General features: G+C 55.7%; 61 protein-coding genes (2 of these 61 cut by a window edge). 44 read left to right on the plus strand and 17 right to left on the minus strand.

Features of this window, described 5'->3' with window-relative positions; all coding sequences use genetic code 11:
* Both QWI16_RS00930 and QWI16_RS00935 read right to left on the minus strand, forming a co-directional pair.
* A protein-coding gene (locus QWI16_RS00930; protein ID WP_302710837.1) for a glycoside hydrolase family 28 protein crosses the window boundary here: on the minus strand, positions 1–245 show its 5' end (the start). Its footprint begins 1,168 nt before the window's first position; only the first 245 of its 1,413 coding nucleotides appear in the window; its start codon is at positions 243–245; its stop codon lies off the left edge, out of view.
* Between the two features lie 122 nt (positions 246–367).
* Positions 368–1,135, minus strand: a complete 768-nt coding sequence (locus QWI16_RS00935) for a FadR/GntR family transcriptional regulator (RefSeq protein WP_302710838.1) — start codon at positions 1,133–1,135, stop codon at positions 368–370.
* Between the two features lie 207 nt (positions 1,136–1,342).
* Between QWI16_RS00935 and QWI16_RS00940 the strand changes: the two genes are divergently transcribed.
* The 32 genes from QWI16_RS00940 to rplQ all read left to right on the plus strand — a co-directional run bounded on the left by QWI16_RS00940 (position 1,343) and on the right by rplQ (position 20,088).
* Positions 1,343–2,869, plus strand: coding sequence for a UxaA family hydrolase (locus tag QWI16_RS00940; protein WP_302710839.1), 1,527 nt, complete (start codon positions 1,343–1,345; stop codon positions 2,867–2,869).
* A 90-nt stretch (positions 2,870–2,959) separates the two neighbouring features.
* Positions 2,960–4,117 carry a Re/Si-specific NAD(P)(+) transhydrogenase subunit alpha gene (locus tag QWI16_RS00945; RefSeq protein WP_302710840.1) on the plus strand — a complete coding sequence of 386 codons (1,158 nt, stop codon included), beginning with the start codon at positions 2,960–2,962 and terminating at the stop codon, positions 4,115–4,117.
* A gap of 9 nt (positions 4,118–4,126) precedes the next feature.
* Positions 4,127–4,411 (plus strand): NAD(P) transhydrogenase subunit alpha part 2, encoded by a 285-nt coding sequence (locus tag QWI16_RS00950; RefSeq protein WP_302710842.1) that lies wholly within the window; start codon positions 4,127–4,129, stop codon positions 4,409–4,411.
* 12 nt (positions 4,412–4,423) lie between these two features.
* Complete coding sequence (locus QWI16_RS00955; RefSeq protein WP_302710843.1) at positions 4,424–5,827, plus strand: NAD(P)(+) transhydrogenase (Re/Si-specific) subunit beta; 1,404 nt, start codon at positions 4,424–4,426, stop codon at positions 5,825–5,827.
* A 374-nt stretch (positions 5,828–6,201) separates the two neighbouring features.
* Positions 6,202–6,513 carry a 30S ribosomal protein S10 gene (gene rpsJ, locus QWI16_RS00960; RefSeq protein WP_020210111.1) on the plus strand — a complete coding sequence of 104 codons (312 nt, stop codon included), beginning with the start codon at positions 6,202–6,204 and terminating at the stop codon, positions 6,511–6,513.
* Positions 6,514–6,620: 107 nt separating this feature from the next.
* Positions 6,621–7,265 (plus strand): 50S ribosomal protein L3, encoded by a 645-nt coding sequence (rplC, locus tag QWI16_RS00965; RefSeq protein ID WP_302710844.1) that lies wholly within the window; start codon positions 6,621–6,623, stop codon positions 7,263–7,265.
* A 20-nt stretch (positions 7,266–7,285) separates the two neighbouring features.
* A complete protein-coding gene (rplD, locus tag QWI16_RS00970) occupies positions 7,286–7,900 on the plus strand; it encodes a 50S ribosomal protein L4 (RefSeq protein ID WP_302710845.1) in 615 nt (204 codons plus the stop codon).
* Complete coding sequence (gene rplW, locus QWI16_RS00975) at positions 7,897–8,193, plus strand: 50S ribosomal protein L23 (RefSeq protein ID WP_302710846.1); 297 nt, start codon at positions 7,897–7,899, stop codon at positions 8,191–8,193. The genes rplD and rplW overlap by 4 nt, the downstream gene beginning before the upstream one ends.
* Positions 8,194–8,206: 13 nt before the next feature.
* Positions 8,207–9,034 carry a 50S ribosomal protein L2 gene (rplB, locus tag QWI16_RS00980; protein WP_302710847.1) on the plus strand — a complete coding sequence of 276 codons (828 nt, stop codon included), beginning with the start codon at positions 8,207–8,209 and terminating at the stop codon, positions 9,032–9,034.
* A 33-nt stretch (positions 9,035–9,067) separates the two neighbouring features.
* Positions 9,068–9,346 (plus strand): 30S ribosomal protein S19, encoded by a 279-nt coding sequence (gene rpsS, locus QWI16_RS00985; RefSeq protein ID WP_302710848.1) that lies wholly within the window; start codon positions 9,068–9,070, stop codon positions 9,344–9,346.
* Positions 9,347–9,371: 25 nt separating this feature from the next.
* Complete coding sequence (gene rplV, locus QWI16_RS00990) at positions 9,372–9,704, plus strand: 50S ribosomal protein L22 (RefSeq protein ID WP_302710849.1); 333 nt, start codon at positions 9,372–9,374, stop codon at positions 9,702–9,704.
* Positions 9,705–9,717: 13 nt separating this feature from the next.
* Positions 9,718–10,398, plus strand: a complete 681-nt coding sequence (rpsC, locus tag QWI16_RS00995; protein WP_302710850.1) for a 30S ribosomal protein S3 — start codon at positions 9,718–9,720, stop codon at positions 10,396–10,398.
* 12 nt (positions 10,399–10,410) lie between these two features.
* Positions 10,411–10,824 carry a 50S ribosomal protein L16 gene (rplP, locus tag QWI16_RS01000; RefSeq protein WP_020210103.1) on the plus strand — a complete coding sequence of 138 codons (414 nt, stop codon included), beginning with the start codon at positions 10,411–10,413 and terminating at the stop codon, positions 10,822–10,824.
* Positions 10,824–11,015 carry a 50S ribosomal protein L29 gene (gene rpmC / locus QWI16_RS01005; protein WP_302710851.1) on the plus strand — a complete coding sequence of 64 codons (192 nt, stop codon included), beginning with the start codon at positions 10,824–10,826 and terminating at the stop codon, positions 11,013–11,015. Before rplP ends, rpmC begins: the two co-directional genes overlap by 1 nt.
* Positions 11,016–11,017: 2 nt before the next feature.
* Positions 11,018–11,284 carry a 30S ribosomal protein S17 gene (rpsQ, locus tag QWI16_RS01010; RefSeq protein WP_253969125.1) on the plus strand — a complete coding sequence of 89 codons (267 nt, stop codon included), beginning with the start codon at positions 11,018–11,020 and terminating at the stop codon, positions 11,282–11,284.
* A gap of 38 nt (positions 11,285–11,322) precedes the next feature.
* Complete coding sequence (gene rplN, locus QWI16_RS01015) at positions 11,323–11,691, plus strand: 50S ribosomal protein L14 (protein WP_020210100.1); 369 nt, start codon at positions 11,323–11,325, stop codon at positions 11,689–11,691.
* A gap of 36 nt (positions 11,692–11,727) precedes the next feature.
* Positions 11,728–12,042: a 50S ribosomal protein L24 gene (gene rplX / locus QWI16_RS01020; protein ID WP_302710853.1), complete on the plus strand. Its 315-nt coding sequence runs from the start codon at positions 11,728–11,730 to the stop codon at positions 12,040–12,042.
* Between the two features lie 5 nt (positions 12,043–12,047).
* Entirely contained in the window at positions 12,048–12,587 is a 540-nt protein-coding gene (gene rplE, locus QWI16_RS01025) for a 50S ribosomal protein L5 (RefSeq protein ID WP_302710854.1), read from the plus strand.
* 10 nt (positions 12,588–12,597) lie between these two features.
* Positions 12,598–12,903, plus strand: coding sequence for a 30S ribosomal protein S14 (gene rpsN, locus QWI16_RS01030; protein ID WP_302710855.1), 306 nt, complete (start codon positions 12,598–12,600; stop codon positions 12,901–12,903).
* Positions 12,904–12,933: 30 nt separating this feature from the next.
* On the plus strand, positions 12,934–13,326 hold the full coding sequence (rpsH, locus tag QWI16_RS01035; protein ID WP_302710856.1) for a 30S ribosomal protein S8: 393 nt from the start codon (positions 12,934–12,936) through the stop codon (positions 13,324–13,326).
* Between the two features lie 11 nt (positions 13,327–13,337).
* Positions 13,338–13,877, plus strand: coding sequence for a 50S ribosomal protein L6 (gene rplF / locus QWI16_RS01040; RefSeq protein ID WP_302710857.1), 540 nt, complete (start codon positions 13,338–13,340; stop codon positions 13,875–13,877).
* Between the two features lie 13 nt (positions 13,878–13,890).
* On the plus strand, positions 13,891–14,241 hold the full coding sequence (rplR, locus tag QWI16_RS01045) for a 50S ribosomal protein L18 (protein WP_302710858.1): 351 nt from the start codon (positions 13,891–13,893) through the stop codon (positions 14,239–14,241).
* Between the two features lie 10 nt (positions 14,242–14,251).
* Complete coding sequence (gene rpsE / locus QWI16_RS01050) at positions 14,252–14,761, plus strand: 30S ribosomal protein S5 (protein WP_302710859.1); 510 nt, start codon at positions 14,252–14,254, stop codon at positions 14,759–14,761.
* Positions 14,762–14,798: 37 nt separating this feature from the next.
* Positions 14,799–14,984 (plus strand): 50S ribosomal protein L30, encoded by a 186-nt coding sequence (gene rpmD, locus QWI16_RS01055; RefSeq protein WP_302710860.1) that lies wholly within the window; start codon positions 14,799–14,801, stop codon positions 14,982–14,984.
* Between the two features lies 1 nt (position 14,985).
* Positions 14,986–15,420: a 50S ribosomal protein L15 gene (gene rplO, locus QWI16_RS01060; protein ID WP_302710861.1), complete on the plus strand. Its 435-nt coding sequence runs from the start codon at positions 14,986–14,988 to the stop codon at positions 15,418–15,420.
* Positions 15,421–15,429: 9 nt separating this feature from the next.
* Positions 15,430–16,767: a preprotein translocase subunit SecY gene (secY, locus tag QWI16_RS01065; protein ID WP_302710862.1), complete on the plus strand. Its 1,338-nt coding sequence runs from the start codon at positions 15,430–15,432 to the stop codon at positions 16,765–16,767.
* Between the two features lie 22 nt (positions 16,768–16,789).
* A complete protein-coding gene (gene rpmJ / locus QWI16_RS01070) occupies positions 16,790–16,906 on the plus strand; it encodes a 50S ribosomal protein L36 (protein WP_020210089.1) in 117 nt (38 codons plus the stop codon).
* 259 nt (positions 16,907–17,165) lie between these two features.
* Entirely contained in the window at positions 17,166–17,522 is a 357-nt protein-coding gene (gene rpsM, locus QWI16_RS01075) for a 30S ribosomal protein S13 (RefSeq protein ID WP_302710863.1), read from the plus strand.
* A 55-nt stretch (positions 17,523–17,577) separates the two neighbouring features.
* A complete protein-coding gene (rpsK, locus tag QWI16_RS01080; protein ID WP_041522392.1) occupies positions 17,578–17,973 on the plus strand; it encodes a 30S ribosomal protein S11 in 396 nt (131 codons plus the stop codon).
* Between the two features lie 12 nt (positions 17,974–17,985).
* Entirely contained in the window at positions 17,986–18,606 is a 621-nt protein-coding gene (gene rpsD / locus QWI16_RS01085) for a 30S ribosomal protein S4 (protein ID WP_302710864.1), read from the plus strand.
* A gap of 26 nt (positions 18,607–18,632) precedes the next feature.
* Positions 18,633–19,622 (plus strand): DNA-directed RNA polymerase subunit alpha, encoded by a 990-nt coding sequence (locus QWI16_RS01090; protein WP_302710865.1) that lies wholly within the window; start codon positions 18,633–18,635, stop codon positions 19,620–19,622.
* Positions 19,623–19,695: 73 nt separating this feature from the next.
* A complete protein-coding gene (gene rplQ / locus QWI16_RS01095; RefSeq protein WP_302710866.1) occupies positions 19,696–20,088 on the plus strand; it encodes a 50S ribosomal protein L17 in 393 nt (130 codons plus the stop codon).
* 66 nt (positions 20,089–20,154) lie between these two features.
* Here rplQ and QWI16_RS01100 read toward each other — a convergent pair whose 3' ends face one another.
* The 3 genes from QWI16_RS01100 to uvrA all read right to left on the minus strand — a co-directional run bounded on the left by QWI16_RS01100 (position 20,155) and on the right by uvrA (position 26,670).
* Entirely contained in the window at positions 20,155–21,126 is a 972-nt protein-coding gene (locus QWI16_RS01100; RefSeq protein WP_302710867.1) for a glutathione S-transferase family protein, read from the minus strand.
* Positions 21,127–21,300: 174 nt separating this feature from the next.
* Entirely contained in the window at positions 21,301–23,529 is a 2,229-nt protein-coding gene (locus tag QWI16_RS01105; protein WP_302710868.1) for an NADP-dependent isocitrate dehydrogenase, read from the minus strand.
* A gap of 318 nt (positions 23,530–23,847) precedes the next feature.
* The gene (gene uvrA, locus QWI16_RS01110; protein WP_302710869.1) at positions 23,848–26,670 is read right to left on the minus strand and encodes an excinuclease ABC subunit UvrA; all 2,823 of its coding nucleotides are present in this window, start codon (positions 26,668–26,670) and stop codon (positions 23,848–23,850) included.
* 122 nt (positions 26,671–26,792) lie between these two features.
* On the opposite strand from uvrA, the gene QWI16_RS01115 reads away from it, so the two are divergent.
* The 5 genes from QWI16_RS01115 (at position 26,793) to QWI16_RS01135 (ending at position 35,507) form a co-directional block, all read left to right on the plus strand.
* A complete protein-coding gene (locus QWI16_RS01115) occupies positions 26,793–28,151 on the plus strand; it encodes an MFS transporter (RefSeq protein ID WP_302710870.1) in 1,359 nt (452 codons plus the stop codon).
* A 65-nt stretch (positions 28,152–28,216) separates the two neighbouring features.
* A complete protein-coding gene (gene ssb, locus QWI16_RS01120) occupies positions 28,217–28,774 on the plus strand; it encodes a single-stranded DNA-binding protein (protein WP_302710871.1) in 558 nt (185 codons plus the stop codon).
* Positions 28,775–29,828: 1,054 nt separating this feature from the next.
* Positions 29,829–33,734, plus strand: coding sequence for an RHS repeat-associated core domain-containing protein (locus tag QWI16_RS01125; RefSeq protein WP_302710872.1), 3,906 nt, complete (start codon positions 29,829–29,831; stop codon positions 33,732–33,734).
* A gap of 388 nt (positions 33,735–34,122) precedes the next feature.
* On the plus strand, positions 34,123–34,536 hold the full coding sequence (locus tag QWI16_RS01130) for a transposase (RefSeq protein WP_302710873.1): 414 nt from the start codon (positions 34,123–34,125) through the stop codon (positions 34,534–34,536).
* Positions 34,537–34,769: 233 nt separating this feature from the next.
* Positions 34,770–35,507 (plus strand): S1 family serine peptidase, encoded by a 738-nt coding sequence (locus QWI16_RS01135; protein WP_302710874.1) that lies wholly within the window; start codon positions 34,770–34,772, stop codon positions 35,505–35,507.
* Positions 35,508–36,044: 537 nt separating this feature from the next.
* Here the strand turns inward: QWI16_RS01135 and QWI16_RS01140 are convergent.
* The 3 genes from QWI16_RS01140 to QWI16_RS01150 all read right to left on the minus strand — a co-directional run bounded on the left by QWI16_RS01140 (position 36,045) and on the right by QWI16_RS01150 (position 38,869).
* Positions 36,045–36,905 carry an SDR family oxidoreductase gene (locus tag QWI16_RS01140; RefSeq protein ID WP_302710875.1) on the minus strand — a complete coding sequence of 287 codons (861 nt, stop codon included), beginning with the start codon at positions 36,903–36,905 and terminating at the stop codon, positions 36,045–36,047.
* A gap of 12 nt (positions 36,906–36,917) precedes the next feature.
* Positions 36,918–37,388, minus strand: coding sequence for a hemerythrin domain-containing protein (locus tag QWI16_RS01145; protein WP_302710876.1), 471 nt, complete (start codon positions 37,386–37,388; stop codon positions 36,918–36,920).
* A gap of 1,031 nt (positions 37,389–38,419) precedes the next feature.
* Positions 38,420–38,869 carry a hypothetical protein gene (locus QWI16_RS01150; RefSeq protein WP_302710877.1) on the minus strand — a complete coding sequence of 150 codons (450 nt, stop codon included), beginning with the start codon at positions 38,867–38,869 and terminating at the stop codon, positions 38,420–38,422.
* Between the two features lie 21 nt (positions 38,870–38,890).
* Between QWI16_RS01150 and QWI16_RS01155 the strand changes: the two genes are divergently transcribed.
* Genes QWI16_RS01155 through QWI16_RS01165 form a run of 3 tightly spaced genes read left to right on the plus strand, consistent with a single transcriptional unit; the run spans position 38,891 to position 39,897 of the window.
* On the plus strand, positions 38,891–39,217 hold the full coding sequence (locus tag QWI16_RS01155) for a hypothetical protein (protein ID WP_302710878.1): 327 nt from the start codon (positions 38,891–38,893) through the stop codon (positions 39,215–39,217).
* Between the two features lie 13 nt (positions 39,218–39,230).
* Positions 39,231–39,602 (plus strand): RebB family R body protein, encoded by a 372-nt coding sequence (locus QWI16_RS01160; protein WP_302710879.1) that lies wholly within the window; start codon positions 39,231–39,233, stop codon positions 39,600–39,602.
* A gap of 1 nt (position 39,603) precedes the next feature.
* Positions 39,604–39,897: a hypothetical protein gene (locus QWI16_RS01165; RefSeq protein WP_302710880.1), complete on the plus strand. Its 294-nt coding sequence runs from the start codon at positions 39,604–39,606 to the stop codon at positions 39,895–39,897.
* A 16-nt stretch (positions 39,898–39,913) separates the two neighbouring features.
* On the opposite strand, the gene QWI16_RS01170 is transcribed toward QWI16_RS01165, so the two are convergent.
* Complete coding sequence (locus QWI16_RS01170) at positions 39,914–41,299, minus strand: alpha/beta fold hydrolase (protein WP_302710881.1); 1,386 nt, start codon at positions 41,297–41,299, stop codon at positions 39,914–39,916.
* A gap of 450 nt (positions 41,300–41,749) precedes the next feature.
* Between QWI16_RS01170 and QWI16_RS01175 the strand changes: the two genes are divergently transcribed.
* A complete protein-coding gene (locus QWI16_RS01175) occupies positions 41,750–45,388 on the plus strand; it encodes a carbohydrate-binding protein (RefSeq protein WP_302710882.1) in 3,639 nt (1,212 codons plus the stop codon).
* A gap of 30 nt (positions 45,389–45,418) precedes the next feature.
* Here QWI16_RS01175 and QWI16_RS01180 read toward each other — a convergent pair whose 3' ends face one another.
* Entirely contained in the window at positions 45,419–46,057 is a 639-nt protein-coding gene (locus QWI16_RS01180; RefSeq protein ID WP_302710883.1) for a response regulator, read from the minus strand.
* Positions 46,058–47,212 carry a sensor histidine kinase gene (locus QWI16_RS01185; protein WP_302710884.1) on the minus strand — a complete coding sequence of 385 codons (1,155 nt, stop codon included), beginning with the start codon at positions 47,210–47,212 and terminating at the stop codon, positions 46,058–46,060.
* A gap of 129 nt (positions 47,213–47,341) precedes the next feature.
* Between QWI16_RS01185 and QWI16_RS01190 the strand changes: the two genes are divergently transcribed.
* Positions 47,342–48,097 (plus strand): MipA/OmpV family protein, encoded by a 756-nt coding sequence (locus QWI16_RS01190; RefSeq protein ID WP_302710885.1) that lies wholly within the window; start codon positions 47,342–47,344, stop codon positions 48,095–48,097.
* Between the two features lie 2 nt (positions 48,098–48,099).
* Positions 48,100–48,606, plus strand: coding sequence for a ligand-gated ion channel (locus QWI16_RS01195; protein ID WP_302710886.1), 507 nt, complete (start codon positions 48,100–48,102; stop codon positions 48,604–48,606).
* 63 nt (positions 48,607–48,669) lie between these two features.
* On the opposite strand, the gene QWI16_RS01200 is transcribed toward QWI16_RS01195, so the two are convergent.
* A complete protein-coding gene (locus tag QWI16_RS01200; protein ID WP_302710887.1) occupies positions 48,670–49,578 on the minus strand; it encodes an alpha/beta hydrolase in 909 nt (302 codons plus the stop codon).
* A gap of 161 nt (positions 49,579–49,739) precedes the next feature.
* Between QWI16_RS01200 and QWI16_RS01205 the strand changes: the two genes are divergently transcribed.
* On the plus strand, positions 49,740–50,603 hold the full coding sequence (locus QWI16_RS01205) for an SDR family oxidoreductase (RefSeq protein ID WP_302710888.1): 864 nt from the start codon (positions 49,740–49,742) through the stop codon (positions 50,601–50,603).
* A gap of 51 nt (positions 50,604–50,654) precedes the next feature.
* On the opposite strand, the gene fabB is transcribed toward QWI16_RS01205, so the two are convergent.
* The 5 genes from fabB to QWI16_RS01230 form a co-directional block, all read right to left on the minus strand.
* Positions 50,655–51,869: a beta-ketoacyl-ACP synthase I gene (gene fabB, locus QWI16_RS01210; RefSeq protein WP_302710889.1), complete on the minus strand. Its 1,215-nt coding sequence runs from the start codon at positions 51,867–51,869 to the stop codon at positions 50,655–50,657.
* Positions 51,870–52,028: 159 nt separating this feature from the next.
* The gene (gene fabA / locus QWI16_RS01215) at positions 52,029–52,553 is read right to left on the minus strand and encodes a 3-hydroxyacyl-[acyl-carrier-protein] dehydratase FabA (RefSeq protein ID WP_302710890.1); all 525 of its coding nucleotides are present in this window, start codon (positions 52,551–52,553) and stop codon (positions 52,029–52,031) included.
* A gap of 93 nt (positions 52,554–52,646) precedes the next feature.
* Positions 52,647–53,609, minus strand: a complete 963-nt coding sequence (locus tag QWI16_RS01220) for a polyprenyl synthetase family protein (RefSeq protein ID WP_302710891.1) — start codon at positions 53,607–53,609, stop codon at positions 52,647–52,649.
* A gap of 76 nt (positions 53,610–53,685) precedes the next feature.
* Positions 53,686–54,978 carry an NAD(P)/FAD-dependent oxidoreductase gene (locus QWI16_RS01225; protein WP_302710892.1) on the minus strand — a complete coding sequence of 431 codons (1,293 nt, stop codon included), beginning with the start codon at positions 54,976–54,978 and terminating at the stop codon, positions 53,686–53,688.
* A gap of 130 nt (positions 54,979–55,108) precedes the next feature.
* Positions 55,109–55,907, minus strand: partial view of a Gfo/Idh/MocA family protein gene (locus QWI16_RS01230; RefSeq protein WP_302710893.1) — the 3' portion only. Its footprint extends 182 nt past the window's final position; the window shows 799 of its 981 coding nt (coding positions 183–981); its start codon lies off the right edge, out of view; it ends in the stop codon at positions 55,109–55,111.

The following is a 55,907-nucleotide window of genomic DNA, read 5'->3' on the forward strand; positions in this document are numbered from 1 at the left end:
GCGGCGATGGCCTTGGCAAAAGCCTCGGTGCAATCGGTGGAGTCATCGCCTTTTGCGCCGTAATCCACAATGGAGAAGGCCCGGTCGGGAAAGGCGGGAATGGTGGTGTTGGCGACGATTTCGTCAGCCAGGTGCCAAGGGGCGGTGGTCGACCTGGTGCTCTTGGTGCTGGGTGCGCTGGCGCAGCCGGCAAGCGGCAGGGCAGCTAGCCCTTTCAGGGCGCCGCGGCGGGTGATCTCGGGCATAGTAGACCTCTTTGGGTGCTGTTATTGTCGGTTGGCCTAAGACTAACGTAAAAAAGCCGAATTTGGTATTACCAAACCCGGCTTTTTGTCAGACATTTGTCCGAGAGGTGATGCCAGCACTTTTAGCCAATCAGGTTGAATCGCTCGCGGTTGTGCATCACGGCGCGGCGCGCCTCTTCCACGGCCTCGGCCTCGGTAGCGTCAAGCAATTGCTGGATCACGCGGGTCAAGTGCTCTCGCATAGCCGCTCGGGCGCCGGCTCCGTCGCGGGCTTCCAGGGCCTCCAGAATAGCGTGGTGCTCTTCGATTCGGGGCTTGGAGCCGGCTTGGCGCACTTTTTCCAAGATGCGGGCGGACACCGGCGAACTGTTGCGCAGCGCCCACAGGTGGCTGCAGACAGACACAATGGCGTCGTTTTTGGTGGCGCGGGCGATCAGCATGTGAAAGCGCTCATCGGCCTTTTCGCAGATGGGTTCGCCTTCGTTCTCCGTGACCATGTCCTCCAGGGCTTCGCGCACCTCGGCCAGCTCTTGTTCGGTGATTTTCTTGGCCGCGAGCTCGGCAGCCTCGCCTTCAAAAAGGATGCGGGCTTCCAGAATGTCAAAAGGGCCGACGTCCAGATTGGTGCTGGCGAGTTTGTCACTCTCGCCATCGCATATATACACGCCCGAGCCGCCGCGCACTTCGACAAAGCCCGCCAGTTCAAGGGCAATAATGGCCTCGCGAATGGTGGGGCGGCTGACCTCGAAGCGCTCCGCCAACTTGCGCTCGGCGGGCAGGCGAGAGCCGGGCGAGTATTCGCCCTCGGAGATAATGGCGGCCAGTTGCTCTGCGACCCGCTGGTACAGCCGTCCGCCGGCGAGCCTGCCGGCATCCAGAGATACGTTCATGTCGTTTGTTGTGCCCTGCTTTGCAATATAAGAAGTGTGACCGATCGATTCTAGCAAGCCTGCATTTTTTGCTCAAGCCAATATAAGGGTTTTTCAGTCATACCAAAAGTTTATTGCGGTCTGACCAATTAGCTGGTAAATTGCAATTCATGGTTAAAAGCGATAGTTCTTGCTATCGAGGGTATGAGAAGACGAATAGAGGTGGTCGTGAGTAAACTGATTCATTTGCATCAGCAGGATAATGTCGCCATCGCTGTTGCGGACATTGCGTCCGGCGAGCAATTGACGGTTGACGGCCGCGTCTTTGAGGTGGTTGAGCCCATCGGTGAGATGCATAAGGTAGCCGTGGATGTTATCCGCCAAGGCGAGGCAGTCATCAAATACGGTCAGTTTATCGGTTATGCGGCCGCCGATATCGCCCCCGGTGCCCATGTGCACACACACAATTGTATCGTGGGCGACTTTGCCAAAGATTACGGGTTTTGCCGCCATGCGGTGGCCACCGATATGGTGCCTGAGGCGCAGCGCGCCAGCTTTATGGGTTTTCGGCGCCCCAGCGGCAAGGTGGGTACGCGCAACTACATTGGCATTCTCACCACGGTCAACTGCTCGGCCACAGTGGCCAAGCAGATTGCCTCGGTTTTCAGTTACCCCGGTGCGCTCGATGATTACCCCAATGTGGATGGCGTGATTGCCCTGACTCACGAGTCCGGCTGTGGCATGCGTGCTGAAGGTGAAGGCTATGAGCTACTGCAGCGTACCTTTGAGGGTTACGTCGCTCACCCCAATTTTGGTGGGGTGATGCTGGTGGGACTCGGCTGTGAAACCATGCAGGTGGACCGGGTGCTCTCCCAGGCGGGGTTGACTGAATCCGAGTGTTTCAAGGCCTACAATATTCAAACCGTCGGCGGTACCCGCAATGCGGTAGAGCAGGGTGTGGCCGAGGTCAGGGCGATGCTGCCGCTGGTGAACCGGTTTGAGCGCGAAAAATGCCCGGCTTCCGAGTTGACGCTCGCTGTTCAGTGCGGTGGCTCCGATGCCTTTTCAGGTATCACCGCCAATCCGGCGCTGGGCGTGGCGGGCGATATCCTGGTGCGCAACGGCGGCACGGTCATCTACTCCGAAACACCGGAAATCTACGGCGCCGAACACCTCCTCACCCAGCGTTCGGCCACCCCCGAGGTGGCTGAACAGTTGCTTGAGCGCATTCGCTGGTGGGAAGAGTACACCAGCATTCACGGCTTTGAACTGAACAACAATCCCTCGCCGGGTAACAAGGCCGGCGGCCTGACCACCATTTTGGAAAAGTCTCTGGGGGCGCAAGCCAAGAGCGGCTCCACCACTATGACGGCCGTTTATCGTTACGCCGAGCCTGTGACGCAAAAGGGGCTGGTGTTTATGGATAGCCCCGGCTTTGACCCGGTGTCGGTGACCGGGCAGGTGGCTTCGGGTGCCAATGTGGTTGCGTTCACCACCGGGCGCGGCTCGGCGTTTGGCTACAAGCCTGTGCCGAGTATCAAGCTGTCCAGCAATACGGCTATTTATCATCACATGCGCGACGATATCGATATTAATTGTGGCTCGGTGGTCGATGGCGACGAAACCCTGGAAAGCCTGGGTGAGAAGATATTTGAGACGCTGCTGCGCATCGCCTCGGGCGAGCAGACCAAGAGCGAAGAGCTTGGCTATGGTGAGGCCGAATTCAACCCCTGGAAAATAGGCGCTGTTGTCTAGGCCTCCTTTTTAATGCGGGCGCTTGCGCATCCCTGAGCCGGTGCCTACATTCATATAACTCAACTGATTATAAAAATAGAGGGTAAGACTATGAAAGTAGCCGTACCAAGGGAGCGTCGTGCCCACGAAACGCGGGTGGCGGCCACGCCGGATACTGTCAAAAAGTATGTGGGTATGGGGCTGGAAGTGGTGGTTGAGGCTGGCGCCGGTATGGCTGCCCGCCTGCCGGATGAGCTCTACCGGGCGGCTGGCGCCAGTATCGAAGCTGATCCTGCCTCTGTCTACCGTGGTGCAGACATCGTGCTCAAGGTGCAGCGCCCGCTTGTGGCGGGTGAGGGTGAGCTGGATGAACTGGCGCTGATCCCCAAAGGTGCGCTGCTTCTGGCCGTGCTCTCTCCTTATAACGCCCCCGATTCTGTGCCTGCCTACGCGGGCGTCGGGATCACCGCCATGGCGCTTGAGTTCGTGCCACGTATTACCCGCGCTCAGGGCATGGACGTTCTCAGCTCCCAAAGTAATCTTGCCGGCTACCGGGCGGTGCTGGATGCCGCCTTTGAGTACGACCGCGCCATGCCCATGATGATGACGGCAGCCGGTACCGTGGCGCCGGCTAAGGTGATGGTGTTGGGCGCCGGTGTGGCCGGGCTGCAGGCGATAGCCACGGCTAAGCGTCTGGGGGCGATTGTCTCGGCAACCGATGTGCGCCCGGCGGCCAAAGAGCAGGTGGAGAGCCTCGGTGGCCGCTTCGTGATGGTTGAATCTGAGGAGACTAAAGAGGCGGAAACCGCCGGCGGCTACGCCAAGGAAATGAGCGAAGATTTTAAGCGCCGCCAGGCGGAGCTGGTGGCCGAAACCATCAAATCCCAAGACATTGTTATTTGTACCGCTCTGATTCCCGGCCGCAAGGCGCCGACACTCGTCAATGACGACATGGTGGCCAGCATGCGCCCAGGCTCCATCATTGTGGATCTGGCGGTAGAGCAGGGCGGCAACTGCACGGCCTCGCGCCCCGGTGAGGTAGTGGAGGTGGGGGGCGTCAAAGTCGTGGGTCACTTCAATGTCCCCGGCCGGATCGCCACCGACGCCAGCGCGCTCTACGCGAAAAACCTGCTTAACTTTCTCACGCCCTTGCTGCAAACCGAGGATGGGGTGAGTCTGGCGCTTGATTTTGACGATGAGATCCTGGCGGCGACCACCTTGACCCATGGGGGTCGGGTGACCCACCCGGCATTTGCTGACAATAAATAGGAGGCCGCTATGCACGGCGATTTTATCTCTCAGTTGTCCATTTTTGTGTTGGCGGTGTTTGTTGGCTACTACGTGGTCTGGAGTGTAACCCCGGCTCTGCACACGCCTTTGATGGCGGTGACCAACGCCATCTCCAGTGTGATCGTAGTCGGCGCACTGATCGCGGCCGGGCCTGCCGACATGAGTCAGGCGAAGATTCTCGGTTGCGTCGCTGTGGCCCTGGCTTCGGTGAATATCTTCGGCGGTTTTGCGGTGACGCAGCGCATGCTGTCTATGTATAAAAAGAAGAAGTAACGGGGGCAAAGCATGGAACTACAAGCCAATATGACGTCGTTTGCCTATTTGGTGGCGGCGGTACTGTTTATCCTCGCTCTGCGGGGCCTTTCATCGCCGGAAACCTCGCGTGCCGGCAATATCATGGGCATGCTGGGCATGGCCATCGCGGTTGGCACCACGATTCTCAGTCCGGAGATCACCTCTTACGGCTGGATTATCGGCCCGGTGATTGTCGGTGGTGCAGTGGGGCTGTTGATTGCCTCGCGCATCGCCATGACCGCTATGCCCCAGCTGGTGGCGGCGTTTCACTCATTGGTGGGCATGGCTGCCGTTCTCGTGGCGGGCGCCGCTTATGCCAACCCCGCCTCCTTTGGGTTGCTGGACACGGCCGGCCAGATCTTTATCGCCAGCCGGGTTGAGATGAGCCTGGGGGCGATGATTGGGGCGATCACCTTCTCTGGCTCTGTCATTGCCTTTGCCAAGCTGCAGGGGTTGGTGTCGGGCAGGCCCGTGGTCTTTCCCGGCCAGCATGCGTTGAATGCCCTGCTGGGGCTCGGCGCCCTGGCGCTGGTGATTTACTTTTGCCTGGATCAAAGCCCTTGGGTGTTCTGGTCGCTGGTAGCGCTGGCCTTTGTGCTCGGCTTTCTTATTATTATCCCTATTGGTGGCGCGGATATGCCGGTGGTGGTCAGTATGCTCAACTCCTATTCGGGCTGGGCCGCGGCCGGTATTGGTTTTACCTTGCACAACAGCGCCTTGATCATTACTGGCGCCCTGGTGGGCTCCTCAGGCGCCATTCTCTCCTACATTATGTGTAAGGGGATGAACCGCTCATTTTTTAACGTCATACTCGGCGGCTTTGGGGGTGACTCCAGTGCGGCTGCCTCCGGCGGCGGGGTGGAGGACCGGCCGGTGAAGCAGGGCAGTGCCGAAGATGCTGCCTTTATTATGAAGAACGCTGGCAGTGTCATTATTGTGCCCGGATACGGTATGGCGGTGGCCCAGGCGCAGCATGCCCTGCGGGAAATGGGGGACGAGCTGAAAAAGGCGGGCGTCAAGGTCAGTTACGCCATTCATCCGGTGGCCGGGCGTATGCCTGGGCACATGAATGTTCTGTTGGCGGAGGCCAATGTGCCCTATGACGAGGTGTTTGAGCTTGAGGATATCAACAGCGAATTTCAGCAGGCCGATGTGGCCTTTGTTATCGGCGCCAATGATGTCACGAACCCCGCTGCCAAGACTGACCCTGCCAGCCCCATCTATGGCATGCCCATTCTGGACGTGGAAAAGGCCAAGACGGTGCTGTTCGTGAAGCGTGGGATGGCGGCTGGCTACGCCGGCGTCCAGAACGAGCTGTTCTTTAAGGACAACACCATGATGCTGTTTGGCGATGCCAAGAAAATGGTGGAGACTGTACTGCGATCGCTTGATTGACTTCCTCCCCTTCCCTTGGGCGCCTGCCGGCGCCCAAGGCCTTGCCGGTGAATCTTGCTTCTTTTATATAGGCTGTTTTCTCGCTCTGGCCCCCGATGAGCGGCTAAGGGCTGCGGGGCTTCTCGCTTTGCTTCCGGGCTCTTGCTATTGGCTCGAAAGCCGGTAGAATTGCGCGCCTTCGACCGGTCGATGCCGCCGGCTCGACCGGGTTCTGTGGGGTTTTTCTTCCCTGGTTAAAAAATTAACAGTTTTTTCTCAAATCCAGTTGACAGGCGGTTGGCCGATCATTAAGATTGCGCCTCCATTTTGCACGGGCCCCGGTGGCTTTGCCGAGATGGAATGTTCTTTAAAGTAATTATTGGAGTTTGGTTCACATGCAGAATCAACGCATTCGGATTCGCCTGAAGGCTTTTGATCACAAGCTTATCGATTCTTCTACTCAGGAGATCGTTGAGACCGCTAAACGCACAGGCGCCCAAGTGCGCGGCCCTATTCCGCTGCCGACTCGTAAAGAGCGCTTCACTGTATTGATCTCTCCGCACGTAAACAAAGATGCGCGCGATCAGTACGAGATTCGTACACACAAGCGTTTGCTCGATATTGTTGAGCCTACTGAAAAGACCGTTGATGCCCTGATGAAGCTGGATTTGGCTGCAGGCGTTGAGGTTCAGATTAGTCTCGGCTAAAAACTTGTAAATGTTTGGCCGGACAACACAATTTGTCCGGCTTGTGTAACGCTCTGAAATGGGCGGCCATAGCGGGTAAGAGCCCCGTACACTAAGAGGTTAGTAAAATGACGATTGGTATTGTCGGCCGCAAAAGCGGCATGACTCGTATATTTACCGATGATGGTGTTTCCATTCCCGTGTCTGTGATTGAGGTTTCTCCCAATCGCGTCACTCAGGTTAAGAATGTAGAAACCGACGGTTACAGCGCTGTGCAAGTCACCGTAGGGTCTCGTCGTGCCTCCCGTGTTACCAAGGCTGCTGCAGGTCACTTCGCGAAGTCCAACAATGAGGCTGGTCGTGGTCTGTGGGAATTGCGTAACGACTCCCAAGAAAATTTCGATGCTGGTAGCGAACTGACGGTTGCTTCTTTTGAGGCAGGCCAGATTGTGGATGTTACTGGCACCTCCAAGGGTAAAGGTTTTGCAGGTACTGTGAAGCGTTGGAACTTCCATATGCAAGACGCTACCCATGGTAACTCTCTATCTCACCGTGCGCCCGGTTCTATCGGACAGTGTCAAACTCCGGGTCGCGTCTTTAAGGGCAAAAAGATGTCTGGCCATATGGGTGCTGAGCGTGTAACCGTTCAAAACCTGGAAGTGGTTAGAGTTGATGCCGAACGCAATCTGCTGTTGGTCAAAGGTGCCATTCCGGGAGCTCCCGGAAGTGACGTCATTGTGCGTCCAGCAGTTAAAGCGCGCAGCAACGCTTAATTGTCCGAGGGGAATCGACCATGGAATTAAATATTGTTACTCCCGGCGGCGCCAACGGTACCTTGAAAGTATCTGAGGTAGCCTTCGGTAAAGAGTTTAATCAGGACCTGGTTCATCAGGCCGTTGTCGCCTATATGGCTGGCAGCCGTCAGGGTACCAAGGCCCAGAAAACCCGTTCAGAAGTTTCTGGTGGCGGTAAGAAGCCCTGGCGTCAAAAGGGTACTGGCCGTGCGCGTGCCGGTACTATCCGCAGCCCGATCTGGCGCAGCGGTGGTGTTACTTTTGCGGCCAAGCCTCGCAACTTCGAGCAAAAGCTGAACAAGAAAATGTACCGCGCTGCACTGCGTTGCATTCTGTCAGAGTTGAATCGTCAGGAGCGCCTGGTGGTTGTTGAGGAGTTTGATGTTGAAGCTCCGAAAACCAAAGCGCTGGTGCAAAAGCTGGGTCAGTACGGCCTGTCTGAAGCGCTGATTGTGACCGAAGAGGTCAGCGAAGGTCTGTACCTGGCGTCGCGCAACCTGCACAAGGTCGACGTACGCGATGCCGCTGGTGTTGATCCGGTTAGCCTGATTCGCTTTGACAAGGTGGTAGTGACTGTGCCTGCGATGAAGAAATTCGAGGAGATCCTGGGATGAATCAAGAGCGCATCTATAAAATCTTGTTAGGCCCGGTGGTTTCCGAAAAGGCAGCTGCCGCTGGCGAAACTGGTAATCAGGTGGTGTTTAAAGTTGCCGCCGATGCTACCAAATTGGAAGTGAAGGCCGCCGTTCAGGCGCTGTTCGACGCAAAAGTTGAGCAGGTGCGTATTCTGAATGTGAAAGGCAAAACCAAGCGTACGCGCTTCGGTCTCGGCAAGCGCAGTGACTGGAAAAAAGCCTACGTGCGCCTCGAGCAAGGTCAAGATATCGACTTTGCGGTAGCTGAGTAAGGGGATTGTTGCAATGGCTATTGTAAAACGTAAACCAACCTCGCCCGGTCGCCGCTTTGTAGTAAGCGTCGTTAATCCGGACTTGCACAAAGGTGCGCCCTACGCGCCCCTGTTGGAAAAGCAGTCGCGTACTGGTGGTCGTAACAACGCCGGTCGCATCACCACTCGTCACATTGGTGGTGGTCACAAGCAGCACTATCGTCTGATCGACTTTCGTCGCAACAAAGATGGTATTGCCGCAACCGTAGAGCGTATCGAGTACGATCCTAACCGTACTGCTTACATCGCTCTGGTGTGTTATGCCGACGGTGAGCGTCGCTACATCATCGCGCCGAAAGGTCTGAAGGCGGGCGACAAAGTTGAGTCTGGTGACGCGGCCGCTATTAAGGCGGGTAATGCTCTACCGCTGCGTAACATCCCGGTGGGTAGCGTTATTCACTGTGTAGAGCTTAAGCCTGGTAAGGGTGCGCAAATTGCCCGTTCTGCCGGTACTTCTGCTCAGCTGGTTGCTCGCGACGGTGTCTATGCCACTTTGCGTCTGCGCAGCGGTGAAACCCGCCGTGTATTGACCGAGTGTCGTGCAACGCTGGGTGAAGTATCTAACAGTGAGCACAGCTTGCGCTCGCTGGGTAAAGCTGGTGCAACGCGCTGGCGTGGTGTACGCCCGACTGTTCGCGGTGTTGCCATGAACCCGGTTGATCACCCGCACGGTGGTGGTGAAGGTCGTACCTCTGGTGGCCGTCATCCGATTTCACCCTGGGGTACTCCGACTAAGGGTTACAAAACGCGCAAGAACAAGCGTACCGACAAGATGATTGTTCGTCGTCGCGACAAGCGCTAATTGACGACCTAACAACCAAAAGAGGAAGCAACAGTGCCACGTTCACTGAAGAAAGGTCCTTTTATCGATCTTCACCTGATTAAGAAGGTCGAAGCAGCGATCGAAAAAAATGATCGCCGCCCGATCAAAACCTGGTCTCGCCGCTCCATGATTCTTCCGGAGATGGTTGGCTTGACTCTGGCGGTACACAACGGGCGTCAACATGTGCCGGTCCTGATCAACGAAGAGATGGTTGGGCACAAATTGGGCGAGTTCGCAGCAAGCCGTACTTATCGCGGTCACGCTGCTGACAAGAAAGCTAAAAAGCGCTAAGCGCTAGTGCCTACGAGGTTAAACGATGGAAGTAGCAGCAAAATTACGCGGTGCTCGACTGTCGGCGCAAAAAGCGCGTTTGGTGGCAAACCAGATTCGCGGTAAAGGCGTTGAAGAAGCTCTTGATACTCTGACTTTTAGTCCGAAGAAGGGCGCTGCGATTATTAAGAAGGTGCTCGAGTCTGCAATTGCAAACGCCGAGCATAATGAAGGTGCTGATATTGACGAGCTGAAAGTGTCTACGATTTTTGTAGACGAAGGCATGAGCATGAAACGCATTATGCCGCGCGCTAAGGGTCGTGCTGACCGCATTATCAAGCGCACTTGTCATATCACTGTAAAAGTAGCCGATCAGTAAGAGAGTAGGCGTTATGGGTCAGAAAGTACATCCGACAGGTATTCGTCTGGGTATTGTCAAAAGCCATACCTCTACTTGGTATGCTGGCAGTGATGAGTACGCAGACAAGCTGAACAACGACCTGGAAGTACGCAAGTACATTCAGGACAAACTGGCGAATGCATCTGTTAGCCGCGTTGATATTGAGCGTCCGGCCAACACCGCTCGCATTACCATTCACACGGCCCGTCCGGGTATTGTGATCGGTAAGAAAGGTGAAGATGTGGATCGCCTGCGCGCTGAAGTAAGCCAGAAAATGGGCGTGCCTGTTCACATCAACATTGAAGAAATTCGCAAGCCTGATCTGGATGCGGCTCTGGTTGCCCAGGGTGTTGCTCAGCAGCTCGAGCGTCGCGTTATGTTCCGTCGTGCCATGAAGCGCGCCGTACAAAACGCCATGCGTCAGGGTGCTGAAGGCATCAAGATTCAGGTGGGCGGCCGTCTCGGTGGTGCCGAGATCGCCCGTACCGAATGGTACCGCGAAGGTCGTGTACCGCTGCATACCCTGCGTGCGGACATCGACTACAACACCGCAGAGGCGTCAACTACCTACGGTATCATTGGCGTGAAAGTTTGGATTTTCAAAGGCGAGATCATCGGTGATGTTGAAACCACCGAAGCTGCGTCTAAGAAAAAAGGCTCAAAGTCTAAGTAAGGGGTACGCAAGATGCTGCAACCGAAGCGTACGAAGTTTCGCAAGCAACAGAAAGGCCGCAACCGCGGTTTGGCCCATCGCGGCTCCAAAGTTAGCTTTGGCGACTTTGGATTGAAAGCGACTGGTCGCGGTCGTATTACAGCACGTCAGATCGAAGCGGCCCGTCGTGCTATGACTCGTCACATTAAGCGTGGCGGAAAAATTTGGATCCGAGTATTCCCGGACAAACCAATTACCGAAAAGCCTCTGGAAGTTCGTCAGGGTAAAGGTAAGGGTAACGTCGAATACTGGGTGGCACAAATTTGCCCTGGCAAAGTCCTGTATGAAATGGACGGCGTAAGCGAAGAGCTGGCTCGTGAAGCCTTTGCTCTGGCCGCGGCAAAGTTGCCTATTACTACAACATTCGTTAAACGTTCGGTGATGTGATGAAAGCTTCAGAACTCCGGGAAAAGTCCGTTGAAGAGCTGAACAACGAGTTGCTTGCCCAGCTGAAAGAGCAGTTCAAGCTGCGTATGCAGGCGTCTACTGGTCAGTTGAACCAGACTCACTTGTTGTCGCAGACTCGTAAAGATATTGCTCGCATCAAAACGGCGCTTAGACAAAAGGCAGGTAATTAACGATGGCTCAGACAGAACAACTGGCTCGTACACTGACTGGTAAAGTGGTCAGCGACAAGATGGATAAGACCATCACAGTCTTGATCGAGCGTCGCGTTAAGCACCCGATTTACGGCAAGTACGTGAGTAAGTCATCCAAGCTGAAAGCGCATGACGAAAACAACGAGTCCAAGATGGGCGATACCGTGACCATCGCTGAGTCACGTCCGCTGTCGAAAAGCAAGTCATGGGCTTTGGTGAAAATTGAAGAGCGCGCAACTGAAATCTAACGATTTCGTGCGACATAGATTAGTTTCGGAGACGGACGATGATTCAAACAGAATCCTACTTAGATGTAGCTGACAACAGCGGCGCTCGTCGCGTGCAGTGCATCAAAGTGCTTGGCGGCTCCCACCGTCGTTACGCAGCCGTGGGTGACATCATCAAAGTTACCGTAAAGGAAGCTATTCCTCGCGGTAAGGTGAAAAAAGGCCAGGTGATGAAGGCGGTAGTGGTACGTACCAAGCGCGGTGTACGTCGTCAGGACGGTTCATTGATCAAGTTCGACGACAACGCTGCTGTGCTGCTGAATAACCAGGATGCTCCAGTTGGTACGCGTATTTTCGGACCCGTAACTCGTGAGTTGCGTGGCGAGAAATTTATGAAAATCATTTCTCTGGCACCAGAAGTGCTTTAAGCACTTCGGCAGAGTTGGAGAGTCGAGGGCAGACAAATGCGCAAGATTAAACGTGATGACGAAGTGATTGTTATCGCCGGTCGCGACAAAGGCAAGCGGGGCAAAGTGACTCGCATTTTGGCCAATGACAAAGTGATCGTCGCAGGTATCAATATCGTCAAGAAGCACCAGAAGCCGAACCCGCAAATGGGCGTGCCTGGTGGCATTGTTGAGAAAGAAGCCGCTATTCATGTTTCCAACGTCGCTATCTACAACGCGGCTACTGGAAAAGCTGATCGTGTTGGCTTCAAGGTTGAGGGCGATAAGAAAGTTCGCGTCTTCAAATCCAGTGGCGAAGCCGTAGGGGCGTAAGTGACATGGCTAGGCTTAAAGAAGTATACAGCAAAGATATCGCTCCCAAACTGAAAGAAGAGTTGGGTCTGGCGAATGTAATGGAAGTGCCGCGCATCACCAAGATCACCATTAACATGGGTGTGGGTGAAGCTGTGGGCGATAAGAAGGTGCTCGAGAACGCTGTCGGTGACCTGGAAAAGATCGCTGGTCAGAAAGTTGTGGTTACCAAAGCGCGCAAATCTATTGCCGGCTTTAAGATCCGTGACGGTTGGCCGATCGGTTGTAAGGTGACTCTGCGTCAAGATCGCATGTACGAGTTTTTGGATCGTCTGATTTCGATCTCTATTCCTCGTATCCGCGACTTCCGTGGCATCAGCCCGAAGCAGTTTGATGGACGTGGTAACTTCTCTATGGGTGTGAGTGAGCAGATCATTTTCCCGGAAATCGACTACGATAAAGTCGACAAGCTCCGTGGTCTGGATATCTGTATCACCACTTCAGCACGTACAGACGAAGAAGGTCGCGCTTTGTTGAAAGCGTTCAACTTCCCGTTCAAAGGCTAAGGGTAGAGACATGGCTAAAAAATCTATGATCGCACGCGAAGCAAAACGCGCACTTCTGGCTCAGAAGTACGCTGCCAAGCGCGCTGAACTGAAAGCGATTATTTCCAGCCCTGCTTCATCTGAAGAGCAAGTGTGGGAAGCGCAAACCAAGTTGCAGAAACTGCCTCGTGACGCAAGCCCTGCACGCCAGCGCAACCGCTGCCGTGTAACTGGCCGTCCGCACGGTGTTTATCGTAAGTTTGGTCTTTGCCGCCACAAGCTGCGTGAAGCGGCGATGCGTGGTGATGTCCCGGGTCTGGTTAAGGCGAGCTGGTAAGCTCGGGCCCACATATAGGAGCAGGTTCAGATGAGTATGCAAGATCCGTTGGCAGATATGCTGACCCGCATTCGTAATGCGCTGCAAGTTGGTAAGACTGACGTGACCATGCCGTCCTCTAAGCTCAAGGCGAACGTTGCCAAAGTGCTGCAAGAAGAAGGCTACATCAAAGGTTACTCAGTAAGCGAAGGCTCTAAAGCCGAGCTGACTATTGAGCTGAAGTATTTTGAAGGTAAACCAGTTATCGCGGAGCTCGACCGCGTTAGTCGTCCTGGTTTGCGTAACTACGCTGGTAAGACCGAGCTGCCGAGTGTTCGTAACGGCCTCGGAGTTGCCATCGTTTCGACCAGTAAAGGTGTCATGACTGATCGTGCCGCACGCGCCCAGGGCGTTGGTGGTGAAGTCCTCTGCACAGTATTCTAACGGGAAGAATCATGTCACGAGTTGCAAACAGTCCGGTTGAAGTGCCAGCTGCTGTTAATGTCACCCTTAAAGGGCAAGAACTTAGCTTAAAAGGCAGCAAAGGCACATTGGCTCTGACCGTTCACGATGCGGTAGAAGTTAAGCAAGAGGACAATGTCCTGCGCTTTTCTGCCCGTGACGGTGGTGCCAAGCAGGAATCTATCGCTTTGGCGGGCACTATGCGTGCTCTGGTGGGTAACATGCTGGTTGGCGTTACTGATGGCTTTGAGAAAAAGCTCCAGTTGGTCGGCGTTGGTTACCGTGCTAAAGCTGCAGGTAATACTGTAAACCTGTCTTTGGGTTTCTCTAACCCTGTGGATTACACCGTTCCAGAAGGTGTCACAGTGGAAACTCCGAGCCAGACCGATATCGTACTTAAGAGCGCTGATAAGCAGTTGCTCGGTCAGGTGGCCGCGGAGATCCGCGCGCTTCGTCCGCCAGAGCCTTATAAGGGTAAAGGTGTACGCTTCGCTGACGAAAATGTACGTCGTAAAGAAGCTAAGAAGAAGTAGTAGGGGCTAGGTTATGAGCGATAAGAAGCAATCTCGTCTTCGCCGTGCACGCCGTGCCCGTGCCAAGATCCGTCAGTTGGGCGTTAACCGCCTGACCGTTCACCGCACGCCACGTCATATTTATGCACAAATTATTGACCAGGATGGTGCGAGCGTTTTGGCGAGCGCGTCAACACTGGACAAATCACTGCGCAGCAGTGCCACCGGTAATGCTGAGGCTGCCAAAGCCGTAGGCGCTTTGATCGCAGAGCGAGCCAAAGCCGCTGGTGTTACTCAGGTTGCCTTTGACCGCAGTGGGTTCAAATATCACGGTCGCGTAAAGGCATTGGCTGATGCCGCGCGTGAAGCTGGACTGGAATTCTAAGGGTAAAGACATGGCTTTTACTAAGAAAGAAGACGGTAACAACGAAGGCTTCCAGGAGAAACTGGTACAAGTCAATCGTGTTGCCAAGACTGTTAAAGGTGGTCGTATCTTTGCCTTCACCGCCCTCACCGTAGTTGGCGACGGTAACGGCAAAGTAGGTTTCGGCCGCGGTAAAGCGCGTGAAGTGCCTGTTGCGATTCAAAAAGCAATGGAAGCAGCACGCCGTAACATGATCACTGTTGATCTGAACGGTGATACACTGCAGTACGCCACCAAGGGTCGCCACGGCGCCTCTAAAGTGTATATGCAGCCGGCTTCTCCTGGTACAGGTGTTATTGCCGGTGGTGCAATGCGCTCTGTGTTGGAAATTGCCGGTGTACAGAACGTTTTGGCCAAGTGCTACGGTTCTACCAACCCGATTAACGTGGTTCGCGCTACTTTTAAAGCGCTAAAAGAAATGGCTTCTCCTGAGTCTGTTGCCGCCAAGCGTGGTAAGAGCGTAGAAGATATTCTGAACTAATCGGCACTGCCCGATTTCTGGAAAGCGGTATACGAGCATGGCTAAGAAAATGATTAAAGTGACTCAGATCAAGAGTACCGCAGGCCGACTGAAAAACCATCAGGCTTGTGTTACTGGTTTGGGACTGCGTCGCATCGGTCACAGCGTGGAAGTGGAGGATACTCCTTCCGTGCGTGGCATGATTAACAAAGTGAACTATCTGATCAAGGTAGAGGGAGAGTAACATGCGTCTTAATACGCTGAGTCCCGCTCCCGGCAGCACCCATAGCAAAAAGCGTGTTGGCCGTGGTATTGGTAGCGGCCTGGGTAAAACCGCCGGTCGTGGTCACAAAGGTTTGAAGTCCCGTTCAGGCGGTACAGTTAAGCCGGGTTTCGAGGGCGGTCAGATGCCCTTGCAGAAGCGTCTGCCGAAGTACGGCTTCAGCTCACGCATTGGCCGGGTAACTGCCGAAGTTCGCTTGAGCGAGCTGAACAAGGTTGATGCCGAAGTGATTGATCTGGAAACCTTGAAGCAAGCCGACGTGATCGGTTCGCACATCAAGCGTGCGAAGATCTTTGCCTCTGGTGAAGTGACCAAAGCCGTTACAGTCAAAGGTGTGGCTGTGACTAAAGGCGCCAAAGCTGCCATTGAAGCGGCGGGCGGTAAAGTCGAAGAGTAAGAGGTGCCAATGGCAACTCCCGGTAATCTGCCGTTAGCAAATCAAAAAGGATTGGGCGAGCTCTGGGCTCGCCTTCGTTTTCTGTTTTTGGCAATAGTGGTTTACCGAATCGGTACCCACATTCCGGTACCTGGGCTTGACCCGGATCGGGTTGCTGATCTGTTTAATCAGAATCAGGGAACGGTGCTTGGCCTGTTTAATATGTTCTCGGGCGGTGCCCTTGAGCGTATGAGTATTCTGGCGCTGGGGATCTTTCCGTACATTTCGGCCTCGATCATCATGCAGTTGATGACCGCAGTGACGCCGTCACTGGAGCAGCTGAAAAAAGAGGGAGACGCTGGTCGTCGCAAGATTAACCAGTACACCCGTTATGGCACGGTCATTTTGGCTACAGTTCAGGCCATGGCGATGGCGGTCAGCTTTTCTGGCTTTGCCTACGGTGGGGAGCCGACAATAGCGTTTTACTTTATCGCTGTTGTGTCTCTGGTCACCGGCGCTGTGTTTATGATGTGGCTGGGTGAGCAGGTCACCGAGCGCGGTATCGGTAATGGTATTTCCATGCTGATTTTCGCGGGTATCGTTGCCGGCTTTCCGACGGCCATTGGTGCGGCCTTTGAAAGTGCGCGCCAGGGTGATTTGCACATTCTGATGTTGCTGATCATCGGTGTTGTGGCTTTGGCGGTTATCTGGGCGATTGTCCGGATTGAGCGTGGCCAGCGCCGTATTACGGTGAACTACGCCAAGCGCCAGCAGGGCCGTCAGGCCTACGCGGCCCAGACGAGCCACCTGCCACTGAAGATCAATATGGCGGGTGTGATTCCGGCGATTTTTGCCAGCTCGATCTTGCTGTTCCCAGCGTCTATTGCGCAGTGGTTCGGCGAGGGTGGCGATGGCCCGGTCAGCAGCTTCCTGCAGGATTTTGCTCTGGCTATTGGCCCGGGCCAGCCTCTGAACATTATTTTGTTCACCGGCCTGATTGCCTTTTTCTGCTTCTTCTATACGGCGTTGATGTTTAACCCGAAAGAAGTGGCGGATAACCTGAAAAAATCAGGTGCTTATATTCCGGGGATTCGTCCCGGTGAGCAGTCGGCCAAGTATATCGATAGTGTTTTGACCCGTCTTACGGTGATTGGCGCTATCTATATGTCGGTAGTTTGTCTGATGCCGCAGTTCCTGGTAGTGGCCTTTAACGTGCCATTTTACCTGGGCGGTACCTCGCTACTCATTGTGGTAGTGGTGGTAATGGACTTTATGTCCCAGGTACAGGCTCACTTGATGTCGCATCAGTATGAATCACTGATGAAGAAGTCAAACTTGAAGGGGTACGGCAGCGGCAACGCTCGCTAACCCGAGTTTTAAGGGTAGGATCATGAAAGTTCGTGCTTCTGTTAAAAAGATTTGCCGGAACTGCAAAATGGTACGTCGCAACGGTGTTCTGCGGGTAATCTGCAACGCCGAGCCGCGTCATAAGCAGCGTCAAGGCTAAGCAAGACGGTGGGCGGCTTGCCGCCTATCGGCCGAAAGAGGTGGCATTATGTGCCACCTTTTTCGCCAGCTGAACACAGAGACTCATTCTCAGCTGGCTTGCACCTAGGGGGCGTTGACTGTCGTCTGGCGAGAAATCGTCAGGCTATTGCTTTTTTGTGGATTTATCGCTATCCTTGCGCGCCTTTTTATCATGTGCGTCAGGGGTGGTGTGAATACCACGTCAACGCTGCAATTTTAGAGTTACTGGAGTAATTTGAATGGCCCGTATTGCTGGTGTAAACATACCAGACCACAAACACGCGGTTATATCCCTGACTTATATCTACGGGGTAGGCCGGACTACTGCCAAGCAGATCTGCGCTGCTACCGGCATTGCTGAAGATGCGAAAATCGGCTCTCTGTCAGAAGAGCAGGTTGACCAGCTTCGTAATGAGGTAGGTAAGTTTACCGTTGAGGGTGACCTGCGTCGTGTTGTGTCTATGAACATTAAACGTCTGATGGACTTGGGATGCTACCGTGGCCTGCGCCACCGCCGCAGCCTGCCTGTCAACGGTCAGCGTACTAAGACTAACGCTCGTACCCGCAAAGGTCCGCGTAAGCCTATCAAGAAGTAATAGACGCTTACGCCCACATTCAAAGTACGGTAACAACAGTTAGGAAGAGATTGCTATGGCCAAGCCAGGTAATAAAGCCACGACCAAGAAAAAAGTTAAAAAGCAGGTAGCGGACGGTGTAGCACACATCCACGCCTCTTTTAACAACACGATCGTAACGATCACTGACCGCCAGGGTAACACCCTGACCTGGGCAACCTCAGGTGGCTCAGGTTTCCGCGGTTCTCGTAAGAGCACCCCTTTTGCCGCCCAGGTTGCGGCAGAGCGTGCCGGTGAAGCCGCTAAAGAGTACGGCCTGAAGAACCTTGACGTAGAAGTTAAAGGTCCGGGACCGGGCCGTGAGTCTGCCGTTCGCGCCCTGAACAATGTTGGCTACAAGATTACCAACATTACAGACGTGACGCCGATTCCACACAACGGCTGTCGTCCGCCGAAAAAACGTCGAGTGTAAGGGGGCAAACTAATGGCACGTTATATTGGACCAACTTGTAAGCTGTCCCGTCGCGAAGGTACCGACCTTTTTCTGAAAAGTGGTGCTCGCGCGCTGGACTCAAAATGCAAACTGGAAACCGCTCCCGGTCAGCACGGCCAGCGTCGCGGCCGCCTGTCGGACTACGGTGTTCAGTTGCGTGAGAAGCAAAAAGTACGTCGCACCTACGGTGTACTGGAAAAGCAATTCCGCGGTTACTACAAAGAAGCTGCCCGTCGTAAGGGCGCAACCGGTGAAAACCTGTTGAAGCTGCTTGAGTGCCGTTTGGATAACGTGGTTTACCGCATGGGCTTCGGCTCGACTCGCTCTGAAGCGCGCCAGCTGGTATCTCACAAGGCAATTGCTGTTAACGGCAAAACCGTCAACATTGCATCTTTCCAGGTAGCAGAAGGTGATGTTGTTGCAGTTCGTGACAAGGCGAAAAACCAGCTCCGTATTCAAAACGCTCTGAACCTTTCTGGTCAGCGCGCGGATGTGGAGTGGGTTGAAGTTAACGCTGAGAAGAAGGAAGGCACTTTCAAGCGCGTTCCCGATCGCAGCGACTTGCCGGCTGAAATCAACGAAAACCTTATCGTAGAGCTTTACTCCAAGTAAGGGATTAACCGTTAACAGGTGTGGCTATGCAGACTGCAGTAAACGAATTTTTGACTCCACGTCATATCGACGTAACCGAAAACAGCCCGACTCACGCAAAAGTCGTGCTGGAGCCGCTCGAGCGCGGCTTCGGACATACTTTGGGCAATGCGCTGCGTCGTATCCTGCTCTCTTCAATGGCCGGTTGTGCCATTATCGAGGCCGAGATCGATGGTGTATTGCACGAGTATAGCGATATCGAGGGTGTTCGCGAGGATGTGATTGAAATCCTCCTCAACCTCAAAGGCGTAGCCGTTGTAATGCACGGCAAGGATCAGGCGGTTCTGACTCTGACCAAAAAAGGTCCGGGTGTGGTCACTGCTGGCGATATTCAGGTCGATCACGACATCGAGATTAAAAACCCCGATCACGTGATTGCCAACATCACTGGTGACACCACCCTGAGCATGCGTTTGACCGTTTCTCGTGGCCGCGGTTATCAGCCCGCTGATGCCCGTCGTCAAGAAGAAGACGAAAGCCGTGCGATTGGTCGTCTGCAGTTGGACGCTTCGTTCAGCCCGGTACGTCGAGTAGCCTACAGTGTCGATAGCGCTCGTGTTGAACAGCGCACCGACCTGGACAAGCTGATTTTGGATCTGGAGACCAACGGTACCATCGATCCGGAAGAGGCTATCCGTCGCGCCGCGACCATCCTGCAGCAGCAGTTGGCCGTGTTTGTTGATCTGGAAGGCGAAAAGCAGTCTCAGCCGGAAGAGAAAGAAGAGGCCATTGATCCTGTTCTGTTGCGTCCGGTGGATGATCTGGAGTTGACTGTTCGTTCAGCCAACTGCCTGAAAGCGGAAAACATCTACTACATCGGTGATCTGATTCAGCGTACAGAAGTGGAGCTGCTGAAGACACCGAACTTGGGTAAAAAGTCTCTGACCGAGATTAAAGACGTACTCGCCTCGCGCGGTCTGTCACTCGGTATGCGTTTGGAAAACTGGCCCCCGGCCAGCCTGCGCAACGAAGACTAATTCATACAGTCCCGCGCGTGGCGCGGGTTAACGCGATTGCTGTGAAGCAATCATAAGTGAAGGATTTAGCGTCATGCGTCATCGTCATAGTGGCCGTCAACTGAATCGTAACAGTTCGCATCGCAAAGCCATGTTTCGCAACATGACCGCGTCTCTGGTTGAGCATGAACTGATTAAAACTACTTTGCCAAAAGCCAAAGAGCTGCGTCGTTTCGCCGAGCCTTTGATCACTTTGGCCAAGAAAGACAGCGTTGCAAACCGCCGTTTGGCGTTCGCTCGTCTGCGTAACCCAAAAGCAGTCGGCAAGCTGTTCGCCGAGTTGGGTCCGCGTTACGAGTCTCGCCCGGGTGGCTACCTGCGCATTTTGAAGTGCGGTCTGCGTGCCGGCGACAATGCCACCATGGCATATGTTGAGCTGGTGGATCGTCCGGCTAATGCCGTTGCTGAAGAGGCAGAAACCGAGTAAAACCGGTTTTTCTCTTCAAAACACAAAAAGCCGGCTTGCCGGCTTTTTGTGTTTGTGGGGTAAGCTTTACTCTCTGCCGTGGGGCGTATCCAGCGCCAGAATTGGGCCGTCAGGTACAATGGCAGTCGGGTTGATCATGGTGTGACTGCGGTAATAGTGTTGCTTAATGTGATCGAAATGAACCGTTTCTTTCACGCCTGGCCACTGGTAGAGCTCTCGGGTATAAGCCCACAGGTTTGGTAAGTCGGTAATGCGCTTTAGATTACATTTGAAGTGACCGTGGTACACGGCATCAAATCGTATCAAGGTGGTAAAGAGTCGCCAGTCTGCCTCCGTCACCCTTTCACCGGTTAAATAGCGCTGACGAGAGAGAATCTCCTCCAGCCACTCAAGCGACTCAAACAAGGTCTGAACGGCTTCGCTGTAGGCCTCTTGGGTGGTGGCAAATCCCGATTTGTAGACGCCGTTGTTGACTGTGTGGTAAACCCGGTCGTTTACAGTATCAATCTCCTGACGCAAGGCCTGTGGGTAATAGTCGCCGTCGCGGGCACCAAGGCCATCAAAGGCGCTGTTCAGCATGCGGATAATATCGGCCGATTCATTATTCACAATCCGCCCACTTTGCTTGTCCCAGAGGACGGGTACCGTCACCCGACCGGTAAACTCGGGTGAGTCGGCGGTGTACACCTGGTGCAGAAAATCGGCCCCATGGATGGGATCTTGAACCACCTTGTCGTCCGGTTCAAAGGTCCAGCCATTTTCCAACATCAGCGGGTTAACGACCGATACGTCTATCCAGTCTTCAAGACCTTTTAACGCCCGGAAAATCAGCGCGCGGTGCGCCCAGGGGCAAGCGTAAGACACGTACAGGTGATAGCGCCCTTTTTCGGCCTTAAAGCCAGCTTCTCCGCTGGGGCCGGCACTGCCATCGGCTGTTATCCAATTGCGAAACTGAGATTGCTCGCGGACAAATTTGCCGCCGGTTCCCGAGGTGTCATACCACTTGTCTTTCCACTGTCCGTCCACCAAAAGACCCATAACTGCTCCTGTGTGTTGTTGGCTTCATCGTTTCCTACCTTAGCGAATCTGAGCAGGCAGAAACACCGGCGCTCTTGTGGGTAAATGATTGAAAAAACCGATCTGTCGGCCACAAAAAAGCCGGAGTCAAGCTCCGGCTTTTTGAGTTGCTAGCCTTTGGGCCAGTGGCTTCGCTCAGAGCGAGTCGACAATGGCGTTAAGGGTCGCACTGGCGCGCATGGCCGCAGAGGTCTTGGCGTCGTCGGTCTGGTAGTAGCCACCGATGTCGACGGGTTTGCCTTGAGCGCCATTGAGCTCATCCATGATCTTGCTTTCGTTGCTCGCCATATCGCTGGCGACTTTGGCAAAGCGCTCGGCCAGCTCGGCATCGTCGCTCTGGCTGGCGAGGGCTTCGGCCCAGTAGAGTGCCAGGTAGAAGTGGCTGCCGCGATTATCGATTTCGCCCACCTTGCGGCTGGGTGACTTGTTCTCATCCAGGAATTTGCCGGTTGCCTTATCCAGGGCAGAGCCCAAGACACTGGCCTTGGTGTTACCGGTCACCTGACTGTAGTGCTCCAGCGAGGCCGCCAGTGCCAGGAATTCACCCAGGGAGTCCCAGCGCAGGTGACCCTCGTCGGTGAACTGCTCGACGTGCTTGGGGGCAGAGCCGCCGGCGCCGGTTTCAAACAGACCGCCACCGTTCATCAGCGGCACAATCGAGAGCATCTTGGCGCTGGTGCCCAGCTCGAGGATGGGGAAAAGGTCGGTCAGGTAGTCGCGCAGCACGTTGCCGGTTACCGAGATGGTGTCTTCACCGTCTTTGGCGCGTTGCAGCGACAGGCGAGTGGCCTCCACCGGCGACAGAGTACGAATGTCCAGGCCTTCGGTATCGTGCTCGGGCAGATACGCCTCGACCTTTTTGATCAGTTCGGCGTCGTGCGCGCGGGCCTTGTCCAGCCAGAACACTGCCGGGCTGCCAGTGGCGCGGGCGCGATTCACGGCCAGTTTTACCCAATCTTTGATGGGAGCATCTTTCACTTGGCAGGCGCGGAAAATATCGCCTTGCTCAACGCTCTGCTCCAGCAGTACTTTGCCATCGGCGTCGACAATACGCACGGTACCGGCCGCACTCATCTCAAAGGTCTTGTCGTGCGAGCCGTACTCTTCGGCCTTTTGCGCCATCAGGCCCACGTTTGGCACGCTGCCCATGGTGGTGGGGTCGAAGGCACCGTTCTCTTTACAGAAGGCGATGGTCTCCTGATAGACACCGGCGTAGCAGCGGTCGGGGATAGTGTACTTAGTGTCGTGCAGCTTGCCATCCGGGCCCCACATCTGGCCGGAAGAGCGAATCGCTGCGGGCATGGACGCATCGATAATCACATCGTTGGGCACGTGCAGGTTGGTGATGCCTTTGTCGGAGTTGACCATGGCCATTGCAGGGCCGGCTTCGTAGGCGGATTTAATGTCAGCTTCAATGGCTGCGCGCTTGTCCGCTGGCAACTTTTGAATATTGGCGAGCACATCGGCAAAGCCATAAGTGGGGTCCACGCCCAGTTCTTTGAACTCGGCGCTGTATTTCTCAAACAGCTCGCTAAAGAACACGCTGACCGCGTGGCCGAAGATGATCGGGTCTGAGACTTTCATCATGGTGGCTTTCATATGCAGCGAAAACAGCACACCTTCGTCCTTGGCGTCTTTGATGGCCTGGGCGAGGAAGCTGCGCAGGGATTTCGCACTCATCACTGCGGCGTCGACAATCTCGCCGGCCTGAAGGGCGAGGCCGCCCTTGAGGATGTGCTTGCTGCCGTCGGCGGTTTCAAACTCAATTTTGGCGGTGGTCGCTGCCGGCAAGGTAATGGATTTTTCGCTGCCGAAGAAATCGCCCTCGCTCATGTGTGCCACATGGGATTTCGAGTCTTTCGACCAGGCGCCCATGGAATGCGGGTTTTTGCGGGCGTACTCTTTCACCGAAGGCGGGGCGCGGCGGTCGGAGTTGCCCTCGCGCAGCACCGGGTTAACCGCAGAGCCTTTGACTTTGTCGTAGCGCGCGGCGATGGTTTTTTCTTCGTCGGTTTTCGGCTCGGCCGGGTAGTCGGGCAGCTTGTAGCCCTTGTCCTGCAGCTCCTTGATGGCGGCCTTAAGCTGCGGAATCGAGGCGCTGATGTTTGGCAGCTTGATGATATTGGCTTCGGGTTGCTTCGCCAGCTCGCCCAGCTCGGCCAGCGCATCGCTCTGGCGCTGCTCCTCGGTCAGGTATTCGGGGAACTGGGAAATGATACGGCCTGCCAGGGAAATGTCTTTCAGCTCAACTCCAATGCCTGACACTTTGGTAAAGGCCTCGATAATCGGGAGGAGCGACTGGGTGGCCAGTGCCGGAGCTTCGTCGGTCTTGGTGTAGATAATCTTGGAATCTGATGTAGCCATTCTTCTACCTGTGGTTGTAAAGAGGGTATCTTCAGAGGCCGGATGACACCGGGCAGGTCGAACCAACAGGTTGCGGGCACAGAGATTGCGCCTTCCCGCGCCGGCTGATCATCCTGAATTGGCCGCTTGTGGCAGCCAACCAATACGACAACAAGCCTCTGCATTGGAGGAGGCGGCATTATAGCAGCAAGGGGCGGGCTTCGCACTGGCAAAGGCCCGCGTGTCAACGGCCAGCCCCAGCCGCTGCGTGGCCGGCCAGCACAGTGCGACGCGGCAGGCAGCGGCCCTACGCGACTTGAGCCGGTGGCTCAAATCTCGCTAGCTGAGCATGGTCTTGAGAAACTGACCGGTGTAGGAGTGCTTATTGGCCGCCACCTCTTCCGGGGTGCCGGTGGCGATGATCTGGCCGCCGCCACTGCCGCCCTCGGGGCCGAGGTCAACGAGATAATCGGCGGTTTTAATTACATCCAGGTTGTGCTCAATCACCACGATGGTGTTGCCGTGATCGCGCAGACGGTGCAGAACATCCAGCAGCAGCTGAATATCGGCAAAGTGCAGGCCGGTGGTGGGCTCGTCGAGAATGTACAGGGTTTTGCCGGTATCGCGTTTGGACAGTTCCTTGGCGAGCTTGACGCGCTGCGCCTCGCCGCCAGAGAGGGTGGTGGCCGCCTGCCCCAGGCGAATGTACGACAAACCCACGTCCATCAGGGTTTGCAGTTTTCTGGCGATGGCCGGTATGGCATCGAAGAATTCCCGGCCCTCCTCGATGGTCAGTTCCAGCACCTCGTGTATGTTTTTGCCCTTGTACTTCACTTCGAGTGTTTCACGGTTGTAGCGCTTGCCTTTGCAGACATCGCAGGGCACATACACGTCGGGCAAAAAGTGCATTTCGACTTTGGTCACACCGTCGCCCTGGCAGGCCTCGCAGCGCCCGCCCTTGACGTTAAAGCTAAAACGCCCGGGTTTGTAGCCGCGCGAGCGCGCCTCGGGGGTACCGGCAAACAGATCCCGCACGGGGGTAAAAATGCCGGTGTAGGTGGCCGGGTTGGAGCGCGGTGTGCGCCCGATGGGGCTCTGGTCGATGTCCACGCATTTGTCCAGCTGGTCCATGCCTTCAATGCTGTCAAACGGGGCCGGCTTGAGGGTGGTGGCGCCGTTGAGCTCTGTGGCGGCCACCGGGTAGAGGGTCGCGTTAATCAGCGTCGACTTGCCCGAGCCGGACACCCCGGTCACGCAAGTCATTAGACCAAGGGGCAGCGCCAGATCGACCTTTTGCAGGTTGTTGCCCCGCGCGCCGCTCAGGCGCAGCATTTTTTTCGGGTCCACTGGGTGGCGCTTGGCGGGCACGGCAATCTTCTTGCCGCCCGAGAGGTACTGGCCCGTGAGCGAGTGTTCGTTGGCCATAATGTCTTTGACGGTGCCCTCGGCAATCACCTGACCGCCGTGCACGCCGGCGCCCGGACCTATGTCGATAACGTGGTCGGCCAGGCGAATAGCGTCTTCGTCGTGCTCAACGACAATCACGGTGTTGCCCAAGTCCCGCAGGTGGGTGAGAGTGCCCAGCAGGCGCTCGTTGTCGCGCTGATGCAGGCCAATGGAGGGCTCATCGAGAATGTACATAACCCCCACAAGGCCAGCACCGATTTGACTGGCCAGGCGAATACGCTGGGCCTCACCGCCCGACAGAGTGTCGGCGCTGCGGCTCAAGGTCAGGTAGTTAAGCCCCACATCCACCAAAAACCGAAAGCGGTCGCGCAGCTCCTTGAGGATTTTGTCGGCAATGCCGGCTTTGGCGCCGGTAAAGCCCAGCGCATGAAAGTACTCATAGGCGTCGCCCACCGGCATATTGGCGATTTCGGGCAGGGTTTTCTCGTCCACAAACACATGGCGCGCCTCGCGGCGCAGGCGGGTGCCGGCGCAGGATGGGCAGGGCTGGGTGGAGAGAAACTTCGCCAGCTCCTCGCGCACCATGGACGACTCGGTATCGCGATAGCGGCGTTCGAGGTTGGGGATGACCCCCTCAAAGGTGTGGTTGCGCTGGATAACATCGCCGCGCTCATTCACGTATTGAAAGTTGATGGACTCATTGCCCGAGCCGTGCAAAATCACCTGCTGGTGGGCTTTTTTCAGGGTGTGCCAGGGGGTGTCCACATCAAAGTGGTAGTGCTCGGCAATGGAGCTGAGCATATGAAAGTAATAGATGTTGCGCTTGTCCCAGCCCCGAATCGCGCCTTGTGAGAGTGAGGCCTCGGGGAAGAGCACCACTTTGCTCTCGTCAAAAAACTGCTTCACGCCCAGGCCGTCGCAGGTGGGGCAGGCGCCGGCGGGGTTGTTGAAGGAAAACAACCGCGGCTCCAGCTCGCTCAGGCTGTAGTCGCACACCGGGCAGGCGTGCTTGGCGGAGAACATCTGGTCCTCGGCCTCGTTGTCCATAAAGCTGATGCCGGCAATGCCGTCGGCGAGGTTAAGGGCGGTCTCAAAGGATTCGGCCAGGCGAATTTGCAGGTCGTCGCGTACTTTAAAGCGGTCCACCACCACATCGATGTTGTGCTTTTTCTTTTTATCCAGCTTGGGGGCGTCGTCCAGGTCCACCAGCAGGCCGTCAATGCGCGCGCGGATAAAGCCCTCGCGTTTCAGTTGCTCCAGGGTGTGTAAGTGCTCACCTTTTCGGTCGCGCACCACTGGCGCGAGCAGCATCAGCTTGGTCCCTTCCGGCAGGGCCAGCACCGTGTCCACCATCTGGCTGACGGTCTGTGCTGCCAGCGGCGCGTTGTGCTCGGGGCAGCGCGGCTCGCCCACTCGGGCAAACAAAAGGCGCAGGTAGTCGTAAATTTCGGTAATCGTCCCCACGGTGGAGCGCGGGTTGTGCGAGGTGGACTTTTGTTCGATGGAGATGGCCGGGCTCAGACCCTCCACATGGTCGACGTCCGGCTTTTCCATCATGGACAAAAACTGCCGCGCGTAAGTCGACAGCGACTCCACATAGCGCCGCTGGCCCTCGGCATAGAGGGTGTCGAAGGCGAGCGAGGACTTGCCTGAACCCGACAGACCGGTAATCACCACCAGTTTGTCCCGGGGGATGTCTAGGTCGATGTTCTTGAGGTTGTGGGTGCGCGCGCCGCGTACGTAAATGGTATCCAAGATGTCACCTGTGGGACGTTCAAAACCGGCCATTATACGGCAAATTGGTGTAAGGACAGAGCGCCGCAGCCCAGGCCATTCTCTGGTAGAATTTCGCTCTTTTGCGCGGTAAAGGTCTTTTCGTGGCTTCCAGTGCTCCACCGTTTGAACGCCGTATCGTCACGGCGCTCGCTTCGCTCTACGCCTTTCGCATGCTGGGCCTGTTTATGGTGCTGCCGGTGCTGAGCCTCTATGGCGCTCAGTACACCGGCGCCAGTGCGGCCCTGCTGGGGTTGGCGCTGGGCGCCTATGGCTGCTCGCAAGCACTGCTGCAAATACCCTTTGGCGTGCTGTCCGATAAAATCGGCCGCAAACCGGTGATTGTCGCGGGGCTGCTGATTTTTATTGCCGGCTCGGTGATCGCGGCGCTGGCCGACTCCATCTGGGGGCTGATTATCGGCCGCTTGCTACAGGGCGGCGGCGCTATTGCCAGCGCTGTTATGGCTCTGGTCACCGACCTGACCGCTGACGAAAACCGCACCAAAGCCATGGCCAGCATCGGTGCCTCGATCGGCGTGTCTTTTGCCGTGGCCTTGGTACTGGGCCCGGCCCTGGCCGGCCTGGGTGGCGTCAGCCTGATTTTTTGGGTCACCGCCGGGCTCGGCTTGGTGGGCATTTACGTGATTCTCTACCGGGTGCCGACGGTCGCACCCAGTAAAAAGCGGCGGCGCGAGTCCGGCGCTGTACCGCAGTTGCTCTGGCAGACCCTGCGCAACCGCGAGTTGTTGCGCCTGGATGCGGGTATCTTTGCCCTGCATTTTGTCCTCATGGCGAGCTTTGTGGTGGTGCCGCTGGTGCTCGGTGGGCCCCTGGCGATTGCGCCTTCGCACCACTGGCTGGTGTATTTGCCGATATTGGCCGGCTCATTTATAGCCATGCTGCCGCTGATCATCATTGCCGAGAAGCGCCGCAAAATGAAACCAGTGTTTCTGCTGGCCATTGGCCTCTTGGCCGCGGCTTTGCTCTGGTTGATGCTGGTGCCAGAGGGGCTCGCTTGGTGGCTGGCCGGGCTGTTTGCGTTTTTTATGGCGTTTAACCTGCTGGAGGCGACGCTGCCCTCACTGGTGAGCAAGCTGGCGCCAGCCGGCGCCAAGGGCACGGCAACCGGTATTTACTCCACCGCCCAGTTTCTCGGCGCTTTTTGCGGTGGTGCCAGCGGCGGGATCTTGTATCAAGCCGGTGGCGCCGCGGCGGTGCTGGGCCTTTGCGCTTTGGTGGTGGCGCTCTGGTGGGGTCTGGCGCGTGCCATGGTACCGCCCAGGTACCTTGCCAGCCTGCTTTTCCCCCTGGGGGGGCGTGACCCAGAACAAGTGGAGCAGCGCTTGGCCGGGATCGAGGGGGTGGCCGAGGTGCTGATCGTCCCCGCCGAAGACATGGTCTACCTCAAGGTGGACGCCAGCCGGGTCAACCGGGCTGAAATCAACCAGCTGTTGCAGCAATAGCATGAACCGGGAGGCTGGTGTAAGCTGGCCCCTGACACAGTAAAAGAGACATTCGGGAGAAAAGTATGGCATCGCGTGGCGTCAATAAGGTAATACTGGTAGGCAATCTGGGGCAGGACCCGGACACCAAATACATGCCCTCCGGTGGCGCCGTCACCAACATCAGCGTCGCCACCTCCGAGCAGTGGAAAGACAAGCAAACCGGCCAGCCGCAAGAGCGCACCGAGTGGCACCGGGTGGTGTTCTTTAACCGCCTGGCCGAAATTGCCGGTGAATACCTGCGCAAAGGCTCCAAGGTGTACATCGAGGGCTCCCTGCGTACTCGCAAATGGCAGGGCCAAGACGGCCAGGATCGCTACACCACAGAAATCGTTGCCAACGAAATGCAAATGCTCGACTCACGCGGCGGCGAGGGCGGCGGCTATAGCGGCCAGGATAATTATGGTGGCGGTCAGAACTACGGCGGTGGCCAACAAAACTACGGCGGCTACGAGCAACCCGCCGCGCAGCAGGCACCACAACAAAACCGTCCACCGCAACAGGCCCCGGCGCAACAGGCCCCGGCGCAACCCCAACAGCCCGCCGGTGGGTTTGACAGTTTTGATGATGATATTCCGTTTTGATGAATGGGCATTAGTATCGGTTTAGAGGAAAAGGCTGCGCTTAGGGTGTGGCCTTTTTTGTCTGGGCGAGGGGAAGGGGTTGGTTGTTTGGAATTAAGTAAACTGCTCCTGGAATTTGCCTGTTCACTGTAGGCGACACCAAAGCCATCGCCGTTCTGGGCGTTAAGCTCGCCTGTTTGTACAAGACTGATTTGTGCCAGAGGCCGCAGAGGTGAAAAAATAATTTATTTGCCGAGGCTTGATTTTCGCTGGCGTTTTAATAAAAATCTTGTACACATTGATATTGGTAGTTTTTCACACTTAACACAGGGAGTTAGTGATGATATCCCCCCGCCTATTTCGCCGTTTTTCACTGCACTATTTGCTGCTAGCCAGCCTGCTGTTGGCGTCTGGCCCCATTGTGGCTCAAACCTATACTTACAATGGTGTGGGTTATACAACGCTGGAAGCTGCCGAGGCTGCCATGCGCGCGGCCAAAGGGGGAGAAGATGAGTACGATAGCTTCGCGAGGGAAAATCTGGAGTATGACTTCAGTACAGTCTCATCCGGTCGTTCCTATTATAAAACCGAATCAAAAGGCGCTGAGGGAACGCCTGTTGGGACTTTTTACCGCTCCATGAGCCAATACGTTTTCGATAAAGAAGAGGCTTATGCTATACGCTTAGCTTATCATCACGACAGCCTTGGATCCTACAGCTGTCAACTGCCCGAGGTGATTAGTGAGAATGGCGTCTCTGAAGAGTCGGGGTTGGGTGGACTTAACCTTCTCCTGAGTGGGGCCCCACTATTTGGCGTGCCCTATGAGAAAGCTTACTCAAAATCGTACAGGCTGTTGATAACTTGGCTGCGACATGGGTGGGGGGACCCAAGCGGTAGTGGTTTTACTTGGTGCGGTTATCAACCCTCTTCAACTATCACATACGGGCCCAAGCAATCCACACACGACGACAATTCTGTTTTTCAGTTCGATGTACATCAATGCCCTCGTGGATACCGAAACAGTTCTGCCTATGACTCAAACGCTCGGCTGACGGCCTCTTGTAAAAGCAGGAGGATGACAGATATTCTCTATGTTAAATGCCGTTGTGATCAAAACTTTATCGACGGTAAATGTGAAGACCGAGAGCCTGTCTATAACGCCGGTACCACCCAAGACCCCAGTACGGGCGCCATTCTAAAAATCTCAGACCCGAATAATCAGGGCTTGCGTTGTGGCCAGGAAATCCAGGGCGAGGACTGCGAGGGCAGCGGTGAGCCCATTGATGTGCCTTGGGTGGGCAATCCTGTCAGTTGTGCCACCGGCCAGAAAAAACAGACCGAGGCGCTGTACCAATCCGCCGATGGCCAGCTGAACTTTAATCTCACCTACAAGAAGAGCGGCGAAACCAAAACTCGTGCCTACACACTACCCATTCCGAACAATGTGGAGGTGATTGAGGTGATCAAGCCCGAAGAGAAAACTCACGGTTGGCTCTCGGATGCGCCTCGTTTGATTGACTATGGCCAGGGCGTGATGGCTTTCCTTAATGGTCGCGGGATTACCCGCTTGTTCCTCAATGGGCAGTCGCAGCGCCCCGCCGCCGGCCATCTCACCACCACCAGTGGTGGCAGCATTTATACCAGTGCGGGTGGCACGGCTTACCACTTTGACAGTGCGGGAGTGTTAACGAACAAAACCGACCGCAATGATCGAACTGTCACCTACACTTACCCCAGCCATGATGAGCGGGTGATGACCGACGACGCAGGTCGCAGTCTGCGCCTGATCTATGATGACCTGGGGCCGGCGGGCGAACCTGTGCCGGTACAGATGACCGACCCGGCGGGCCAGGTGTACAGCTACCAGTATGATCCGGACGGCTACCTGACGCGCGTGAATCTTCCCGGTGGCGGTTATCGCGAATACAGCTATCAGGTGTTCGACGATGGCGATAAGCGCCTCAGCAGCATTCAGGACGAAACCGGCACCCACTACGCCTTCTGGGCCTATGATGAGAAGAAGCGGGCCACCTTGTCCGAGCACGCTGGCAGTGCGGAAAAGGTGACTATAAATTATAATGATGAGACGCCCGGTGAGGTCTCGCGCTCCGTGCGCACCTACCGTTCGGCCTCGGATTTCTCTGAAGTCGACTATACATTTGCTGTGCTCAATGGCAGCTACAAGCCGCTGGAAAAAACCGTACAGCCCTGTCCTGACTGCAGTGTGGGTACCACCCAGTACCAGTACGACAGCAACGGTTACCTGCAGGAGAAAATCGATGCGGCGGGCGTGGTCACGCGTTTTACCTACAACAGCGAAGGGCTGCAAACCCAGAAAATCGAGGCCTGGGGCACGCCTGAAGAGCGCACAACCACAACCACCTGGCACATCGGCTGGCGCAAGCCGCTGACTGTGGATGAGGCGCAGCGGTTGACCACCTACACCTACGATGCCAACGGTAATCGCCTGACCCAGGCGGTAAAGGACAAACAGACGATGCTGCAGCGTACCACCACCTGGACCTATAACAGCCGGGGGCAGGTGCTGACGGAAGATGGTCCGCGCACCAGCGTTAACGACACTGCCACCTACACCTATGACGCCCAGGGTAACCTGGCCACGGTGACCAACGCACTAGGGCACACCACCGTCTTTGCCAACTACGATGCCCACGGCCGCGCGCTGTCTATTACCGATGCCAATGGCGTCAGCACCCAACTGGTTTACTCGCCCCGTGGCTGGCTCACCAGCGCGACCACCGCCGGCAAGACCACCCTCTACACCTACCTCGCCAATGGTAAGTTGCAAAGTGTAGAGCGCTCCACTGGTGTAACTCTGCACTATGAATACGATGCCGCTCAGCGCCTGACCGCCATTGAGGACGATGCCGGCAATCGCATTGAGTACACGTTGGATTTAATGGGCAATCAAACCCAAACCGATATTAAGGATGCAGCCGGCGTACTTAAAAATGCGGTGACTCAGGTGTACAACAATCTGGGGCGTCTAAAACAGACCATCCGAGGCGGCAATGGGGCTGACGAGTTCAGCTATGACGCTGAAGGCCGAACGACCGTGCAGGAGGATGCGCTTAACCGAACTTCCACTATGGAATATGACCCCCTGGGGCGCTTGCTCAAGCAAATTGACCCTGCGCAACAGGAAACGGAATTTAGCTATGACACTCAGAACAACCTCACCAGTGTCACCGACCCCAATAATCACGCCACGGCCTATATCTACAACGGCTTTGGCGAAGTAACCCAGCTCACCAGCCCCGATACCGGCACCACCACCTACGAATACGACGCGGCCGGTAACCGCACCGCGCAAGTGGATGCGCGCGGCATTCGCACCGAGTACAGCTACGATGCGCTCAATCGTTTAACGCAGGTGCATTACCCCAGCGACCCCTCGCTGGATGTGAGCTACACCTACGATCAGGGCACCAATGGTATCGGCCGTTTAACCCGCATTGATGACGCAACCGGCTACACCACCTACAGCTACGACGCCTGGGGCAATGTGGTCAGCCAAACCCAGGTGACCAGCGGCAACATCTACACAGTGGGTTACAGCTACAACGCCGATAACCAATTGCAGAGCATGACCTACCCATCGGGCAAGGTGGTGGATTACAGCTTTAGTGCCACAGGTGATGTCAGTGATGTGACGCTTACCTCCGGTAGCAACACCAGCAGCTTAGCCACCGGCATTGCCTATTTGCCGTTTGGCCCGTCCACGGGCTGGACCCTCGGTAACGGCTTGGTGGTGAGCGGCGCGTTTGATTTGGAGTATCGCTTAACCGACGTGCAAACCACCCCGGTGATTGACTATAGCTACGGGTATGACCCGGTGGGCAATATCATTCAGTGGGATAACCTGCTCGATATCAGCCGTTCGCAGAGCTTTGATTACGATGCGCTCGACCGCCTAACCGACGCAACCGGCTTGTACGGGGACTTTGATTACACCTATGACCCGGTGGGCAACCGGCTAAGTAAAACCGAAGCCGGCAGCGCCACCACCGATACCTATGCCTACGATCCGGCCAGCAACCGCTTAACCGGCATTACCGGCGCCAATCCCGAGTCCATGACCTACGACGCCGTGGGCAACATCGTCACCCGCGGTAGCGATACCTTTACTTACAACGCCCGCAACCGTTTGGCCAAAGTCGAACGTAGCGGCGCCGTGATTGCCGAGTACCAACACAACGGCAAAGGCGAGCGGGTGGTCAAGGCCGCCGGTGGCAACACCATCCATTTTGTCTACGACTTAATGGGCAATATCATCGCTACGGCCAATGGGGCGGGCGTTGTTCAGCGCGAATACGTTTACGTTAATGGCGAGCGATTAGCGTTGTTGCAAGAAAGCCCAACACAAGCGACTTACTTCTACCACAACGACCACTTGGGTACGTCCAAGGCGCTGACCAACGCCAGCGGTACGGTTGTGTGGCAGGCGGACTACACGCCCTTTGGTGAATTGACCGAAACGGTGAGTATCGTTGAGCAGCCGTTCCGTTTCCCGGGGCAGTATTTTGATGAGGAGACTGGGTTGTACTATAACTACTTTCGGGATTATGACCCGGGGTTGGGACGGTATGTGCAGAGTGATCCGATTGGGTTGGAAGGGGGGATTAATACTTATGGGTATGTGGAGGGAAATCCTTTAAGTAAATTTGACATTTTGGGACTGTATTCTTCCAGCTGCTTAGAAAAGGCCAAAAATCGATTGGAGCTATGTTTGAAAATTGCGCGAGATCTTTATGATCGAATGAGCGACAATTTTTCCAGTTCTTGTGATTACGTCTGCTCGGGCTTAGGTAATGAATATGGTGGACACGTTTCTTGTCAAATCATATGCGATGCATCATTAGGCCCGTCTAAAGCAATGGTATATATACAGTATATGTCAATGGTTTCGGGTTGTTACATGGTCTATAAAACTCAAAAATTATTTTGTAGCGAGTGTTGATACTGATGATTCTTAGTGAGAACAGGGTGTTTAGACTGCTAATACAGATTAATTGTGTTTTGTGGTTCCTTTCAGTAGGCTTTTTATTGAGCCCTGATTCTCGGGTTCTACATATAATTATTTTGCTGGCAGGGCTTTTAGTTTCTGCTCTCTTGGAATTCATGGACATCAGAAGAAACAAGAAAATAGCGCACGCAGAATGAGTGATGTCAGATGCAGAAATTCCAAAATAAGAATTCCGGGGACAGTTTACTTAATTGAATTTATGGACTATAGGTTTTCCCTGTACCTAATGTCTAGAGTTTGACAGGAGATACTTATGGCAAGGATGCCTAGACTGGTTGTACCGCAATATCTGCATCATGTTACTCAGCGCGGTGCGCGCTGAATGAAAACATTCTTCAAGGAGGAAGATTACCTGATTTACCTGGAACTTGTGGCAGAGCACAAGGCGGAAGCAGGTGTCGAGATATGGGCTTACTGTTTAATGCCCAATCATGTTCACTTTGTCGCCGTACCAAATGAGCGGGATAATCTCTCAGGACTGTTTAGGAGCGTTCACCGCCACTATAGTCGTGCGATAAATTTCAGGCAGAAATGCACTGGCCACCTATGGCAGGAGCGGTTTCATTCATTTATGACGGATGAGCAGTACCTTCTGGCGACAGCAAAGTACGTTGAGTTAAATCCGGTAAAAGCAAATTTATTCGACAGCCCTGAGCAATGGCTTTGGTCCCGTGCCAGAATCTATCTGGCCAGGCGCGATGACGCTGTTGTTACGGCATCCCCTAAGCTCTATTGAATCCAGGGTTGGCGAGCGTGTTTGGCTGCCGGAACTGAGAGCGAGGAGAATATACAGAAGTACACTGCCTCATGGAGCCCGGCTGGCAATCAGAGCTGTGTCCAGAGAATTGAAGCGCTTATAGGCTGCGACCTACAGCAAAGAAAACCGGGTCCAAAACCTCGTAATTGAGTAAACTGTCCTCTTAATTGCCACTATTGCTTGGGGATGTTGGGATTAAAGGAGCAAAGTTAATGCAAGAGAATGAAGTGATCGGAGGAAAAATACACCCTCTATCAGTAACGACGGTTTTTATAGAAATGCTATTTAATGAAACTTTGTTGGCTTCAGGCACGGCATTTTTTGTAAGTAGCAGCAAGGGTCCGGTACTTATGACCAATTGGCACAATCTGACGGGGCGAAATCCAGAAACAAATGAGTGTTTAAGTAAGCACTGTGCGGTTCCCAACCTAGCCAGAGTAAAGTTGCTGGGACCGCACCAGCCTTTATGGTTCAAATTTGATCTTGAGCGAGATGGAAGGCCGGTTTGGGTTGAACATTCAATTTATGGAGCAAAGGTAGATGTGGTTGGTGTATTGCTTTCAGAATTGAAAGATTACGTAATGCACTATGTTGGCATAGATGAAGGCTGGTGTAAGCTAGATGTGGCTGATCGAATCCATATCGTCGGGTATCCGTTTGGTATGCATGATAACTTCGCAATTTGGGCTACTGGATTCGTAGCAAGTGAACCGGAGACGAATTACCGTAACTTACCTGCTTTTTTAGTAGATTGCAGAGCTCGAAAAGGGCAGTCAGGATCGTTAGTTTTGTCCTTGATAAAACCCGGTGATGCGAAACTTCATAATGGGAAGTTATGGGCCGCCCAAAAAGAAATGGTTCATTATCTCGGTATTTATAGTGGTCGCATTAATAATGACTCTGATCTCGGTATTGTTTGGAAAAAAGGATGTATTGAGGGATATTGTTAGTACCATTAATACATCTCGCGACATTGTCGAGGTTAAATCCTCAAGCTTTAGTGCGGTATAAATCAGCTAAATATCAATTGCTGGAAATTCCGGGGACGGCTTACTAAATTCAATGGGCCATCTTGGCTGAGTAGAGGGATTAACTGCTATGGAGGTGACCTTGGCAAGGATGCCTCGATTATTTCTTCTTCATTGCCATCGCCGTCTAACGCAGAGCGGAGCACACGCGACGTATGTAAACCATCTTCTCTAGGGGTGGCTATCGTTACTACCTAGAGCTTGAAGCGGAGTATAGGCCGAGGTTGGAGTTTAGGTAAGGGCGTCCTGCCCGACGTCCGACTGTAATCCTCCCCCAGCCATGATCATTCACAGACAAACGACTAGAGTGAGACCCTACACCCACTGCTCGCTGTCGCGATCCTGATTTTCACTGTCGTACCTTGGCTGCAGGCGCTCCTGTACCCATTGACGCACTTCGCGGCGTTTGTGTTTTGAGGTGAGCGGCTTGATCTAGATGCTCTGAGCCTGCAGCTGCTCTTATCCGCCGATAATGGTGCCACCATTTGGATGCAACACTTGACCCGTCATATAGCTGGCGTCATTGGATGCCAGAAATATATAGCTTGGTGCGACTTCGTCGGGTTGTCCAGCGCGGCCCATGGGTGAGCTTTCTCCAAAGCCTTCAACCTGGTTGGCACTAAAAGAGGCGGGTATGAGTGGTGTCCAGATTGGGCCGGGAGCCACAGCGTTGACCCGAATGTTGCGCTCGGTCAAGCTTGCTGCCAAGGACCGTGTCAGGGCAACAATGGCGCCTTTGGTAGCGGCATAATCCAGTAAAACCGACTTTCCCCGGTACGCAACAATCGAGGTGGTATTGATGATGCTATCGCCATCGCCTAAGTGGTTGATGGCGGCTTGCGTCAAAAAAAATGTTCCAAAAATATTGGTGTCAAAGGTTCTTCGCAACTGCGACTCAGAAATATCCGTAATGGATTCTTGAACATGTTGCTCGGCAGCGTTATTGACCAGAACGTTCAAGTCACCCCACTTTGCTACTGCCATTTGAACACTTTTATTGCAAAAGTCTGCGTCGGAAATGTCGCCTTTGATTGCAAGGGCCTCGGTCCCTGCCTCGCGAATATGATTGCAGGTTATTTCCGCATCTTTGCCTTCGTCTTTGTATAAAAAGGCGACGTTGGCGCCTTCCTTGGCAAAGCCGATGCAAATGGCACGACCGATTCCGCTGTCGCCACCACTGACAATAGCAATCTTTCCCGTAAGCTTTCCTGAGGGCTTGTAGTTTTTCATAAAGGACTCAGGTTGTGGTTGCATTTCCCTCTCGTCGCCAGGTTGATGAGTTTGATGCTGTGGGGGAAAAGATTCTTTCTTGTCACTCATGGGGCCTCTCCATTAGATGTTGGGGCGTTTGGAAATCGAACTGTCGGCGACTTGCCGTTGCTTTTCCGTACGCATTGCGGCTTCCATAAATTCCGCTTGCTCGCCATCCAAGGCTCTTCTCGCATCAAAGAATACGTCCTTCTCTTCTTCTTCGATGTGGTGCTCCAGGCTCTCTTTTAATGTTAGAAACTTCTGGAACCAAGCAGACCCGGTCAAAGACGGATCTGTAAGCTCAGACAACAACTGATCAGATTGTTGGTGTTCCTCCTCGCCATGCTTAACTTGCTCTCTCGTTTCAGGGTGGTTTTTGAGCGGGTCGTAGAATGCTTTTTCCTCCGCCTTACTATGAGTGATAATCGTTGCCTTTAGTTGGTTAAATAGCTCGCTTCGCTCGGAAGATTCTTCCGGGCCAAGAACTTTAATTTTGTCCATAAGGGCTTTAATTTTCTCATGGTCTTTTTTCAGGTACGCGTAAATAGACATAATTTACCTCGAGCTTCGGTGATAAGTTCAACGTAAGCCTGAACGAGCAGAAGTCATGCCAATAAAGAAAGAGCCATAAACCCCTTGCATTGGCGTATAATCCTTTTTTTTGCGTGTGTATTGGCTGTTACTCATAGATCTCTAACGTTATGTGGTAAATAGCTGTGAATTATTTACAAGGAGGGCTCCGGTAGCGAATAAAAAGTCGGTGGAATTGACTTTTTGTAGACCGCTAATGCAATAGAAAGTGGACGCCAAGTGCTGGCTAGTAATCAAAAGCTATGGCGTCTGGTGCGGCAGAAGATGCAATCGTTACAACAGGGGGAAGGTATTGAATAAAAGTGCCGGAACGCGTTATAAATCTGGAACGGTTTAACGTACGGTCCGCATCTCGGGCGCTTTAAAGGCGACAGGGTTATTTCTCAAGCCAGAGGATAGTGTACGTCGAGGCGTTACCAGAGGATGGACGTTTAGATTCTTGATGTTCTATCGCGTAATTACCTTCTGTCCGAAAAGTGACTCTATCAGATCGTGTGAAGCCTCTCATTTTTAGCTGCTTTTCGATCTTTGAAAGATTGTTTTCATTCAGATTGCCAAAGTTTCTTATGACACCCATGCCGTACTTCATGGCGACCTCCGTTTGATTGGGTTGCCGGGATTGTTCGTTGATAATAATCTGCCGCTGTGTCTTCCAGACTACATGATAGGGTAGGTTTTGCAACTTATCGAGCCGAGTATGAATCGAGGAGTAAGTTCAGAGTTACGCCTTGATGCGTTTTTGGGCCTCTGTCTATATTATGTAGAAATACAGGAAGGGTTTGCGTGCCATTACGGCTCGATTTATTCCATCGCTGAAATTGCTAGTGCAAGCATGCTACGCATAGTCACCCGATGGAAACTGCAAGTTCGCGCGTAGGTACTGGAAAAGGTTGACCGTTTAACGATTACGTTCGTGCTTTCACATTGCGAAAGATCAAAACGTTTTCCAAGTACCTAGTTCACAGAACACTTCCACGCCTAACAAGCAGCCCCTACACCCGCTGCTCGCTGTCGCGATCCTGATTTTCACTGTCGTACCTTGGCTGCAGGCGCTCCTGTACCCACTGACGCACTTCGCGGCGTTTGCGTTTTGAGGTGAGCTGTTCGGTATAGATGCTCTGCGCCTGCAAGTGGCCTGCTTCGCCGTTGCGGCTGATGTCAAAGCTGCGGCGCGCACCAATCAGGTGTTGGCTCGGGCCGTGGGTGGCGGCAATGCAGATTTGCAGGCGTTTGGCGTGCTCCAGTGCGTCTTTTTGTGTCTGTGGTGGCGATTGGTCGGTGCCCACAGCGCTTTGCAGAATATCTTCAAAGCTGCCCAGCACAAGGTAGCCCCCCGGCTGTATGGGGCCTTCGCGCAGGTTGTTGGCTACGCTTTTATCCTCGGGCGAGTGGCGGGCGTAGTCGGTGACAAAGCCGGTGCTGAGGCCCGATGCGGTTTTCACTTTAGCCACCACGCTTTGTACGTGTATCGGTTCCTTGCTCATATTTACAAACAGGCAGCAGGCTTTGAGGCCGCTGCCCTGCGCCTGGTGGATGATGCTGAAGGGGCGGTTTGCGCGCCTGTAGCTAAAGTAGAAAAGTTGCAGGTAAATCAACCAGATAGCGGTCGTGATTACGTTGCTGCCAGCGCTGATCCAATCGGTTCCCAATGTGTGTCCTCCTCGGTTTCAACAGATAATGGACGGGCCAACATACAAAAATCGCTCCAGAATAATGAGCATCAAAAGACGGCTTCATTTAGACTAGCGACAGTTTGGGCATTTAGGCTCGACCTTCCCTTCTATTATTAACAGGATGTTATTTATGACGGACACAACTTCTTCTGCGGCCGACACGGCTCACGCTGATATCAACGCCAAAGTTCTCGGTGAGGCGCCCGCCATGGCGCTGGGCAGTCTTTATCAGAGTATCGGCAATGCGCTGGCTTTAGCGGCGGCCAATGCGGTCTATGCTCAACAGCAGGCCAATGTGAGCTATCAGGCGGCGACGACCCTGGGTGTATCGACTTTATTAGGCGTGGAGTCGGCGTCTGCGGCTCATCAGACGCTTATACTCACCGCGCAGCCGGCTGAGACGGCTCGCGAGCAAATCGAGCAACAGATTCGCCTGCTGCAGCAACAACTGGAGTCGCTCAAAGCGCGGTCGGAAAACCCATCGTCGGTAAAAGGAGCCTAGTATGGATACCGAAACACTGGCAAAAGCGCCCAAGACGCCAGAAGCTATGGCCTATCTGGCCGCCGTGCAAACCACTCAGCTGATACTGCAGGACGCGGCTACACTGGCGAGGAATAACCATATGGTGTTTACCAGTGCCACGGCGCTGGCGCTGAAAAACCTTGAGCAAGGAAAACCGGAGGGCGAAACCCTATTGCGAGAAATAGAAAAAGCGATGGCCAGCAGTCAGGAGTATCTCGCCAAAACCGGCAGCATTTGTGCGCAAATTCTGGCGGAGTTTAAGGCGCTGACCTAATGCGGTTTACGCCGGCCTAGTCGCTGCCAAAGGTGTAAACCCCGTGCAGGCTTTGCCGGTGATCCGCAGAGCTCAGGTGGCTCACTGAAAAGACGTAGCGCGAGGCCTTTTGATTGGTCATGGCCTCTTGCCGGCCGATCAGCTCCACACCGGCAAAATCCAAATGGCTGTCACTGGCCGCAAGGCCCGTCTTGCCGGAAAAGTGGCCGTTGGTGATGGTGACATTGGAGGCGTTAACGCTGAGCGCGACCTCATCAGCTTGCGCGCTGACATGGGTCATGGTGACGTTGGAGTCGGTGATGTGAATGCTCTGGGCCTGCACGTTACGCAGGACAATGTTGTTGCAATGCGTGATGGTTATATGGCGGTAATCACCACCTAACGTCAGGTCGCTTTGGTCTTTGCAGGAAAAGTCGCCTTTGTTTTTTTGCGGCTCAATGGACGGGGCTTGCCATGTGGTTTGCTGCAAAAACGTGGCGATGGGCTGGCCAATTTGCTCTGGGTAGTTAACGGGCATATGGCCCATGCCGGCGTAGACCAAAAACGTGGAATTGGGTATCTGGCCATCCAGCAACTCGCCCGTTCGCAGCGGCGCCACCGGATCTTCTTTGCCCCAGAGAATCAGAGTGGGAACCTCCAGTTGCTGTAAATCCCCGGAGTAGTCTTCCTCGACCAGGGCGAGGGCAGCGTTCAGGTTGGGGTGTTCGCCCAGTGCCGCGCTCCAGGTCATTTCGCTGCCCGAAATCACTTTGGTGGGGTCGGGTAGGGCGTCCCAGCGCAGCAGGCCGCCGCCGACGCTGCGCACCAAATCGCTGATGCCGTCCTGCACGCCTTCGGGCAGGGCATTGAAGTAGGAGACCATGCCCGCCTCCAGCGGCAGTGCCGAAGAGTATTGAGCAAAGGTGCTGCGCTCAAGCACGCCGGCAACGCTGATCAGCACCAGATGATCCACTGAGTCGGGGTAGTGGCTGGCAAAGCGCAGGGCTACGGCGCCGCCCATGGAGTGGCCCATGAGGTCGAAGCGCTTGATGCCGGATTTGTCAGCCAGGGCTTTGATCATTTGCGCATAGCGCGTGGGCGAGTATTTGCCTCCGGGGTTTTCCGAACGGCCAAAGCCCGGCAGGTCGATGGCCAGCACCCGGTGGGTTTTTGCCAGCTGCGGGATCAGCTTTTCCCAGTCGCGCCAGCCTTTTTCGCCCAGCCCGTGCACGAGAAGAAGGGTTTTGTCGTTACCCTTGCCGGCCTCCACCCAAAATACCCGGCTGTTAAACACCGGCTCGGAGGCGTAACCGGACGTCCAGCCGGCCGGGAGCGTTTTTTTATTGCTTTGCGTCTCGCCGTAAGTCAGCGCAGGTTTGACGAAGGTACACAGTAGCAAGGTAAGAAAAAAGATCTGTCGCAAGGCTTGGGTGTCCAGTAGAGGTATCTTCAGTTCAAACGGTTATTGTCGCAGCTTCCCCCGTATTGAACCAGTGCGCTAACGCACAATGCGTGCGACCTTTTGATGTTGCTCTGTCAGAGTAACCACTCCACGCTCGGTTTTTCCTTCCTCAAGCGGGCGCGTTATGTTGCTTATCAGAAAACGTTTTCACGGCCAGAAAACGTTTTCATTATGACCTTGCGTCCAATGCTATAGACACTTTTCACCTCACTGCCTTTAATCCACGCCGACAATCGTCTTATATCAGGCGCGCTTGTGCGCCCTTGCGACAAGACACTGGAGAGCCACTTACAGGGAGGCAAGCCCGAGGCAAGGAGTACGGGTTGACGGGCAAGATACCGGCTATGCGTATTCGCGCGGTATTTTCAATTTTGAGAAGCATACACTTTAATAATAAGCGAGGTTTCTATCATGGCAATCCCTCAATTTCACAACAGGCGCCTGTGGCGCCGCGCCGGTTTGCTCGGCGCGGCCGTGGCGTCGGTCCTGTTGCCGGCGGGTGAGTCGCTGGCGCAAACCAACCTGGCGCAAGGTAAAAATATCACCGCCAGCAGCATGTCGGACGTTTACGGCCCGGCCAATGCCAACGATGGCAATGCGGCAAGCTACTGGGAGAGCGCAAACAATGCGTTTCCGCAAACCTTAACCCTCGACTTGGGTGCCGTAACCTCCGTTGAGCGGTTGCAGCTGATGCTGCCGGATTTCTGGGGCAGCCGCACACAAACGCTGGCGGTTCTGGGCAGTACCGACGGCAGTAGTTACACCTCTTTGGCCGCATCTGGCGATTATGTCTTTGACCCGGCGAACTTAAACCGCGTGACCGTTGATTTTGCCGATACCGACACGCGCTTTGTCAGGCTGCGCTTTACCGGCAACAGCGGCTGGCCTGCCGGTCAGTTATCAGAGCTTCAGGTGTTTGGCAGCACCACTAACGAGCCGATCAGTGCGTTCAGCCGCATTGAGGCGGAGTCGTTTGACAATATGCAGGGTATTCAAACCGAGGCTACCAGTGATCAGGACGGCGGTAGCAACATCGGCTGGATCGACAACGGTGATTGGATCATGTTTGATGATGTCGATTTTGCCTCGGGCGCTTACAGCGTCGAGGCGCGCGTCGCCTCCAATCACTCAGGTGGCACGATTCAATTGCATCTGGACAGCCCAAACGGCGAACTGATCGGCTCTGTTCCCGTCGGGTATACCGGAGGTTGGCAAAGCTGGGTGACGCAAAGCACCAGTGTCTACGCCGATGGTCTGCACGACTTGTATCTGGTGTTTGAAGGCTCTGCCAGCGGTGGTATGTTTAACGTCAATTGGCTGGAGTTCAGTGCCGGCACGGATGTAACACCGCCGGCGATTCCCACTGGCGTGCAAGTCACGGCGACGACAGCCTCGAGTGTCAGCTTGAGCTGGAATGCGTCGGCCAACGCCGAGGGTTACGATGTACTGCGCAATGGCGCGGTCGTCGGTTCGACCACGGGTACCCAGTATCAAGACACCGGCCTCGCCGCTGGCACCTCCTACGATTATGCAGTGCGCGCCTACAACAGCGATGGGGAGTCCAGCCCCAGCGCTGCCATCACCGCGACTACCGATAATGATGGTACGCCGCCCGCTGGCGATAACGTGGCAGACGGCAAGCCCGTAAGCGCCTCTAGTGGCCATGCCTACCATGTGGCGGCCAACGCGGTGGATGGTAACCGCGCCAGCTACTGGGAGAGCAGCGGTGCTTTGCCGCAGTTTATAACCGTTGACCTGGGCAGCGCTCACTACGTCAATCAAGTGACTTTGCAGCTGCCGGATGATATGGCCTGGGAAAGCCGCACACAAACCGTCAGTGTGCTGGCCAGTGATAATGGGAGCGCCTTTAGCACCCTTGCCGGGGCGACGCCACTGGATTTTGATCCGGCTATGGGCAATAGCGCCAGCCTGGGCTTTGCCGAAACCTCGGCACGCTATGTGCGGGTTGAGGTCAGTGGCAACACCGCCTGGAGCGCGGCCCAAATTGCGGAGCTGCAAATCAACGGCTACCCGGACCCAGTACCGCCGCCAACACCGGCAAACCTGACGGTCACCGGGCAAACCGACACCGCGGTGTTTTTGTCCTGGGCGGGCTCTGAGCAGGCCGATGGCTACCAGGTGCTGCGCGATGACAATGTGATCGCCGATGTAAGCGCTGCGAACTATCAGGACACCGGGCTTACTCCAGAGACCAGCTATGGCTATTCAGTGCTGGCCTATAACGCGTTCGGCTCGTCGTCGCCAACAGCCAGTGTAACGGCGACCACCTTGGCAGAGGGCAGTGGTGGCGACCCCGACCATCCAGAGCCCAATGGCGAGCACGGTGCCAATATGCCGTATGACCGCTACGATACCGGCAGCGCCAGCTACGGTGGTGGCGCTGAGCTTAGAGAGGCCCCTAACTTTGATCAGTTGTTGACGGCGTCCGAGGCTTCTGGGCAGAGCTACATCGCCCTGCCGAGCAACGGCGCTTATGCCGAGTGGACCATTCGCGATGGCGAGGGTGGCCGCGGTGTGACAATGCGCTTTACCATGCCCGATTCGGCTGACGGCATGGGGCTGGACGGTTCGCTGGATGTGCTGGTCAACGGCGTGCAGGTGCAGACAGTGCCGCTTACCTCCTACTACAACTACCAGTACTTCACCCCCGGCGGTGGCCATCCGGCTGACACTCCGGCTGGCGGCAATCCGCTGTTCCGTTTTGATGAAACACACTGGATGCTGAGCACCGCGCTGGAGCCCGGTGACGTGATTCGCATTGAAAAAACCAATGGGGATGCGCTTGAGTACGGAGTGGACTTTCTGGAAATCGAGCCGGTATCGGCGCCCATCGCCCGTCCGGGTAATTCGGTGGCGGTGACGGATTTTGGCGCAATCGCCAACGACGGCCAGGACGACCTTGCTGCGTTTAACCAAGCGGTGGATGCGGCGCGCAGCACGGGCCAGTCACTGTACATCCCGCCGGGTACCTTTCACCTGGACAACATGTGGGTGATTGGCAGTGTGGGTAATGAGATCGACGATATTACCATTATGGGTGCGGGGATCTGGCATACCAAATTGCAGTTCACCAACCCCAATGCGGCTTCGGGTGGTATTTCGTTCCGGGTGCTGGGGCAGTTGGACTTCTCGCACGTGTATATGAACTCCATGCTGCGCTCGCGCTACAACCAGCAAGCCATTTACAAAGCCTTTATGGACAATTTTGGCACTGACTCCAGGGTGCATAACGTTTGGGTTGAACACTTTGAGTGTGGCTTTTGGGTGGGCGACTATGCGCACACGCCTGCGATTATCGCTGACAACTTGCTGATCGAGCACAGCCGGGTGCGCAATAATCTGGCCGATGGTATTAACTTTGCTCAGGGCACCAGCAACTCGACCGTGCGCAATAGCAGCATCCGCAATAACGGCGACGACGGCCTGGCCGTCTGGACCAGTAACGTCAATGGTGCGCCGCCGGGGGTCAACAATACCTTCACGCACAACACCATTGAGTTTAACTGGCGTGCGGCGGGTATTGCGTTCTTTGGTGGCAGCGGTCATCAGGCCACCTACAACCTGATTGTGGACGGTATTGGCTCTTCGGGGTTTCGGATGAACACGGTGTTCCCTGGTTATCATTTCCAGAACAACACGGGTATTGTCTTTTCCGATAGCACCATCATCCGCAGTGGCACCAGCCTCGACACCTGGGGCGGTGAGCGCGGTGCGATTGATCTGGAGGCTTCTACCGATCCCATTCGCAACCTTACTATTTCCAATATCGACATTTACGATACCCAGCGCAGCGCCATACAAATGGGCTACGGCGGCGGCTTTGAAAATGTGGTGTTCAACGATATTGTGATTGATGGCACCGGGCTCGATGGTGTCACCACGTCACGCTTTGCCGGCCCTCACCCGGGCGCTGCCATTTACTCTTACACCAACAATGGCACGGCCACCTTCAATAATCTGAGCACCAGCAATGTGGCTCACCCGGATACGCACTTTGTGCCCTCGGGCTTCAACCTGATCATTCAGTAATCCTCCTTTGGCGCCCTGCGGGGCGCCTTTTTACAGCAGTCCCAGATCCATTGCTTTGAGCACCGCGCGCGTGCGGTCTTTTACATTGAGCTTGGCGAGAATGGACGATACCTGATTGCGAACTGTACCTTCTGAGCGAAAAGTCGCGCTGGCAATTTCGTGGTTGGAGTAACCCCCGGCCACCAGTTGCAACACTTGCAGCTCGCGCTCAGTCAGGGATTCAGTGATGGGCTCGTGCGCTTGCGTGTCGGATTGAACACGACTCTTTACCCGCTCGGTCAGTGCCGGCTGCATCCAGCTTTTGCCGTTGGCGAGGCTTTCTATGGCGTTGATCAGAGTGCTGAGGCTTACGTCTTTTTTCAGATACCCCTTGGCCCCGAGCTTGAGGCACTCGAGCACCAGTTCGTGCTCGTCAAAGGTGGTCAGCACCAGCGTGTTGTGTACCAGCTGCTGCTCGTTGGCGGCTTTGAGAAACTCCAGGCCGCTCATTACCGGCATGCGTATGTCCAGCAGCACAACATCCACCGGGCGGCTTTGCAGTTGCGCCAGGGCCTCCTTGCCATCGCGCGCCTCAGCGCACACTCGAATTCGGTGGTCCAGGTTCAGCAGACTTTTAATGCCCTCTCTGACAAGTGTTTGGTCGTCGACCAGCAGTACATCAATGGGCATCTAGGGCTCCTGAGGGATTGCGGCGCGCAGTTGAAAGCCTGTGCTTGAGGCGTTTACCGACAGAGTGCCTCCGAGGTGCTGGATTCGCTCGCGCATACCGATCAAGCCGTTGCCGGGAGTGATGGTGTCAGGTGCCTGGCCGTTGTCCCTGTATGCCCAGCTCAGCGTTTCGGCGTCGCCGGTGATACGGATGTGAATCTCATTGGCGCTGCTGTGGCGCCGGGCATTGGTGAGCGCTTCCTGAGTGCAGCGAAACAAGGTTTCGGCGATGGCCGGGCTATTGATCGATAACGCGTCGTCAATGGCAATGGTCACTTGTTCATCGCCCGGTTGTAACAGGCTTTCAATTGCGGACTTTAAATCAATGCGGCTGCTGCGCCGAATATCGTTGAGCGTAGAGCGGATGTCACTGAGCAACAAACTGGAAATATCGCGCGCCCGTTGCACGTGCGGGCGGGCGCTCTCGTCATCGGCATGGATGGCGACTTCCAGTTGCAAACTCAGCGCGGTGAGATGGTGGCCCACCTGATCGTGGAGCTCGCGCGAGATGTGCAGGCGCTCGTCCTGTTTGGCGGTCTCGCCGAGTAGATACTGAGTGGCCTGCAGCTCACGCAAGAGTCTGCGCGAGCGCTCCTTTTCTGCTTGCTCGGATTTCAACGCGTAGCTGATCACCAATATGGCCAGATTAAACAGAATGTAGAGTACCGCCGAGGCCATGGCATAGGGTATTTGATGGGCAAAGTGATCAATGAGTCCGTCGCAGAGGGTGGGCACTATTGCCAGCGCCAGGCACATGGGCAGGGAATAATGGTGCGCAGCGCGCCCGACCATCAGAATCATCAAAATGCTGACGAACGTCGATTCGTATAGCAGTATCAAGCCGCAAGTGGCGAGAAATGCGATGGCAAACAGCGGGTGTTGATACCGTTTGAGGCGGCTCAGGCGATGCCAGAAAAAATCCAATACCACATAGCCAATGATCAGCCCCAACAGGGCAACGACGGCGGGCAGAGGGACGGCCGCCGTCATCTTCAGCGTGTCAGGGCCGGTGGTCAGCATCAGGTAGGCCACCACCAGCGCCGTGGTAATCGCCAGGGCGAGCTCCAACTGTTGCAGGTGGCCTAACCGTGAGTGCGAATTTTTTGGTGTGTGCATGAGGTTAGTATGGGCCGTGTCGGGCGGGGCAGCATGTGCCATTTGTCACGGTTTATATCATGACATTTGCCACATGCGCCAGCCGAAGCCGGCCCCTACACTGGCTGCCCATGATGACGGGAGGTGAGCATGCGGCGGTGTTTATTGGCCATGGTGTTGGCGATGGCGTGTACCAGCGAGGCTGGTGAGTGGACGGTTGAGGCAGGGGCAGGCGGAGCGGCCTTGCAGACGCCGTGGAAGGGCGTGGACGTCGAGCTGACGCCACTGCCGTATATCAGCGCGCGCTATGGCCGCTGGGGTTTTGGTGTGGGGGAAGGATTGGTGCAGTACGATGTACTGCGCTCGCCTGTGCGCTTATCTCTCGGCCTTGGCTATCGCGATGAAACCTATCAGAGCGACTATGCACTGGTAGAGTATGACTCGGACGACCGGGTCTTTGCCGGCTACGATTCTCCCGATGGTGAAGTGACGGCTCATGTGCAGCTCGATTACAGCATTTTTCACCTGCGTTTGGTGCAGGACATTGAGGGTCAGTCCGATGGTGCCTCTGCCTTGCTGCGGGCGGATATTCCACTGTATCGGCACGGTTCTGGCTGGCAAGTGTCGGCTCGTGTTGGCGCTTACTGGATGGAAAGCGTCTACGCCACCGAGGTATTTGGCGTGACCGGCGACAATGTGAATCCGGCACTCGGCCGTTACCACTACACCCTGGATGACAGCCTCAATGCGATTGCCGGGGCTCAGTTGTACATTCCTCTTGGTCAGCGCCACTCGCTGCGCGGCTTTGCCCGCTACGAGCGCTTGGATAGCGCCATTGCCGACAGCCCGCTGGTGGGGAGAGCGTATCGCGCCCAACTAGGTCTTATCTTTGTAACGAGGTTTTAACCATGACAAAAATATCCGTCGACACGGTTGTTGTACTTTTGTGTCTGTTACTGCTGGTGCTGTTGGTGGGTTGCGGGGGCAATGACGACCCGGTGCTCAAAGAGCTTAATGACGATCTGGAAGTGGACATCGACGATTTTTCGGCGAGCCACTCATCTCTGTATCCGGGAGAGGAGCTTAAAGTAGAGTGGCGCACCTCGGGGGCGGTACTGTTTGATGCGCGTTTATACCTGAGCCAGGACCGGAACATCTCCGCCGACGACTGGCGCCTGCTGGACGAAGACTGCGGGGTTGAATACGCCGATCACTGCTACGCCAACCGCGAGGTGACCTTTCGCTGCCGGTACGAATCGGACAACAGTTTTAGCTGTCGCGAGGATGGCGATCTGTTGCAGTACAATGATCTGACCGATTACTTTCCGCAGCTGCCGTTTTCAGGCTACCTGATTTTGGAGCTGTGTGGCGACGAGAACTGTGAGCGGCGCGTGCACGGCCTAACGTTTGAGTAGCCTAAGCGCAAGGCGGCGAAGAGTCTGTATAAGGTGATAGTCGGCGTTTGGATTTTGCAAAACTTACAGAGCCTCTTGTGTGTTGTTTCCCATCGCCGTGTTGCACTGTGAGCGCAAAAACCCGTCGACATCCTCAAGTGTGGGCGCACGCCAGCGCAGCGGCCAGGCCGTGGCGGCAATCAGGCTAACGTGATCGACGCCCTCGTAGGTGTGCCGGGTGACGGCAACGCCCGCGTCTTTGAGTTTTTGCTCCAGAGACACAGCGGAGCGGGGCGTGACTGTGGTGTCATCGGCGCCGTGCAAGATGAGCGTGGGCGGGTTGTCCGCCGCGATGTGCTCTACCGTCAAGGCAGTGACTTGGCGCTCTTCGTCCTCACCGAAAATCTTGGTCCAGCGTGGTTTGTCCGTCGGTAAAAAGTAGTCGTGTGGGCCGGCGAGGCTGACGTAGGCGTCGATGGCACTTTTGTCCAGGCCCACCGCTTTAAGGTAATCGGGGTTGTAGCTGACAAGGCCGGCCATCATGGCGCCGGCCGAATGGCCCATCAGCACCAGCGGGCGGCTTTGAACACGCGACTGTACAGGCTCGCTCGCCACGGCTTGGGCGATGTCCTCGACAAACGCCGGGTAGCGCACCTCGGGGTAGAGGCGGTAGTCGGGTATCACCACTGTGTGGCCAAGCTTTGCCAGCGCTGCACCGACAAATCCGTACTGCTCTTTGCGGCCCTCTTCCCAGCTACCGCCGTAAACAAACACCACCAGGCATGCCTGCGCGCTTTGATTCTCTTCGGGCTGATAGATGTCCAGGGTTTGCCGAGCGTGCTCGCCGTAGGCGAGATTGGCGTGGGTACGGTAATGATCACTTCGGTTGAGCGTATTGAGCATGGAGGTACCTGAGCAGGCGCTTAGCAGGCTCACCGCAGCGGCAAGTGAGGCGGGCAGTAGTCCACGGCGGATGATATTTTTTACTCTCATAAGTTGTTTTTCCGTAATCTCAGTGTTGGGCTGGCGAGGACAGCGATGTTCGCTCGCCTGGGTTATGCAGGGTTTGCGCCAATGCCAGTGTATAGGTGCTTGCTCCCTAGCCGGATCAATCGTCTGCTGCGATAATGGGGAAAAACCAAAGAGATGCAATTTTGAAACTGTTGTTAGCCGATTCACAACACTCGCTCGGCGTAGCGCTCGAGCACGAGCTGGAGCGAGAGCCATTCAACCTGCTGCAGCCCGATGGCAAGTCGTTAGACTGGGCTGATGCTGGCGCCGTTAGCGCGTATGTGGCCGAGAAGCGTCCCGACCTGGTCATCAATAACCTCGGCTGGGGTGACAGTGCTGCGTCGGCCTATCAGACGCTGATCCCGCTGGCCGCGAAGCACTTGGCCCGTGCCTGTGCCGAGCGCCAGGTGCCGGTGATTCAGTTATCGAGCTATCGGGTGTTTGGTGATGACAACAAAAGCAAGCACAGCGAGCGGGACGAACCCGAGCCCAATAGCGATCTCGGCCGCGCTTTTCTGGCTGCCGAACAGGCGGTGCTCGGCGCGCAGGAGTGCTCGCTGGTATTGCGCACCAGCTGGGTGATTGGCAGCTACGGCGACAACTTGCTGACCCGGCTGCTCAGCGCTTTGCAGGACGGGCAGCCCTGGCATCTGAACAGTCGCCTGCGCGGCGCGCCCACTGCACTGTCCGATCTGGCGCGGGTTACTGTGGCGCTGGTTAAACAGATCAGTTGCGGCTCGGATTGCTGGGGTGTCTATCACTACTGCTCGGGCGATGCCTGCAGCGAAGTGGAGTTTGCCGAGCAGCTTGCCGAGATTCTGCGCCAGCAGGACTACCCCGTCGCCACTCCGCAGTGGCAGGTGGTGGACGAGACGGCCTCAGAGGTGCCTGTCAGTGCTGTGCTGAGTGCGCAGCGAATTCGCAATGATTTTGGTGTTCAGGCGCGCACTTGGCGGACCTATTTGCTGCCAATGATCAAGCAGTGGATGCACACCAATCAGGAATAATCAGGAGTAGTACAGCCCTGGGGTGAGCGGGGCCATCCCTGGCCGCAGGTATTACTGACGGTAGCGCTGGAACACCAAACAGGCGTTGGTGCCACCAAAACCGAAGCTGTTGGAGAGGATGCGTTCGAGTTTCACGCCGTCCTGGCGCTCGCGCACAATCGGCACGTCGGCCGCCTCTGCATCCAGCTCGTTGATGTTGGCCGAGGCGCAGATAAAGTCGTGTTCCATCATCAGCAATGAGTAAATGGCCTCCTGGACACCGGTAGCACCCAGCGAGTGGCCGGTGAGCGATTTAGTGGAGCTGATGGCCGGAATCTTATCAAAGGTGCTGCGAATAGCCTTGAGCTCGGCCAGATCACCCACGGGTGTGCTGGTGCCGTGCGAGTTGATGTAGTCAATCTCACCGTCCACGCTCGCCATGGCCTGGCGCATGCAGCGCTCGGCGCCTTCGCCGGAGGGGGCCACCATATCGTAGCCGTCCGAGGTGGCACCGTAGCCCACCAGTTCGCCGTAAATCTTGGCTCCGCGGGCTTTGGCGTGTTCCAGCTCTTCCAGAACCAGGCAACCGCCGCCGCCGGCGATGACAAAGCCATCGCGGGTGGCGTCGTAGGCGCGCGAAGCGGTTTCCGGCGCATCGTTGTACTTGGTGGACAGTGCCCCCATGGCGTCAAACAGACAGGTGAGCGACCAGTGCTCCTCTTCGCCGCCACCGGCAAATACCACGTCTTGTTTGCCCAGCTGGATCAGCTCCATGGCATTGCCAATGCAATGCGCGCTGGTGGCGCAGGCCGATGAAATCGAGTAGTTCACGCCCTTGATCTTAAACGGGGTGGCCAGACAAGCCGAGGTGGTGCTGCCCATGGTCTGGGTAACGCGGTAGGGTCCAATGCGCTTGAGGCCGCGCTCGCGCAGAATATCGGCCGCTTCTACCAGATTCTGGGAAGAGGCGCCGCCGGAGCCCATGATGATACCGGTGCGCTCGTTGGAGACTTGTTCCTCGCTCAGTCCCGAATCGCGAATAGCCTGGTCCATGGAGATGTAGGCAAAGGCCGCCGCATCGCCCATAAAGCGCAGGATTTTGCGATCGATGTGCTCTTTTAGGTCTATATCGACAGAGCCTGCCACCAGCGAGCGAAAGCCCAGCTCTTCATAGGCGGTTTGATATTTGATGCCAGAGCGGCCCTCGCGCAGTGCGTCGAGGACGGTGGCTTTATCATTACCGAGGCAGGATACGATGCCCATACCGGTAACTACAACGCGTTTCATAGGCTACCTCTTTGTATTGCTCAGCCTTGCACCCAGGCGGCAGTGCGTTTACTGCCCATTATGCCACACTCAAGTGTAGCGCCTGTTGCCTGCAGGTGTGTTTCGACCTTGGCTGGTGAGCTTAGTGCCCTGCAAAGCGGGTCCGCTTTGCCGTTATTATTAAAAGGAATCGGTGTTTGAAAACAGGCCTACCCGAAGATCCTTGGCAAAGTAGATGTCCTTTCCGTCCACCGAGACGCGCCCGTCGGCAATGCCCATAATCAGCTTGCGCTCAATCACTCGCTTGAGGTTGATGTGGTAGCTGATCTGTTTGGCTTTGGGCAGAATCTGGCCGGTGAATTTGACCTCACCGCAGCCGAGTGCGCGCCCGCGTCCTGGGTTGCCTTTCCAGGCCAGGAAAAAGCCCACCAGCTGCCACATGGCATCCAGTCCCAGGCAGCCGGGCATGACCGGGTCGCCGGGGAAGTGGCAATCAAAAAACCACAGGTCCGGGCTGATATCCAGCTCGGCGACAATTTCGCCCTTGTTGAACTCGCCCCCGGTTTCGCTGATATGGGCGATGCGGTCCAGCATCAGCATGTTGGGTACCGGCAATTGCGCATTACCCGGCCCAAACAGGCGGCCGTGGCCGCACTCAAGCAGCTCTTCCAGATTGTACGAGCTCTTTTGGACGAATGAAGTCATAGTCTCAACTCTGAGTATTGGTCATGATCGCGGCTAGACCGCAAAGGGGCACATTCTACCGTTTGCCGGGCTCTTGTCCAGTAGGGGCGCAGGTCAGTGGTCGCGGGCCAGGGCGAACTGGGCCACTTCGGCCATGGCGCTGCGGTAGGGGGTGTCGGGCAGCAGGGTCAGTTTTGCCAGCGCGCGGCTTACCGCCTCGCGCGCGGCGTTCAGGGTGTACTCCATGGCGCCGGTCTTCTCGACAATGGCTACAATCTCCTGCAGCTGGCTGGCATCACCCTGCTCGATGGCGTGGCGTATCAGGTCCCGCTCGTGGGGCTCGGCGCGGCTCATGGCATAAATCAGCGGCAGGGTGGGTTTGCCTTCGGCGAGGTCATCGCCGACGTTTTTGCCGAGGGTCTCGGCGTCGCCTTTGTAATCCAGGGCATCGTCCACCAGCTGGAAGGCCATGCCCACCTCCAGTCCGTACTCGCGCAGCTCGGCGCGCACAGTGGCATCGCCACCGGCCAGTACAGCGGCCACCTCACAGGCGGCGGCAAAGAGTACGGCGGTTTTTTTCCGGATCACATCCAGGTAGCCGGCCTCACTCAAGCTGGCGTCCTTGGCGTTGATCAGCTGTTGGACCTCGCCTTCGGCAATAACGTTGGTGGTGTTCGACAGTATCGCCATGACGTCCATATCGCCGATGGCCACCATCATCTGAAAGGAGCGCGAATAGAGAAAATCCCCCACCAGCACGCTCGGCGCATTGCCCCATTGGGCATTGGCGGTGGGCCGACCGCGGCGCAGGGTAGAGGTGTCTACCACGTCGTCGTGCAGCAGGGTGGCGGAGTGGATAAATTCAATAATGGCGGCCAGATCGAGATGCTGCTTGCCCTGGTAGCCCAGTGCGCGGGCGCTCAGCAGCACCAGCAACGGGCGCAGGCGCTTGCCACCGGCTTCAATCAAATAGTGGCCAATGTTCTCCACCAAGCCCACGTCCGAGTGCAGCTGGCGGATGATCAGGTCGTTGACCTCGGTGAAGTCGTCAGCAACGGTATTGTGAAAGGGCAGCATCTGGGCTTCCTGTGATCTGGGCAGAGCGCATCCTAGGCAGGGGGCCGCGGGCTGTCAAGCCACGCGGCCGTGACCCTTAATGGAGCTTGAGTTTGGGTTTCAGCCAGCGGTTAATGCTGCCCGACAGCATGAGCAGACCGGTCTTGATGTAGCCGTGCACGGCGATCTGATGCATCCGGTACAGGGAAATATACACCAGCCGCGCCAGTCGCCCCTCGATAAAAAAAGTGCCGCGGCTTAAATTGCCCATCAGGCTACCGACGGTGGAGTAGCTCGCCAAGGACACCAGCGAGCCGTGATCCTTGTAGCGAAACACTTTTTGTTTGCCGCCGTCGAGTTGGGCGATGATGTTGTGATAACAAATGTCGGCCATTTGATGGGCTGATTGGGCACGTGGCGGCACGCGATTGCCATCGGCCTGAACAAACTCGGCGCAGTCGCCCAGGGCGAAAATCGACGTCTCGTTTTTAACTTGCAGGTAGGCGTTGACCGGAATCTGGTTGATGCGGTTGGTGGTGATGCCGCCGATGTTTTTCAACGCATCCGGCACCTTGACGCCGGCGGCCCAGACCATCAGGTCGGCCTCAATTTTCTCGCCATCGCCGGTTTCCAGGCCATCGCTGTGAGCGGCCACGATGCGGGTATTGAGCTTGATCTTGACACCGAGTTTGGCCAGTTCACGGCTGGCGGAATTGGAAATGCGCTCGGGCAGAGCAGGGAGAATACGCGGCCCGGCCTCTACCAAGGTCACATTCAAGTGCTCGTTGTCGATGGCGTCAAAGCCGTAGGCGTGAAACTTGGCGACCGCGTGGTGCAGCTCGGCCGATAATTCCACGCCAGTGGCGCCGCCGCCGACGATCGCGATGTTGACCGAGTCGCGGGTGCCGGGCAGGCGCTGGATGCGCAAAAAGCGGCCGAGCAGCTTGTTGCGAAAACGGTGCGCCTGTTGCGGCGCATCGAGGAAGATGCAGTGATCCTTGACGCCGGGTGTATTAAAGTCGTTGGAAGCAGAACCAATGGCGATCACCAGAATGTCGTAGTCAATGCGGGTTTCCGGTAGCAGTTCCTGGCCATCTTCGTCCTTCATGGGCGCCAGCACGACCTGCTTATTTTGCCGGTCGATGTCGGTCATGGCGCCGATGCGAAAGTGAAAATGGTTGTCAAAGGCGTGCGCGCGATAACTGACCGCGTCGACCCCTTCGTCCATGGTGCCCACGGCAATCTCGTGCAGCAGGGGTTTCCAGACATGGGTGGTGTTTTTATCGATTAAGGTGATGTGGGCCTTGTCCTTGCGGCCGAGCTTGTTACCCAGTTTGGTGACCAGCTCCAGGCCGCCCGCACCGCCGCCAACGACTACGATTTTTTTCACTTGCGATCTTCTCCGGTTGCGCGAGGGATTGCCTCGCATGGACTTGTGGGCTTTTGGCCCGGTATTCGACGGCTTGCAGGGTGTCCGAGGTGGCGCGAGGGGTTGATCCGCACCAACTCACCTCAAACCGTCAGAGTGTTTTCCAGCACTGCTCTTTGGCGCTGGCGACAATGGCGTCGAGTACGCGCATGTTGGCCAGTGCGTCTTCCAGGGTTGTGGGTACGGGTTTGTTGTGCAGTATGGCATCGCAGAAGTGGTCCGCCATGGCGCGATAGTGATTGGCCGGGCCAATGGTGATGGCCTGGGTTGCGCCGTTTTGTTTGAGCGTAAGCCGCGTTTCAGTGTCGCCAATAGGGTTAAAGGGCACATGGATTCGCAGGCTGCCATTTTCGCCGACCGCCTCGACCCACTGGCCGCCCTCGGTTTTGGTGGAGCAGTTAAAGCTGGCACTGCCTTGCTCAAACACCATTAGAGCCTGGCTGATAGCGTCTACCTCGTAGCCGAGGAGGTTCATATGGCTGACGACCCGCAGCGGTTCGGCATCCAATAAAAAGCGTGCGAGAGAAATACCGTAGCAGCCAATATCCATCAGCGCGCCGCCGCCCATGGCGGCGCTGTTGCGGATGTTGTCGGCCTCGCGGTTGTTGTAGGCAAACTCGCACTGGATCGTTCGAATCGGGCCAATATCGGCGCACAGTTCGCGGGCCTTTTGCCACTGGGGGTGAAAGCGGTACATAAACGCTTCCATCACTTTCAGGTGAGCGTGCTCGCGTGCGGCCTGCAGCAGCTTTTCGGCATCGGCGCTGTCGAGCCCTACCGGCTTTTCCACCAATACATGTTTTCCAGCCTCCATTGCCTTGATAGACCAGGGCACATGCAGGTGGTTGGGCAGCGGGTTGTATATGGCGTCGATGTCCGGATCGGCCAGC

Origin of the sequence: Gilvimarinus algae (assembly GCF_030518215.1) — a bacterium.
Lineage (GTDB): Bacteria > Pseudomonadota > Gammaproteobacteria > Pseudomonadales > Cellvibrionaceae > Gilvimarinus > Gilvimarinus algae.

Bases quoted from the DNA above. Each gene is read 5' to 3' on its own strand.
- QWI16_RS00935 (WP_302710838.1), bottom strand. From the start codon at position 1,135: ATGAACGTATCTCTGGATGCCGGCAGGCTCGCCGGCGGACGGCTGTAC.
- QWI16_RS00945 (WP_302710840.1), top strand. From the start codon at position 2,960: ATGAAAGTAGCCGTACCAAGGGAGCGTCGTGCCCACGAAACGCGGGTG.
- QWI16_RS00950 (WP_302710842.1), top strand. From the start codon at position 4,127: ATGCACGGCGATTTTATCTCTCAGTTGTCCATTTTTGTGTTGGCGGTG.
- QWI16_RS00955 (WP_302710843.1), top strand. From the start codon at position 4,424: ATGGAACTACAAGCCAATATGACGTCGTTTGCCTATTTGGTGGCGGCG.
- rpsJ (WP_020210111.1), top strand. From the start codon at position 6,202: ATGCAGAATCAACGCATTCGGATTCGCCTGAAGGCTTTTGATCACAAG.
- rplC (WP_302710844.1), top strand. From the start codon at position 6,621: ATGACGATTGGTATTGTCGGCCGCAAAAGCGGCATGACTCGTATATTT.
- rplD (WP_302710845.1), top strand. From the start codon at position 7,286: ATGGAATTAAATATTGTTACTCCCGGCGGCGCCAACGGTACCTTGAAA.
- rplW (WP_302710846.1), top strand. From the start codon at position 7,897: ATGAATCAAGAGCGCATCTATAAAATCTTGTTAGGCCCGGTGGTTTCC.
- rplB (WP_302710847.1), top strand. From the start codon at position 8,207: ATGGCTATTGTAAAACGTAAACCAACCTCGCCCGGTCGCCGCTTTGTA.
- rplV (WP_302710849.1), top strand. From the start codon at position 9,372: ATGGAAGTAGCAGCAAAATTACGCGGTGCTCGACTGTCGGCGCAAAAA.
- rpsC (WP_302710850.1), top strand. From the start codon at position 9,718: ATGGGTCAGAAAGTACATCCGACAGGTATTCGTCTGGGTATTGTCAAA.
- rplP (WP_020210103.1), top strand. From the start codon at position 10,411: ATGCTGCAACCGAAGCGTACGAAGTTTCGCAAGCAACAGAAAGGCCGC.
- rpmC (WP_302710851.1), top strand. From the start codon at position 10,824: ATGAAAGCTTCAGAACTCCGGGAAAAGTCCGTTGAAGAGCTGAACAAC.
- rpsQ (WP_253969125.1), top strand. From the start codon at position 11,018: ATGGCTCAGACAGAACAACTGGCTCGTACACTGACTGGTAAAGTGGTC.
- rplN (WP_020210100.1), top strand. From the start codon at position 11,323: ATGATTCAAACAGAATCCTACTTAGATGTAGCTGACAACAGCGGCGCT.
- rplX (WP_302710853.1), top strand. From the start codon at position 11,728: ATGCGCAAGATTAAACGTGATGACGAAGTGATTGTTATCGCCGGTCGC.
- rplE (WP_302710854.1), top strand. From the start codon at position 12,048: ATGGCTAGGCTTAAAGAAGTATACAGCAAAGATATCGCTCCCAAACTG.
- rpsN (WP_302710855.1), top strand. From the start codon at position 12,598: ATGGCTAAAAAATCTATGATCGCACGCGAAGCAAAACGCGCACTTCTG.
- rpsH (WP_302710856.1), top strand. From the start codon at position 12,934: ATGAGTATGCAAGATCCGTTGGCAGATATGCTGACCCGCATTCGTAAT.
- rplF (WP_302710857.1), top strand. From the start codon at position 13,338: ATGTCACGAGTTGCAAACAGTCCGGTTGAAGTGCCAGCTGCTGTTAAT.
- rplR (WP_302710858.1), top strand. From the start codon at position 13,891: ATGAGCGATAAGAAGCAATCTCGTCTTCGCCGTGCACGCCGTGCCCGT.
- rpsE (WP_302710859.1), top strand. From the start codon at position 14,252: ATGGCTTTTACTAAGAAAGAAGACGGTAACAACGAAGGCTTCCAGGAG.
- rpmD (WP_302710860.1), top strand. From the start codon at position 14,799: ATGGCTAAGAAAATGATTAAAGTGACTCAGATCAAGAGTACCGCAGGC.
- rplO (WP_302710861.1), top strand. From the start codon at position 14,986: ATGCGTCTTAATACGCTGAGTCCCGCTCCCGGCAGCACCCATAGCAAA.
- secY (WP_302710862.1), top strand. From the start codon at position 15,430: ATGGCAACTCCCGGTAATCTGCCGTTAGCAAATCAAAAAGGATTGGGC.
- rpmJ (WP_020210089.1), top strand. From the start codon at position 16,790: ATGAAAGTTCGTGCTTCTGTTAAAAAGATTTGCCGGAACTGCAAAATG.
- rpsM (WP_302710863.1), top strand. From the start codon at position 17,166: ATGGCCCGTATTGCTGGTGTAAACATACCAGACCACAAACACGCGGTT.
- rpsK (WP_041522392.1), top strand. From the start codon at position 17,578: ATGGCCAAGCCAGGTAATAAAGCCACGACCAAGAAAAAAGTTAAAAAG.
- rpsD (WP_302710864.1), top strand. From the start codon at position 17,986: ATGGCACGTTATATTGGACCAACTTGTAAGCTGTCCCGTCGCGAAGGT.
- QWI16_RS01090 (WP_302710865.1), top strand. From the start codon at position 18,633: ATGCAGACTGCAGTAAACGAATTTTTGACTCCACGTCATATCGACGTA.
- rplQ (WP_302710866.1), top strand. From the start codon at position 19,696: ATGCGTCATCGTCATAGTGGCCGTCAACTGAATCGTAACAGTTCGCAT.
- QWI16_RS01100 (WP_302710867.1), bottom strand. From the start codon at position 21,126: ATGGGTCTTTTGGTGGACGGACAGTGGAAAGACAAGTGGTATGACACC.
- QWI16_RS01105 (WP_302710868.1), bottom strand. From the start codon at position 23,529: ATGGCTACATCAGATTCCAAGATTATCTACACCAAGACCGACGAAGCT.
- ssb (WP_302710871.1), top strand. From the start codon at position 28,217: ATGGCATCGCGTGGCGTCAATAAGGTAATACTGGTAGGCAATCTGGGG.
- QWI16_RS01125 (WP_302710872.1), top strand. From the start codon at position 29,829: ATGACAGATATTCTCTATGTTAAATGCCGTTGTGATCAAAACTTTATC.
- QWI16_RS01130 (WP_302710873.1), top strand. From the start codon at position 34,123: ATGAAAACATTCTTCAAGGAGGAAGATTACCTGATTTACCTGGAACTT.
- QWI16_RS01135 (WP_302710874.1), top strand. From the start codon at position 34,770: ATGCAAGAGAATGAAGTGATCGGAGGAAAAATACACCCTCTATCAGTA.
- QWI16_RS01140 (WP_302710875.1), bottom strand. From the start codon at position 36,905: ATGAGTGACAAGAAAGAATCTTTTCCCCCACAGCATCAAACTCATCAA.
- QWI16_RS01145 (WP_302710876.1), bottom strand. From the start codon at position 37,388: ATGTCTATTTACGCGTACCTGAAAAAAGACCATGAGAAAATTAAAGCC.
- QWI16_RS01160 (WP_302710879.1), top strand. From the start codon at position 39,231: ATGACGGACACAACTTCTTCTGCGGCCGACACGGCTCACGCTGATATC.
- QWI16_RS01165 (WP_302710880.1), top strand. From the start codon at position 39,604: ATGGATACCGAAACACTGGCAAAAGCGCCCAAGACGCCAGAAGCTATG.
- QWI16_RS01175 (WP_302710882.1), top strand. From the start codon at position 41,750: ATGGCAATCCCTCAATTTCACAACAGGCGCCTGTGGCGCCGCGCCGGT.
- QWI16_RS01180 (WP_302710883.1), bottom strand. From the start codon at position 46,057: ATGCCCATTGATGTACTGCTGGTCGACGACCAAACACTTGTCAGAGAG.
- QWI16_RS01185 (WP_302710884.1), bottom strand. From the start codon at position 47,212: ATGCACACACCAAAAAATTCGCACTCACGGTTAGGCCACCTGCAACAG.
- QWI16_RS01190 (WP_302710885.1), top strand. From the start codon at position 47,342: ATGCGGCGGTGTTTATTGGCCATGGTGTTGGCGATGGCGTGTACCAGC.
- QWI16_RS01195 (WP_302710886.1), top strand. From the start codon at position 48,100: ATGACAAAAATATCCGTCGACACGGTTGTTGTACTTTTGTGTCTGTTA.
- QWI16_RS01200 (WP_302710887.1), bottom strand. From the start codon at position 49,578: ATGAGAGTAAAAAATATCATCCGCCGTGGACTACTGCCCGCCTCACTT.
- fabB (WP_302710889.1), bottom strand. From the start codon at position 51,869: ATGAAACGCGTTGTAGTTACCGGTATGGGCATCGTATCCTGCCTCGGT.
- fabA (WP_302710890.1), bottom strand. From the start codon at position 52,553: ATGACTTCATTCGTCCAAAAGAGCTCGTACAATCTGGAAGAGCTGCTT.
- QWI16_RS01220 (WP_302710891.1), bottom strand. From the start codon at position 53,609: ATGCTGCCCTTTCACAATACCGTTGCTGACGACTTCACCGAGGTCAAC.